The sequence below is a fragment of the Ensifer sp. GW823-FHT05D09 genome (assembly GCF_058795755.1).
Window position 1 is genome coordinate 166,900 of the sequence record NZ_JBXAIA010000009.1, and the last position, 56,601, is coordinate 223,500.

The 56,601-nt window shown below is 60.9% G+C and carries 51 protein-coding genes, 1 tRNA gene and 1 riboswitch (2 of these 53 cut by a window edge); of the genes, 30 read left to right on the plus strand and 22 right to left on the minus strand.

The features are described 5' to 3' along the window. Positions 1-934, plus strand: the 3' portion of a protein-coding gene (locus AC1Q80_RS23525; protein ID WP_492362091.1) for an MFS transporter. It extends 272 nt beyond the left edge of the window; only the last 934 of its 1,206 coding nucleotides appear in the window; its start codon lies beyond the left edge, outside the window; its stop codon occupies positions 932-934. Positions 935-1,133: 199 nt separating this feature from the next. Continuing rightward, positions 1,134-3,269, plus strand: coding sequence for a sodium-translocating pyrophosphatase (locus tag AC1Q80_RS23530; protein WP_173419635.1), 2,136 nt, complete (start codon positions 1,134-1,136; stop codon positions 3,267-3,269). Between the two features lie 71 nt (positions 3,270-3,340). Here the strand turns inward: AC1Q80_RS23530 and AC1Q80_RS23535 are convergent, their stop codons facing one another. Continuing rightward, entirely contained in the window at positions 3,341-3,850 is a 510-nt protein-coding gene (locus AC1Q80_RS23535; RefSeq protein WP_209791225.1) for an outer membrane protein assembly factor BamE, read from the minus strand. 139 nt (positions 3,851-3,989) lie between these two features. On the opposite strand from AC1Q80_RS23535, the gene AC1Q80_RS23540 reads away from it, so the two are divergent. From AC1Q80_RS23540 to AC1Q80_RS23565, 6 genes are all read left to right on the plus strand, one after another. Next, positions 3,990-4,529, plus strand: coding sequence for a ubiquinol-cytochrome C chaperone family protein (locus AC1Q80_RS23540; RefSeq protein WP_209791226.1), 540 nt, complete (start codon positions 3,990-3,992; stop codon positions 4,527-4,529). Positions 4,530-4,625: 96 nt separating this feature from the next. Next, a complete protein-coding gene (locus AC1Q80_RS23545) occupies positions 4,626-5,177 on the plus strand; it encodes a YceD family protein (protein ID WP_209791227.1) in 552 nt (183 codons plus the stop codon). A 200-nt stretch (positions 5,178-5,377) separates the two neighbouring features. Then, on the plus strand, positions 5,378-6,436 hold the full coding sequence (gene plsX / locus AC1Q80_RS23550; protein ID WP_173419639.1) for a phosphate acyltransferase PlsX: 1,059 nt from the start codon (positions 5,378-5,380) through the stop codon (positions 6,434-6,436). Between the two features lie 4 nt (positions 6,437-6,440). Continuing rightward, a complete protein-coding gene (locus tag AC1Q80_RS23555; RefSeq protein ID WP_492362019.1) occupies positions 6,441-7,412 on the plus strand; it encodes a beta-ketoacyl-ACP synthase III in 972 nt (323 codons plus the stop codon). Between the two features lie 92 nt (positions 7,413-7,504). Then, positions 7,505-7,843 (plus strand): integration host factor subunit alpha, encoded by a 339-nt coding sequence (locus AC1Q80_RS23560; protein ID WP_077498528.1) that lies wholly within the window; start codon positions 7,505-7,507, stop codon positions 7,841-7,843. A gap of 139 nt (positions 7,844-7,982) precedes the next feature. After that, positions 7,983-8,519, plus strand: coding sequence for a MerR family transcriptional regulator (locus tag AC1Q80_RS23565; protein ID WP_492362020.1), 537 nt, complete (start codon positions 7,983-7,985; stop codon positions 8,517-8,519). 297 nt (positions 8,520-8,816) lie between these two features. Here AC1Q80_RS23565 and AC1Q80_RS23570 read toward each other — a convergent pair whose 3' ends face one another. Continuing rightward, positions 8,817-9,050: a hypothetical protein gene (locus AC1Q80_RS23570; protein ID WP_492362021.1), complete on the minus strand. Its 234-nt coding sequence runs from the start codon at positions 9,048-9,050 to the stop codon at positions 8,817-8,819. Between the two features lie 330 nt (positions 9,051-9,380). Between AC1Q80_RS23570 and AC1Q80_RS23575 the strand changes: the two genes are divergently transcribed. After that, positions 9,381-9,457, plus strand: a tRNA-Pro gene (locus AC1Q80_RS23575). 322 nt (positions 9,458-9,779) lie between these two features. Here the strand turns inward: AC1Q80_RS23575 and AC1Q80_RS23580 are convergent. The 6 genes from AC1Q80_RS23580 to AC1Q80_RS23605 all read right to left on the minus strand — a co-directional run bounded on the left by AC1Q80_RS23580 (position 9,780) and on the right by AC1Q80_RS23605 (position 17,980). Next, on the minus strand, positions 9,780-11,798 hold the full coding sequence (locus AC1Q80_RS23580; protein WP_492362022.1) for an acyltransferase family protein: 2,019 nt from the start codon (positions 11,796-11,798) through the stop codon (positions 9,780-9,782). Between the two features lie 379 nt (positions 11,799-12,177). Further along, positions 12,178-13,368: a glycosyltransferase family 4 protein gene (locus tag AC1Q80_RS23585; RefSeq protein WP_492362023.1), complete on the minus strand. Its 1,191-nt coding sequence runs from the start codon at positions 13,366-13,368 to the stop codon at positions 12,178-12,180. Beyond that, complete coding sequence (locus AC1Q80_RS23590) at positions 13,365-14,609, minus strand: O-antigen ligase family protein (protein ID WP_492362024.1); 1,245 nt, start codon at positions 14,607-14,609, stop codon at positions 13,365-13,367. The genes AC1Q80_RS23585 and AC1Q80_RS23590 overlap by 4 nt, the downstream gene beginning before the upstream one ends. Then, entirely contained in the window at positions 14,606-16,168 is a 1,563-nt protein-coding gene (locus tag AC1Q80_RS23595) for an undecaprenyl-phosphate glucose phosphotransferase (protein WP_173419644.1), read from the minus strand. Before AC1Q80_RS23595 ends, AC1Q80_RS23590 begins: the two co-directional genes overlap by 4 nt. A gap of 58 nt (positions 16,169-16,226) precedes the next feature. Next, positions 16,227-17,399: a glycosyltransferase family 4 protein gene (locus AC1Q80_RS23600; protein ID WP_492362025.1), complete on the minus strand. Its 1,173-nt coding sequence runs from the start codon at positions 17,397-17,399 to the stop codon at positions 16,227-16,229. Positions 17,400-17,404: 5 nt separating this feature from the next. Beyond that, a complete protein-coding gene (locus AC1Q80_RS23605) occupies positions 17,405-17,980 on the minus strand; it encodes a polysaccharide biosynthesis/export family protein (RefSeq protein WP_173419646.1) in 576 nt (191 codons plus the stop codon). A gap of 206 nt (positions 17,981-18,186) precedes the next feature. Here AC1Q80_RS23605 and AC1Q80_RS23610 point away from each other — a divergent pair, with 206 nt between their 5' ends. Beyond that, a complete protein-coding gene (locus AC1Q80_RS23610) occupies positions 18,187-20,376 on the plus strand; it encodes a GumC family protein (protein ID WP_492362026.1) in 2,190 nt (729 codons plus the stop codon). 55 nt (positions 20,377-20,431) lie between these two features. Here the strand turns inward: AC1Q80_RS23610 and AC1Q80_RS23615 are convergent, their stop codons facing one another. The 3 genes from AC1Q80_RS23615 to AC1Q80_RS23625 form a co-directional block, all read right to left on the minus strand. After that, positions 20,432-21,679, minus strand: a complete 1,248-nt coding sequence (locus tag AC1Q80_RS23615; protein WP_492362092.1) for a GNAT family N-acetyltransferase — start codon at positions 21,677-21,679, stop codon at positions 20,432-20,434. A 138-nt stretch (positions 21,680-21,817) separates the two neighbouring features. Continuing rightward, positions 21,818-22,561, minus strand: a complete 744-nt coding sequence (locus AC1Q80_RS23620) for a metallophosphoesterase family protein (protein WP_492362027.1) — start codon at positions 22,559-22,561, stop codon at positions 21,818-21,820. A gap of 17 nt (positions 22,562-22,578) precedes the next feature. After that, positions 22,579-22,791: a DUF2842 domain-containing protein gene (locus tag AC1Q80_RS23625; protein ID WP_025426549.1), complete on the minus strand. Its 213-nt coding sequence runs from the start codon at positions 22,789-22,791 to the stop codon at positions 22,579-22,581. A gap of 164 nt (positions 22,792-22,955) precedes the next feature. Here AC1Q80_RS23625 and AC1Q80_RS23630 point away from each other — a divergent pair, with 164 nt between their 5' ends. Beyond that, positions 22,956-24,059, plus strand: a complete 1,104-nt coding sequence (locus tag AC1Q80_RS23630; protein WP_173419649.1) for a COX15/CtaA family protein — start codon at positions 22,956-22,958, stop codon at positions 24,057-24,059. 71 nt (positions 24,060-24,130) lie between these two features. On the opposite strand, the gene argC is transcribed toward AC1Q80_RS23630, so the two are convergent. Next, the gene (gene argC / locus AC1Q80_RS23635; RefSeq protein ID WP_492362028.1) at positions 24,131-25,063 is read right to left on the minus strand and encodes an N-acetyl-gamma-glutamyl-phosphate reductase; all 933 of its coding nucleotides are present in this window, start codon (positions 25,061-25,063) and stop codon (positions 24,131-24,133) included. A gap of 300 nt (positions 25,064-25,363) precedes the next feature. Here argC and AC1Q80_RS23640 point away from each other — a divergent pair, with 300 nt between their 5' ends. Then, the gene (locus AC1Q80_RS23640) at positions 25,364-27,049 is read left to right on the plus strand and encodes a sulfatase-like hydrolase/transferase (protein WP_492362029.1); all 1,686 of its coding nucleotides are present in this window, start codon (positions 25,364-25,366) and stop codon (positions 27,047-27,049) included. Positions 27,050-27,060: 11 nt separating this feature from the next. Here the strand turns inward: AC1Q80_RS23640 and speB are convergent, their stop codons facing one another. Both speB and AC1Q80_RS23650 read right to left on the minus strand, forming a co-directional pair. After that, positions 27,061-28,023: an agmatinase gene (speB, locus tag AC1Q80_RS23645; protein ID WP_492362030.1), complete on the minus strand. Its 963-nt coding sequence runs from the start codon at positions 28,021-28,023 to the stop codon at positions 27,061-27,063. A gap of 182 nt (positions 28,024-28,205) precedes the next feature. Continuing rightward, on the minus strand, positions 28,206-28,997 hold the full coding sequence (locus AC1Q80_RS23650) for a phenylalanine 4-monooxygenase (protein WP_492362031.1): 792 nt from the start codon (positions 28,995-28,997) through the stop codon (positions 28,206-28,208). 111 nt (positions 28,998-29,108) lie between these two features. Between AC1Q80_RS23650 and AC1Q80_RS23655 the strand changes: the two genes are divergently transcribed. Continuing rightward, the gene (locus AC1Q80_RS23655; RefSeq protein ID WP_209791235.1) at positions 29,109-29,582 is read left to right on the plus strand and encodes an Lrp/AsnC family transcriptional regulator; all 474 of its coding nucleotides are present in this window, start codon (positions 29,109-29,111) and stop codon (positions 29,580-29,582) included. Between the two features lie 54 nt (positions 29,583-29,636). Here AC1Q80_RS23655 and rpsI read toward each other — a convergent pair whose 3' ends face one another. The 3 genes from rpsI to AC1Q80_RS23670 form a co-directional block, all read right to left on the minus strand. Then, positions 29,637-30,104: a 30S ribosomal protein S9 gene (rpsI, locus tag AC1Q80_RS23660; RefSeq protein WP_112809942.1), complete on the minus strand. Its 468-nt coding sequence runs from the start codon at positions 30,102-30,104 to the stop codon at positions 29,637-29,639. Beyond that, the gene (rplM, locus tag AC1Q80_RS23665) at positions 30,104-30,568 is read right to left on the minus strand and encodes a 50S ribosomal protein L13 (RefSeq protein ID WP_112809941.1); all 465 of its coding nucleotides are present in this window, start codon (positions 30,566-30,568) and stop codon (positions 30,104-30,106) included. Before rplM ends, rpsI begins: the two co-directional genes overlap by 1 nt. A 225-nt stretch (positions 30,569-30,793) precedes the next feature. Then, positions 30,794-31,225, minus strand: coding sequence for a PaaI family thioesterase (locus tag AC1Q80_RS23670; RefSeq protein ID WP_173419655.1), 432 nt, complete (start codon positions 31,223-31,225; stop codon positions 30,794-30,796). Positions 31,226-31,394: 169 nt separating this feature from the next. Here AC1Q80_RS23670 and AC1Q80_RS23675 point away from each other — a divergent pair, with 169 nt between their 5' ends. Both AC1Q80_RS23675 and AC1Q80_RS23680 read left to right on the plus strand, forming a co-directional pair. Continuing rightward, positions 31,395-32,216 (plus strand): enoyl-CoA hydratase, encoded by an 822-nt coding sequence (locus AC1Q80_RS23675; RefSeq protein WP_492362032.1) that lies wholly within the window; start codon positions 31,395-31,397, stop codon positions 32,214-32,216. Then, positions 32,216-32,449 carry a methionyl-tRNA formyltransferase gene (locus AC1Q80_RS23680; protein WP_209791237.1) on the plus strand — a complete coding sequence of 78 codons (234 nt, stop codon included), beginning with the start codon at positions 32,216-32,218 and terminating at the stop codon, positions 32,447-32,449. The genes AC1Q80_RS23675 and AC1Q80_RS23680 overlap by 1 nt, the downstream gene beginning before the upstream one ends. A gap of 7 nt (positions 32,450-32,456) precedes the next feature. On the opposite strand, the gene AC1Q80_RS23685 is transcribed toward AC1Q80_RS23680, so the two are convergent. Then, a complete protein-coding gene (locus tag AC1Q80_RS23685) occupies positions 32,457-33,293 on the minus strand; it encodes an EamA family transporter (protein ID WP_209791238.1) in 837 nt (278 codons plus the stop codon). Positions 33,294-33,477: 184 nt separating this feature from the next. Between AC1Q80_RS23685 and AC1Q80_RS23690 the strand changes: the two genes are divergently transcribed. The 3 genes from AC1Q80_RS23690 to AC1Q80_RS23700 all read left to right on the plus strand — a co-directional run bounded on the left by AC1Q80_RS23690 (position 33,478) and on the right by AC1Q80_RS23700 (position 35,808). Further along, the gene (locus tag AC1Q80_RS23690; protein ID WP_492362033.1) at positions 33,478-33,906 is read left to right on the plus strand and encodes a CoA-binding protein; all 429 of its coding nucleotides are present in this window, start codon (positions 33,478-33,480) and stop codon (positions 33,904-33,906) included. Between the two features lie 216 nt (positions 33,907-34,122). Then, the gene (locus AC1Q80_RS23695; protein ID WP_173419659.1) at positions 34,123-35,406 is read left to right on the plus strand and encodes an O-acetylhomoserine aminocarboxypropyltransferase; all 1,284 of its coding nucleotides are present in this window, start codon (positions 34,123-34,125) and stop codon (positions 35,404-35,406) included. Positions 35,407-35,463: 57 nt separating this feature from the next. Continuing rightward, positions 35,464-35,808, plus strand: coding sequence for a cupin domain-containing protein (locus tag AC1Q80_RS23700; protein WP_173419660.1), 345 nt, complete (start codon positions 35,464-35,466; stop codon positions 35,806-35,808). An 8-nt stretch (positions 35,809-35,816) separates the two neighbouring features. On the opposite strand, the gene AC1Q80_RS23705 is transcribed toward AC1Q80_RS23700, so the two are convergent. Beyond that, a complete protein-coding gene (locus AC1Q80_RS23705; protein WP_492362034.1) occupies positions 35,817-36,302 on the minus strand; it encodes a MarR family winged helix-turn-helix transcriptional regulator in 486 nt (161 codons plus the stop codon). A 127-nt stretch (positions 36,303-36,429) separates the two neighbouring features. Here AC1Q80_RS23705 and AC1Q80_RS23710 point away from each other — a divergent pair, with 127 nt between their 5' ends. Then, positions 36,430-37,245: an SDR family NAD(P)-dependent oxidoreductase gene (locus AC1Q80_RS23710; RefSeq protein ID WP_492362035.1), complete on the plus strand. Its 816-nt coding sequence runs from the start codon at positions 36,430-36,432 to the stop codon at positions 37,243-37,245. A gap of 99 nt (positions 37,246-37,344) precedes the next feature. Here the strand turns inward: AC1Q80_RS23710 and AC1Q80_RS23715 are convergent, their stop codons facing one another. Beyond that, positions 37,345-38,592: a cytochrome P450 gene (locus tag AC1Q80_RS23715; RefSeq protein WP_492362036.1), complete on the minus strand. Its 1,248-nt coding sequence runs from the start codon at positions 38,590-38,592 to the stop codon at positions 37,345-37,347. A 257-nt stretch (positions 38,593-38,849) separates the two neighbouring features. Between AC1Q80_RS23715 and AC1Q80_RS23720 the strand changes: the two genes are divergently transcribed. From AC1Q80_RS23720 to AC1Q80_RS23760, 9 genes are all read left to right on the plus strand, one after another. Further along, positions 38,850-39,497: a VOC family protein gene (locus AC1Q80_RS23720; RefSeq protein WP_492362037.1), complete on the plus strand. Its 648-nt coding sequence runs from the start codon at positions 38,850-38,852 to the stop codon at positions 39,495-39,497. A 255-nt stretch (positions 39,498-39,752) separates the two neighbouring features. Then, on the plus strand, positions 39,753-40,610 hold the full coding sequence (locus AC1Q80_RS23725; RefSeq protein ID WP_115421323.1) for an endonuclease/exonuclease/phosphatase family protein: 858 nt from the start codon (positions 39,753-39,755) through the stop codon (positions 40,608-40,610). 22 nt (positions 40,611-40,632) lie between these two features. Further along, the gene (locus tag AC1Q80_RS23730; protein WP_492362038.1) at positions 40,633-42,192 is read left to right on the plus strand and encodes a phospholipase D family protein; all 1,560 of its coding nucleotides are present in this window, start codon (positions 40,633-40,635) and stop codon (positions 42,190-42,192) included. Between the two features lie 290 nt (positions 42,193-42,482). Continuing rightward, positions 42,483-43,115 carry an ATP-dependent Clp endopeptidase proteolytic subunit ClpP gene (gene clpP / locus AC1Q80_RS23735; protein ID WP_025426569.1) on the plus strand — a complete coding sequence of 211 codons (633 nt, stop codon included), beginning with the start codon at positions 42,483-42,485 and terminating at the stop codon, positions 43,113-43,115. Positions 43,116-43,408: 293 nt separating this feature from the next. After that, the gene (clpX, locus tag AC1Q80_RS23740; RefSeq protein ID WP_053247031.1) at positions 43,409-44,686 is read left to right on the plus strand and encodes an ATP-dependent Clp protease ATP-binding subunit ClpX; all 1,278 of its coding nucleotides are present in this window, start codon (positions 43,409-43,411) and stop codon (positions 44,684-44,686) included. A gap of 377 nt (positions 44,687-45,063) precedes the next feature. Further along, a complete protein-coding gene (gene lon / locus AC1Q80_RS23745) occupies positions 45,064-47,484 on the plus strand; it encodes an endopeptidase La (protein WP_173419666.1) in 2,421 nt (806 codons plus the stop codon). Positions 47,485-47,705: 221 nt separating this feature from the next. After that, positions 47,706-47,981, plus strand: a complete 276-nt coding sequence (hupB, locus tag AC1Q80_RS23750; RefSeq protein WP_034803616.1) for a DNA-binding protein HupB — start codon at positions 47,706-47,708, stop codon at positions 47,979-47,981. 122 nt (positions 47,982-48,103) lie between these two features. Further along, positions 48,104-48,254: riboswitch (FMN riboswitch) on the plus strand. Positions 48,255-48,332: 78 nt separating this feature from the next. Continuing rightward, the gene (locus AC1Q80_RS23755) at positions 48,333-49,241 is read left to right on the plus strand and encodes a DMT family transporter (protein ID WP_492362093.1); all 909 of its coding nucleotides are present in this window, start codon (positions 48,333-48,335) and stop codon (positions 49,239-49,241) included. Positions 49,242-49,325: 84 nt separating this feature from the next. Beyond that, complete coding sequence (locus AC1Q80_RS23760) at positions 49,326-51,530, plus strand: esterase-like activity of phytase family protein (protein ID WP_492362039.1); 2,205 nt, start codon at positions 49,326-49,328, stop codon at positions 51,528-51,530. 90 nt (positions 51,531-51,620) lie between these two features. Here the strand turns inward: AC1Q80_RS23760 and AC1Q80_RS23765 are convergent, their stop codons facing one another. Together AC1Q80_RS23765 and AC1Q80_RS23770 are read right to left on the minus strand one after the other, a co-directional pair. After that, positions 51,621-52,094 carry a MarR family winged helix-turn-helix transcriptional regulator gene (locus tag AC1Q80_RS23765; protein ID WP_173419669.1) on the minus strand — a complete coding sequence of 158 codons (474 nt, stop codon included), beginning with the start codon at positions 52,092-52,094 and terminating at the stop codon, positions 51,621-51,623. Positions 52,095-52,277: 183 nt separating this feature from the next. Beyond that, a complete protein-coding gene (locus AC1Q80_RS23770; RefSeq protein ID WP_492362040.1) occupies positions 52,278-54,116 on the minus strand; it encodes a methyl-accepting chemotaxis protein in 1,839 nt (612 codons plus the stop codon). A 376-nt stretch (positions 54,117-54,492) separates the two neighbouring features. On the opposite strand from AC1Q80_RS23770, the gene AC1Q80_RS23775 reads away from it, so the two are divergent. Both AC1Q80_RS23775 and AC1Q80_RS23780 read left to right on the plus strand, forming a co-directional pair. Continuing rightward, on the plus strand, positions 54,493-55,770 hold the full coding sequence (locus AC1Q80_RS23775) for a metallophosphoesterase family protein (RefSeq protein ID WP_492362041.1): 1,278 nt from the start codon (positions 54,493-54,495) through the stop codon (positions 55,768-55,770). Then, positions 55,770-56,601, plus strand: the 5' portion of a protein-coding gene (locus AC1Q80_RS23780) for an ATP-binding protein (RefSeq protein WP_492362042.1). It continues 2,630 nt past the right edge of the window; the window shows 832 of its 3,462 coding nt (coding positions 1-832); its start codon is at positions 55,770-55,772; the stop codon falls past the right edge of the window. The genes AC1Q80_RS23775 and AC1Q80_RS23780 overlap by 1 nt, the downstream gene beginning before the upstream one ends.

Consider the following 56,601-nt stretch of genomic DNA (forward strand, 5'->3'; position numbering starts at 1 on the left):
GATCGCCGCAGTCGCGCTGTTCCGGGAGAGTTTCTGGCTCTTTGCCTTCGGTCTCGCCGTTCTCGGTTCCTCCAACGGCTTTACCCAAAAACTGCGCTTCGCCGCCGCCGACGCCTCGCCGTCCTTCTACAAGCCGAAGGCGATATCGTGGATCCTGGGCGGGGGAATCGTTTCGGCCGTTCTCGGCCCGCAGATCGTCATTTTCGCCGGAGATCTGTTCGCGCCCGTCGCCTTCGTCGGCGCCTTCATCGCCTTACTGCCGATCTGCCTGCTGGCCGCATTGTTCTTTGCGCCGCTGCGCTTGCCCGAGCAGGGGACGGTGGCGAGCGAGTATAATGGCCAGCCCACGCGTACGCTCGGCGAAATCGTTCGCAACCAACGCTTCGTCACCGGCATGGTCTGCGGTATCTCGAGCTATGCGTTGATGACATTCATGATGACCGGTGCGCCGGTTGCCATGGTTGTCGGCTGCGGCTTTTCCACCGAGCTTGCAACGCTCGGCATCCAGTGGCACGTGCTTGCGATGTTCGCGCCGAGCTTCTTTACCGGGTGGCTGATCACGCGCTTCGGCGCCGAACGCATCGTTGCCTGCGGTCTGCTCTTGCTCATGGCCTGCGCTGCGGTCGCACATATGGGCCTGGAACTCTGGAATTTCTGGGGTGCGCTGGTGCTTCTCGGTCTGGGTTGGAATTTCGGCTTCATCGGCTCGACCGCCATCGTTGCCGGCAGCTATCGCCCGCAAGAGGCCGACAAGGTTCAGGCCTTTCACGACATTGTCCTGTTCACCACCGTTGCGCTGTCGTCCTTTGCCTCGGGCAAGGTTCTCTCGGTTTATGGCTGGGATATGCTGAATGCTGTCGTCTGGCCGGTGACATCAGTCTGCCTTCTCCTGCTCTTCTTGCTGATGCGCGCTCGCCCTAGCGTTGCGGCCTGAGCCGCCGCTTTTCTCCTAAATCTTCAGTTCTCAGAAGGCCGCCGGTAGTTAGATTTCCGGGGCTTGACGATCTTTCGTTGCAACCGCACTCTGGCCTCGCCGTGAGGGGTGCTGCTTGAGGAGGTGGTGCGTGATTCGCGGATTTGAGGGGCCTGCGGCCGGGAGTGAGTCCGCGGGTTGAAACGGAGGGTAATGCGAAATGACCATTTTATTGGGCGTTATCGCATGCGGGTTGCTCGCGGTGGCTTACGCCATCTGGGCAACACAGTCGGTGCTTGCCGCCGACCAGGGGAACGCCCGCATGCAAGAAATCGCAGGCTACATTCGTGAAGGGGCACAAGCCTATCTCACGCGTCAATACAGAACCATCGCCATCGTCGGCGTCGTCGTTTTCATCGGCGCTTGGTTTCTTCTTTCTTCCGCAGCCGCTTTCGGCTTTCTCGTTGGCGCAGTGCTTTCGGGTGCTGCCGGTTTCATCGGCATGCACGTTTCGGTTCGCGCAAACGTGCGCACCGCGCAGGCCGCCTCTGTCAGCCTCGCATCTGGCCTCGATATCGCTTTCAAATCCGGCGCCATCACCGGTCTTCTCGTCGCGGGCCTCGCCCTGCTCGGCGTATCTGTCTACTATCTCATCCTGACAGCGGGCCTCGGGCACGAGCCCGGGTCGCGTGAGGTGATCGATGCGCTCGTGGCGCTCGGTTTCGGCGCGTCGCTGATCTCGATCTTCGCCCGTCTCGGCGGCGGCATCTTCACCAAGGGTGCGGACGTCGGCGGCGACCTCGTTGGCAAGGTGGAAGCCGGGATCCCGGAAGACGATCCGCGCAACCCTGCCACCATCGCCGACAACGTCGGCGACAATGTCGGTGATTGCGCCGGCATGGCGGCCGACCTGTTCGAAACCTATGCAGTCTCGGTGGTTGCAACCATGGTTCTGGCTGCGATCTTCTTTGCCGGAACGCCCGTGCTCTCGACCGTCATGGCTTATCCCCTGGCGATTTGCGCGACCTGCATCATCACCTCGATCATCGGTACCTTCTTCGTCAAGCTCGGGACCAACAACTCGATCATGGGTGCGCTCTACCGGGGTCTGATCGTCACTGGTTTGCTGTCGATCGTCGGGCTTGGCGCCGCTACGTCGCTGACCATCGGCTGGGGCTCGATCGGCACGGTCGCGGGCCAGGACATCACCGGTTGGAACCTGTTCCTGTGCGGTATTGTCGGCCTGGTGGTGACGGCACTGATCGTGGTCATCACCGAGTATTACACCGGCACCAACAAGCGCCCGGTGAATTCCATTGCACAGGCGTCGGTCACGGGCCACGGCACGAACGTGATCCAGGGGCTGGCTGTCTCGCTGGAGTCGACGGCGTTGCCGGCCATCATCATCGTCGGCGGCATCATCTCCACCTATCAGCTGGCTGGTCTGTTCGGGACCGGCATTGCAGTGACTGCGATGCTTGGCATTGCCGGCATGATCGTCGCGCTGGATGCCTTCGGTCCGGTGACGGACAATGCCGGCGGCATCGCCGAGATGTCGCATTTGCCGCCCGAAGTGCGCAAGTCGACCGATGCACTCGACGCGGTCGGCAATACGACGAAGGCCGTGACCAAGGGGTATGCCATCGGTTCGGCCGGTCTCGGCGCGCTGGTTCTGTTTGCAGCCTATTCCAACGATCTCAGCTACTTCGCCGCCAATGGCGACAAGTATCCGTATTTCGCGGATGTCGGTCAGATCTCCTTTGATCTCTCTAACCCCTATGTGGTTGCCGGATTGATCTTCGGGGGCCTCATTCCGTATCTCTTCGGCGGCATTGCGATGACCGCTGTCGGGCGCGCGGCAGGGTCGATCGTCGAGGAAGTGCGCCGTCAGTTCCGCGAAAAGCCGGGCATCATGGCCGGCACGGAGAAGCCTGATTATGGTCGCGCCGTCGACCTGCTCACTAAGGCGGCGATTCGTGAAATGATCGTACCGTCGCTGCTGCCGGTCCTGGCACCGCTCGTCGTTTATTTCGGCGTGCTGCTCCTGTCCGGCTCCAAGGCATCCGCCTTTGCGGCCCTGGGCGCATCTTTGCTCGGCGTCATCGTCAACGGCCTTTTCGTCGCGATCTCGATGACCTCGGGCGGTGGCGCCTGGGATAATGCCAAGAAGAGCTTCGAGGACGGTTTCGTTGACAAGGACGGTACTCGGCATCTCAAGGGTTCCGAAGCGCACAAGGCATCGGTGACCGGCGATACCGTCGGCGATCCCTACAAGGACACGGCAGGTCCCGCGGTGAACCCAGCGATCAAGATCACCAACATTGTGGCGTTATTGCTGCTGGCCGTTCTCGCCTGATCGTCACCTGAAATGAAAAGGCCCGCGGGACACATGGTCCGCGGGCCTTTTTTGTTGCGGTGAAAGTCGGCTTACTGGTTGCCGAAGTTCTTGAAGAGGTTCTGCGCGGCACCCTTGCCGGCGCCCGGGCCGGTCAGAAGCTGGCCGAGGAAGCTCGTTTCCTTGCCGCCGGTCGGTGTCGTGCGCGACAGTGTGTCGAAGATCTTGCCGTCCTTGAGCGTGTAGTGCGCGAGCTGGCTGACGGTGCCTTCCTTGTCGAAATAGACGGCCAGGATCGACTGATCGACGAGCTGCGGCTTCATGAACGCCACGGGGCGTTTGCGGGTCTGCGAGATGTAGTAGAATACCTCGTTGTCGAAGGTCGCGGTCGTCGACGGCGTGCCGAGCGAAAGCAGGACCTGTTCACGGCTGGAACCGACAGGAACGAGATTTAGTGTTTCCTGATCAACCACATAACCCTGGTGGAGAACTTCACCGACATTAGCGGACTGGCAGGCGGAGAGAGCAATGGTGCTAACAGTCGCTACGGCCGCAGCTCGGCCAAGGACCTTCAAATTTGTTCTGAAAAACCGCTTCGTCAACGACAGCTCCCTTTGGAGTAACGATGGCAGATCCGCCATTGCAATTCGTGCATGCTTCGGTAAACCAGCTTCGGCTATCATGCAACAACCGTCATGGGCGCTTGCGCGCATTTCGAGAAAGCCAAAGCTGGGCTTTGTGATGATTTTTGGACTGTTCAAAAGAAAAAGCGGCAATATTGCGATTGTCGAACGGCAATATGCGCTATTGACCTCGGCGGCGCGCCAGCCGCACCTCTACACGGACCTCGACGTGCCCGACACGGTGATGGGGCGTTTCGAGATGCTGTCGGCCGTACTCATCCTTTATTTCCGGCGCACGCGCGGATCGGCGCGCACGGGCCAGGAGGTCGCTCAGGAGATTGTCGACGCCTTCTTCGAGGATGTCGACCATTCGATCCGCGAACTCGGCGTCGGTGATGCCGGCGTGCCGAAGAAGATGAAGAAGCTGGCTGGCATGTTCTACGGCCGGCTCGAATCCTATGCGGCGGCGCTCGAAGGTCGGGACGCGGTCTCGCTTGCTGCGGCGCTGAAGCGTAACTTCTATCCGAAGGGCGATGAGGGAGACCCGGCGATGGACGGTCTTGCGACCTATCTCCTCTCCGTCGAGGAACGACTGGCCGCCGAGCCGGAAGAGCGGGTCGAAACGGGCCAGTTGCACATTCCTGCCGCCGGAGAGTAATAGACGGCCATTATGCCGCCTCCGGTGACCGGTGTGCGGCACTATCCGCGAGAAGAGCGCTTCCGACATGGCGCCCGCGCGAGGAAGGACCTGATCATGAAAGACGATAGCCGACCGGCATTCTCCTACCCGGTGAAGGTCGGACATATCTCTGCCAATGCCGTGACTGTCCGCCTCTCGGCAAACGAGAGCGAACGGCAGGCGCTCGCCCAACTTTGGGACGTGCGCGAAGTCCTGTCGCTTTCGGCCGATCTGCAGATCGCGCGCTGGAAGAGGGACGGTGTCAAGATCAAGGGTGACGTTACCGCCCGGATCGTGCAGTCCTGCGTCGTGACGCTCGAGCCCGTCGAGGCCGACATTCAAGAGCCGATCGAGGCCATCTTCGTGCCGGAAGGATCGAGGCTTGCCCGCCAGGCCAGCAATGACGGCGGGGAGATGATCCTCAGCCCCGATGGCCCCGATATCCCCGACACTTTTAGCGGCGACACGATTGATGCAGGTGTCGTTGTCAGCGAGCACGTGGCGCTCGCGATCGAGCCCTATCCCCGTAAGCCGGGTGTAACATTTGGCGCGCGTATCGAAAGTACGGCGGCAGACGACGAGAAGCCGAACCCGTTTGCAGCGCTGAAGGACTGGAAAAAGGACTGAGGCTGCCAGAGCCGCCCCTACAATTCGGTTGTCACGCGGGCGAAAAGCAGTATTTTGGCCCGACTCCGGCCAAATGAGCCCCCGCAGCGTTCCGCCGCGTGTCTGGCTCAAGCGTCAGAAGCAATATGTAACGTCGTTGCGTTCGAATGCGTGCGCACGGCAGCACGTGTTGTGTGGCAGGAAAAAAGGATAAGACACGCGTGGTCAGAATTTCTCTTGACGTGATGGGCGGCGACTATGGTCCTGAAGTCGTCATCCCGGGCGCCGCAAGGGCGCTTGAACGTCATCCGGACATAAGGTTTGTCCTGTTCGGCATAGAAGCGCAGTGCGCCGATATCTTGGCCAAACATCCCAAGCTCAAGGCCAACAGCACCTTCCATGACTGCGAGATCGCGGTCGGCATGGACGAGAAGCCGAGCCAGGCGCTCAGGCGCGGCCGCGGCAAGTCGAGCATGTGGCGGGCGATCGATGCGATCAATGCCGGTGAGGCCGACGTCGTCGTGTCGGCCGGCAACACGGGCGCGCTGATGGCCATGTCGGTCTTCTGTCTGCGCACGATGCAGGGCATCCAGCGGCCGGCAATCGCGGCGATCTGGCCGACCCTGAAGGGTGAGAGCATCGTGCTCGACGTCGGTGCGACCATCGGTGCCGACGCGCAGCAACTCATGGACTTTGCGTTGATGGGCGGCGCCATGGCGCGGGCGCTTTTCGAGATCGAACGGCCGACCATCGGCCTGCTCAATGTCGGCGTCGAGGAGATCAAGGGCCAGGAAGAAGTCAAGGAAGCCGGACGGCTCATCCGTGACGCCAATATCGAAGGCTTTGACTACTACGGCTTCGTCGAAGGCGACGATATCGGACGCGGCACTGTGGATGTGGTCGTCACAGAAGGCTTTTCCGGCAACATCGCGCTCAAGGCAGCCGAAGGAACGGCGCGGCAGATCGGCGAATATCTGCGTGCCGCCATGTCGCGTACCCTGATGGCCAAGCTAGGCTACATCTTGGCCAAGGGCGCCTTCGATCGGCTGCGGGAAAAAATGGATCCGCGCAAGGTCAATGGCGGCGTCTTTCTCGGCCTCAATGGTGTCGTGATCAAGAGCCATGGTGGGGCCGATGCCGAAGGCTTCGCCGCTGCAATCGATGTCGGCTACGACATGGTGAAAAACGGCCTGAAAGCGAAGATCGAGATCGATCTGGCGAAGTACCACGGCGCCGAGCCGCCGAGCGCACTTCCCGCCGGCATGAATGATGAGGTTTGAATAAATGATCCGTTCCGTCGTTCGCGGCTTTGGCGCGGCGTTGCCGAAGCGCGTTGTCACCAATCAGGAATTGGAATCCAAGGTCGATACATCAGACGAGTGGATCGTGCAGCGCACCGGCATTCGCCAGCGCTACATTGCCGGTGAAGGCGAGACGACCGCGTCGTTGGGTGAAGCCGCAGCACGCGCAGCGCTCGACAATGCCGGCCTGACCGCCGTTGATCTCGATCTGATCATCCTGGCGACCTCGACGCCGGACAACACGTTTCCTGCAACCGCCGTCAACATTCAAAACCGGCTCGGCATGCACCACGGCGCTGCCTTCGATGTGCAGGCTGTCTGTTCCGGCTTCATCTATGCGGTGACCACGGCGGACGCCTACATCCGCGGCGGGTTGGCAAAGCGCGTGCTGGTCATCGGCGCCGAGACATTCTCGCGCATTCTCGACTGGTCTGATCGCACAACCTGCGTGCTCTTCGGCGATGGCGCCGGCGCCATCATCCTGGAAGCCCAGGAAGGCGAGGGCACGATTGCCGATCGCGGCGTGTTGACTGCCAAGCTGCGTTCCGACGGTGCGCATCGCGAAAAGCTCTATGTCGACGGCGGACCGTCGACGACAGGCACGGTCGGCCACCTGAAGATGGAAGGCCGCGAGGTCTTCAAGCACGCTGTCGGCATGATCACCGACGTGATCGAGGCCGCTTTCGAGGCAACAGGAACGACAGCCGAGGATATCGATTGGCTCGTGCCGCACCAGGCCAATCGCCGCATCATCGACGGTTCTGCCAAGAAGCTTGGCATCCCTCTCGATAAGGTTGTGGTGACGGTCGATCTCCATGGCAACACCTCTGCCGCCTCCATTCCGCTCGCTCTCAACACCGCGGCGGCCGACGGCCGGATCAAGAAGGGGGATCTCGTTCTGCTCGAAGCCATGGGTGGTGGCTTCACATGGGGCTCCGTTCTGATACGCTGGTAAAAAATGCTGAAGCAACGCAGGCGCTTGACCGGAAATGACAAGGGCAATAGTCTTCGTTCGCTGATCGGCGTGCCAGACATCGGTGGGGGAAGATGAGCGGAAAAACAGTAACACGAGCAGACTTGGCTGAGTCGGTTTTTCGCAAGGTGGGTCTGTCGCGCACAGAGTCTGCCGAGCTGGTGGAAACCGTCATTGACGAAATATGCAACGCAATCGTGCGTGGCGAGAGCGTGAAACTGTCCTCCTTCGCGACGTTTCAGGTTCGTGACAAGAACGAGCGCATCGGCCGCAACCCGAAGACTGGCGAGGAAGTACCGATTTCGCCGCGGCGGGTCATGACCTTCAAGGCGTCCAATGTCCTGAAGCAGCGCGTGCTGAAATCGCATCTGAGCCGCAAGGCCAAGCAGAAGCCGGCCTCTCCCGTATCGTAAGCGGAGGACGGCAACCACAATGTGGTTGAAAACCCATCCATAAGCCGTTGAAATGGAGCCGATTCGTGCGATCATCGCACGCATCGGTTCATTGCGACGCAGGCCTGCCCCGAGTCGCATGGCATGGAATGGGAACGAAATGGAAAAAAGCCCCGACGCTTTTCGCACCATCAGCGAGGTCGCCGACGATCTCGATCTGCCGCAGCACGTCCTGCGTTTCTGGGAAACACGGTTCCAGCAGATCAAGCCGATGAAGCGTGGCGGCGGCCGGCGCTACTATCGCCCCGAGGATGTCGATCTGCTGAAGGGCATCCGTCATCTGCTTTATGATCACGGCTACACGATCAAGGGCGTGCAGAAGCTCTTGAAAACCAACGGCAACAAGTTCGTGGCGGCAATCGCCAGCGGCGATCTGGCGACCGTCGAGGCTCTGGCCGCCTCGAGCAATGAGGAACCGCAACCGCCGAAGGCCGGCCTGTCCGAAGAGGATCAGATCGTCGGCCGCGCCAAGGCGCCCGCCAGCCGCCGCTTTTTCTCCTTCGGCGGCGGCAGTGACGACGTTCCGGAAATATCTCTCGGCAAATCGTCCTCCGTCGGCAAGGAAGACCGGGCGCTGCTTCAAGAGGCGCTCTACGATCTCCTGGAATGCAAGCGACTGCTCGACCAGGCTAGATAGCCGCATCCCTTGGCAAAGTCCGGCGGTGAGCCGTCCTCAGGGCCGTCAATCGTGACGACAGCGGCCCGCGGCCATCGTCGGCGGGCGGCGTGGCGGCCGCCATCGGGTGCGCGCCGGCATTGAAAGCGCACTGAATCCTGTCTTAGGCCGATCGTTTCTTCGGGATGACGAATGTGGCGGATCCGTCGGGCGGGCGAGACGGGAGCGATCGGGCCGTTGAGTTGGGGCACCGGCACACTCCTGCGCCGGCATGCTGCCGTCACGGAACGTCAGATGCCGTCAGCCATCTTCGGCAACTCAAGCAGCGTTCAGATCCGCAATCTCGCCGAATTGGACGAGCAGGCGCGGGCTGCTCATGTCACCGCTTTCTTCGTCAACCTGGACGGCGTAGGCGGCGACGCCGATGTGCCGCGGCGCCATGGCCGCCGCGACCTTCTCCGCGCCGGCTGCCGTGGTGGCTGCGCGCATCTCGCCTGGCGCCAAGCCACCGCGAACGCGTTTAAAAGGCATGATGATAAATTTCTCTGACATCGCGCAAACTCCAATTTGTTCTACAAATGTTCTTGTTGTGGCAAGAAGTCAACGACTTTGTTTTCGGTGGCTGAGGACGCGGTTCCGCTACTTGGGGGGCGGCGTGCAAACGCAAGGCGGGAAGGGCGTTCTTGCTCGCGTCTCCCGAGCCGAACGCATGATGTCCCTGAGTGCGGATTCGATGATCGAGATCTCGGCACATCCGGCCCGATCGTTTGAGCCGCCTCACGCGATATCCGGCTTATCCACGCCGTTTTGTTCCTTTTTCGTGCCGAGTTCGAAATTCCCGCTTGCGCTCTAAGCGTTGGTTATATAGGGATTTCCTCGGTCCGGAGCGTAGCGCAGCCCGGTAGCGCACTTGACTGGGGGTCAAGGGGTCGTGGGTTCGAATCCCGCCGCTCCGACCATTTTTCCCTTTGAGCGCAATGACTTAGATTTCTAAGACGTTGCACCCCCAAGCGTAACCGGAACAAATCACTTTCGCGAACGCAACGCGACGCAAGGTGCTCAAGAACCAATCAACCTGTCGCTCTTCCGCTTGGTTTCTTACCTCGCCGAAGCTGTTTGAGGGATTTGTCGTTTTCTCTCGCAAGGGATCACCCTCCAAGGGCGTGCAGGTTGGAACTGCCTTTCGATCATGACCAGGGCACGTCTGGGTGGGTGGCGCAGGGCGCCTTGAAACATCGGCGGCAACGGCCGACGTAGGCGCAAGGAGTCTCTCGGCTTCAATCAAGAGGAGTGTTCGGCTCCGGGTCGCGCAGGCTCGGACGGCGCGAAGACCTTGACGGCACCCAGCAGGGCGTCGATGACAAGGTCGGCGCCGTCGATCGTCAGATGATCGCTGTTCCAGTAGAGGAAGTGTGGGGCCTTGTAAGCCTGGCAGACGGTTCCATCACAGAACAACGGGCGCGGGTCGAACCGTATCACCTCCGGGTGATCGGCCAGGATGGCGGACAGCGAACTGTCGAAGACCTGCATGCGCTGCCGGAACTCCGCTTCGGGAATGGCGCACTGGTCGATCGATTTGGCGTTCAGGCTGCCCCGCAACGATGCCATGACGGGGTTGTCGAATGCCACGCAGTCGCGCGGCCTGAAAATCATGTCGGGGATGTCGCCAAGGACGATCACGCGTTTTCCCTGCGCGATCAAACCTTTGAGCAGTTTGTTGCCGGACGCCTCAAATCTCGCGCGCTGCGCTGCCGTGAGATCACCGGCCACTCTCTGGCCTTCGACATTCTCGTACTTCATGCCGGCGGCGAGGACGCTGTAGTAACCGGCAAGAACGACTGTCTTGATCGAACTGTTGGTCTCCAGAAATGCCAAGGTCTGCGCGGCGACTTTCTCACAACTTGCGTTGCCGGACAGCGGGAGGCAGTCGGGCGTGCTCGTGTTGAGAACGCTGAGATCGGGCAGTTTGCTGGCCAGGCTCTGATAGTATTGGTGCGCGTGGGAATCGCCGATGATTGCGATGTCTGCGGCGCGTTCTTTCGAGAGCAGACAACTCCACGCTCCAGCCAATTCCGGATAGATCGTGGAACATGCCTCATTCGTCATGGGATGCGGATAACGGGCGAAGAGCACGTCCGCTGACGCTGGGGACAGCTCGATGCGGCTCGGTATTCCGTTCAGCGCGTGCACGCTGGTACCCGCGACGAATAATGCGACCATGCCTGCCGATAGCGCCGGCAACCAAATCCGTTTGTTTCCGCCATAGCGGATCGGTTTCTCGATGAACTTGTATGTCGCCCAAGCCAGAGCAATGGCCGCGACGACGGCAAGCAGTCGCGCCTCCCAGGCAATATCCCGATACGTACCGTCGGCCTTGCCGATACGCAGGAAGGCGAGGATCGGCCAATGCCAGAGATACAACGGATAGCTGATCAGTCCGAACCAGACAGCGATGCGGTTCGAAAGGATCGTTCGGTTGATGATGGCGGTGGGCCCGGCTGCAATCAACAACGCCGCGCCGACCACGGGAAGAAGTGCCCAGGCGCCAGGGAAGGCATAGTATTTTTTTACGACGAGCAGTCCAACGACGATCAGCACGAGACCAGCGATCGAAAAGGCGTCGCGCTGCTTGTCGCCCGGCAAGATCCCTTTGGTGAAGCAATAGGCCAGGATGCCACCGGCCATCAGCTCCCAGAAGCGGGTCGGTGGCGCATAGAAGGCAAGCGTCGGGTTGGTAAATGTGAAGTAGACGCCGGATGCGAAAGAAAGGAGCGCCACCCCAATGGATAGCCTGAGAAACGAGAGCCGCATGCGCCAGGCGAGCCAAAGAAAGACGGGCCATACGATGTAGAACTGCTCTTCGATGCCAAGCGACCATAGATGCAGCAACGGCTTCAATGTCGACGAAATATTAAAATAGCCGACTTCCTGCCACAGCAGCAGGTTGACGACAAATGCCGCGCTTCCTGCAACGTGTTTGCCGATCTGGGCATACTCGTCGGAAAAGAGCGACAACCATCCAACGCCCAGGCAGGCTGTCAGCACTGCGATCAGCGCCGGAAAAATGCGCAAGGCCCGGCGGCCATAGAAGCGCGCAATCGAGAAATTGCCGGCCTGAAGCTCGCGTAGCAGAATTCCCGTAATCAGGAACCCTGAGATGACGAAGAAGATGTCGACGCCGATAAAGCCGCCTTTCAGCTTACCCGTCGGAAAGGCGTGATAGAGAACGACTGACAGAACGGCGACTGCGCGCAGGCCGTCGATATCCCGCCTGTATGACGCGTCATGCAGGGCCGACATTGTTTAGCGATACGTTGGTGAGCTGGGCATACGCATCCGAATACCGTCTGAGCGTAAGCCGATCAAGAGGGGCAGGGCATTCTCCTCCGTTTCAGGCGCCGTCACCGCAATTGGATGCGCAGGATCAGTGCTGCAGAAATTTGCCACATCGGCCCGCAGGTGAGACGTGAGTCGGGCGCGCACTCGGTGATTGATAGAATTGCTGGTTTGCGTCTAGGACGCGGCGTTGCTCTTGACGAATGTGCAAACGGAGAATTGCTGACCGATTAGAAATTCATGCCGGCCGGCCAGTTCGTGATCAAGTAGCGTCTCCAGACAGGTGGAGACAGGCGCATGGGATCGTCTCTTCAAGAGCGGGTGCCCTTCCTAGTGGCACCTGTCAGGCCATTGCGCTGACGCGCCGGCGCTCCGCCAGCTTCCAATAGAGCATCTCGGTTCGATCGAGCATGGTATCGAGCGTGAAGCGTGATTTCAGCCTGTCGGCTGCCGATGCAAGCCTGGCGAAGGTGTCGGGCGCGGCTGCAGCGACCATGGTCTTGGCAAGTTCGGAGACATCGTCGCTGTTCTGCACGATGAAGCCGTTGCCGCCATCCTCGATCACGGTCCGCGCGCCCCCGATGTCCGTGGCGATGATGGGCTTGCCGGCCGCGGCACCTTCCAGCATCACATAAGACATCGCCTCGTAGCGGCTGGGCATGACCAGCACGTCGAAAGCCGGTGCCGCTTGCGGACCGGTGAACGCCGATGTCAGGTGCATGCGGTTCTGCAGGCCGCTCTCAGCCATGGCTTGCCGAAGACGGCCCTCCATTTCGCCGGCGCCGACCATGACGAGGTGGCTGTTCTTCACCGATCCGGCGACGTGCCGGAAGGCGGCAAGGAGCCGCTCGGGGGCCTTTTGTGCGGTCAGGCGACCGATGAACCCGAAGACAAATGCATCCGGCGCAATGCCGAAGCTTGCACGGATGGTCGCTGCCATATCGGGTGAGGGCGGAGCGACGCCGTTGACGATCACCGACATCCGCTCATCCGGCATATGCAGCGACTGGGCGTGGCAAAGCTCGTCGTCGGAAACGCAGATGAGGTGATCGGTATAGAACCAGGCGAGACCCCATTCGATCGCACCATAGATCAGCCTGCCGCCGCGCCCGAGCGTCGGGTCCAGAGTGCGGAAGGCATGCGGCGTGTAGATACGTGGGACGTGGCGACCGGGCAAGCGCAGGCGCGTCAGCGCCCCGGCCTTGGAGCTGTGGCCGTGAACGATGTCGAACGGACCATGATGGCGCATGATCCGGCGCAGCGCCAGAAAGGCTGGGACGTCTGAGGGGCCTGGGGCACGCTTCATCTCGACGGCGTGGACTGCGGGCAGGCCGACGGCCTTGAGCTCGCGGACGAAACTTTCCTCGGCCCGCACCGGTGAATAGACCGCCTCGACATGATGGCCGCGCAGATGCATGCCGCGACAAAGATCGATGAAATGCCGGCCGGAACCGCCACCGCTCGGCTCGAGCACTTCGAGCACGCGCAAGGGCGCGGGAGAGGGGCGATTTGACAAGGGATATTCCATGTTCATGGCTGCCATCCGGTGCGCGCCTTCAGGCGGTGTCGATACTCGAGCGCGGCACAGCCCCAGACGATGCCGACAAGCATGTAGAAGTGGCGCCAGTGGTCGGTGTCGATGACGTTGCCGACGCCGACATGGCCGATCAGCACCACCCAGGCGATCATGAGGTAGGTTTGCCAGGGCCGGTCGAGCAACAGGAAGCGAAAGCCAAGCGACAGCGTCCAGATGATCAGCGCCACATAGCTCACGAATCCGAGCCAGCCATAGGACGTCAGCGACTTCAGCCAGACATTATGTTCGTCCTCGGGGAAGATCGTGCTGAAGACCATCGGGCCGATGCCGAACGGCTTCTCCATCGACATCAGGAAACCGATTCGGTGACGGTCGAAGCGGCCGAGATGGCCGCCGTCATAGTCCTGCACCAGTTGCGAACGGCTGGAAAAGAGGGTCGCCACCTGCTCCGATTGCAGGGCCGCCAGCAATGCGCCCACGACGAAAAGTCCGCCCACCAGCGCAATGACCAGGATGCGCAGGCGAAATAGACCGTTGCGCTCCTTCAGCAACATCACGAAAATGAAGGCGACGACGCAGAATAGGTTCAGCGCCCAGGCGGCGCGCGAGAACGACAGGAACACGCCCAGCGCCAGGATAAGCAGGGCTGCGATCTTCGGCGGTGCCCTTTGCACGGGCTGGGTCAACAATCCGTGGATCAGGTAAAGCGACGGGACAGCCAGAAACGGACCGAAGACGTTCGGATCCTGAAATGCGCCTTTCGCACGATCATAGAGCGTGAAATTCTCCGCCCCGGGAATTGCGCCGAAATACCCGAAGATGCCGAGCAGGGCAGTCAGGACGGCGGCGGCGACCCAGGCGTTGAAAATGAGCGCGAGCCGTTGATGGCGGTCCTCGATGATCGCTGCGAAGAAGACGGACGACAGCGCCAGAAAGCCTGAGACCGCCATGTACATCGGCCCCTTGGTCAGGTCGACCATCGTCATTAGCGACAGGATTCCGCCGATCATGAACAGGGTGAGCAGTGTCAGCAATGGTGCCACAAAACGCGAGATCTTCAGGCCGAAGAGCGCCCAAAGGCCGATGAGCACCACGAGGAACAGCTCATAGGGCGCCGGTTCGGCGATTACGAAACCCGACAGGAACACAGCAAGCGCAACCAGCCACGAACCGAACAGGGAAAGTGCTGCAAGTTGCGGCCGGAAGACGACCGGCTGTGATGTGTCGACGGTGCTCAATAGGCATTTTCCGTGTTGAGCAGCCGGAACGGCGTCAGGAACAGGATCCTCAGGTCGAAGAGCAGCGACCAGTTCTCGATGTAGTGAAGATCGAAGGCGGTGCGCAGGCGGATCTTGTCGTCGTTGTCGATCTCGCCGCGCCAGCCGTTGATCTGTGCCCAGCCGGTAACCCCGGGCTTGACGCGGTGGCGAGCAAAATAGCCTTCGACGACATCGGAATAGGTACGGTTCTGCGTCTGTGCCAGCACGGCGTGCGGACGCGGGCCGACGAGCGAAAGCTCGCCCTTGAGCACGTTGAAGATCTGCGGCAGTTCGTCGATCGACGACTTGCGGATGAAGCGCCCGACCGCGGTGACACGGGGGTCGCCTTTCGTCACGGCGTTGCGGGCGGTCGGATCGCTCAAATGCGTGTACATCGAGCGGAACTTGTAAACCTCGATGGTCTCGTTGTTGAAGCCGTGGCGCTTCTGCTTGAAGATGATGGGGCCGGGCGAGGTGGTTTTGACCGCAATCGCAGCGCCCAGCATGACCGGCCACAACAATACCAGGGCGACGACGCTGAAGAAGATGTCGAAGCCACGTTTGGCAACGGAATCCCAATCGGCGATCGGTTTGTCGAAGATATCGAGCATCGGCACTTCGCCGACATGGGAATAGCTGCGCGGGCGGAAGCGAAGGTTGTTGGCATGCGCCGCCAGGCGGATATCGACCGGCAGGATCCAGAGCTTTTTCAACAGCTGCAGGATGCGTTTTTCAGCGGTCAGCGGCAGCGAGATGATCAACATGTCGATGCGCGCCAGGCGCGCGAACTCGACCAGTTCGTCGACGGTTCCAAGCTTTGGATAGCCGGCGATGACATTCGGAGACCGGCGTTCGTCGCGGTCGTCGAAGATGCCGCAGATCCTGATGTCGTTGTCGGTCTGGTGTTCGAGGGTGCGGATCAGGTCCTTGGCCGGCTGGCCGCCACCGACGACGACGGCACGACGCTCCATCGTGCCGTTGCGGGCCCAGTGTCGAATGGAATAGGCGATGAAGGCCCGTTCCGCGACGAGGAAGACCGCACCGGCGACGAACCAGCCGCCAAACCACACACGCGAATACTGGTGACCGGACTTGAGGAAGAAGAGGGCGACGGCAATGCCACCAAACGCGATTGCCCAGGACGCGAGGATGCGTGGCGTGAACCGCAGCCAGGCGCGAAGGGCGGGGACTTGGTAGGTGTCGGCGAGCTGCATGGCGGCAACGGCGAGCGCGGAACCGCCAACGAGGATCGCAAGATACAGCGGCAACTGATCGAAGCCCGGCTGCACATAAAGCGCATTGATGGCGTAACCGATGGCGAAAAGCGCACAGAACTCGAACAGCCGCATCAGCCCCATGATCATCGCCGGCGAATAGGTGTCGGCGCTGAACTGTTCGGCAATCTGCCGGGCCAGGGGGTTGAGCTCCGTAGATGTCTCGCCGCCGGCCATTTCGTCCGGCGCACGGGTGCGGATTTCCGATATTTTCTTGCGAAGCGCTTCCGGGTCGAAGGCTTCCGACCGCTTAAACTCGTTCATGGCTTCCTTCCGGCACTGAAGTCCTCAGCCGGGATAGCAGAAAGCCACTAAGAAACGCTTACGTTGCAGCCTTCGAAGGGGCCTGGGCCGATTGGTTTCGGCACAAATCCCCATAGAGCCGCAGCGCCTCGGCCGTCATGACCGAGGCGGCGAACCGGGACTTGAATGTCTTTGGAGCAGGCATGACGCGGGCTGACCAGTCCTTCTCGACGACTGCCGAAGCCATGATCGTGGCAAGTGACTGCGCATCTGCCGGGCTCGCCAGGGCGGCGCTGCGTTCGCCGAGGATTTCCGGTATGCCGCCGACCCGACTGGCGATCACCGGCTTTTGCGCCGCCAATGCTTCGAGGACAATGTAGGGCATCGATTCCGCCCGGGACGGAATGACGATGTTCCGCGCCAGCGCAAAGGCTTCACGGGCGTTCATGGCAGGGCGCATGGCGATCCGCTTCCCCAGTCCCTGCTCAAGCGTCAAGTCGCGATACTTCTGCTGCTGTGGGCCATCGCCGACCATCAGGGCAGAAAGCGGGCGGCCGACGATCCGTTCGGTGCGGGCGAAGGCGTCAACAAACAGATCGGGACCCTTGAGGTCCCGCATCATGCCGATATAGAGGAAATCGACCGCGTCCGGGCACGCCTCTATGGCCTCGAATTCGCGATCGTCGATGCCATTGTAGATCAGTTCGTAGCGCGCGCGTGGTTTTCCGACCTTGGTAAGATAGGTCTGGCGTTCGAAATCGCAGACGAAGACCAGGGCGTCGGTGAGGCGTTCCTGAAGTCGTTCCAGCGGGAAAACCATTCTCCCGGCGAATGATTTAGGGTTGTAGTGGAGACTGCCGCCGTGAGGCGAATAGAGGCGGGCTACGCGATACCTGTTCACCCGCAAGGCTGAACCGATGAGGCGGGCGATGGCGCCACCCTTGGCACCGTGCCCATGCAGCACATCCGGTTGCAAACTTCTGATTTCCTTGTAGCAGCGCCAGAGCGCGGCAAAGTCCATTGGGCCGATCGAACGATGGATCGGCATGCGCACGAGACCCAATGCCAGATAGGGCCGGATTTCGTCGAAAAGTGAATCCTCGTAGGCTCCACCGGTCGTGCTGTCGCAGAGGATGCCGACCTGGTGCCCGGCTGCCGCATGCGCCTCTGCCAGATCACGCACATGGCGGAATATTCCGCCAACAGGCGATCTGAAGCAGTGAATGATGCGCAAGGGGTGCTGCGGCTGCATCGAGATCAGAACAGCCGTTCGCGAATGTAAATCGTATCGCCGGCCAGCACGGCATCGGTGATGGGCACGCGGCCGGTGATGATGCGGCCGTTGATCTTGCGCGTGACGTCGGCGCTCGCCTGGTTGGCGCGCGGCGAGAAACCGCCGGCAACCGCGATCGCGTTCTGCACCGTCATTCCCGGCACATAGGCATACTGCCCAGCCTGGCCGACTTCGCCCATGATAAAGACCGAACGATAGCGATCGACCTCGATGGTGACATCGGGGTCGCGCAGATAGCCTTGCTTCAACTTCGCTGCGATCATGCCTTCGAGTTCGGGCAGTGTGTGGCCACGGGAGGCGACTGTGCCGATCAGCGGGAAGGCAACGTAGCCCGCCTGATCGACCGTATAGGTACCGCTGAGGCCCGCCTGCTCAAAGACGTTGATGCGTAGCCGGTCGCCGCTGTCCAGCCGGTAGGGCTGGATCGTTGCCTCGCTGAACGCCTTGGGTGCCGGCTGGTAGCTTGTGCAGCCGCCGAGCAACATCGACAGTGCTGCCACCGCAATAGCGAGACCCGTCTTCATACCTGCGGTTGACATGCTGCTCTTGGGCTCCGGAAACGACCACCTCTTTCGTCGTTATCGATCTGTTAGGGTTAATAGCTGGTAAACTCGCGGTAGAATTTTCAGCGGGACTGGCCCGCTCGAAGGAGGGGGCAATCGCCCAAAGGTTGAGCGACTATTAACCCTTGCGTTACCATGTTCATTTACCCTCCAGCGAAATTATAAGGTTCGGAGCCATAAGCATGTCGGGAAACGGCAGCGGACAACAAGATGTGGATATCGATCTCGGCGGGCTGTTCCGCGCCGTGTGGGATCGACGCGTCAAGGTATTGCTCGCCACGGGGTGTGTTGCAGCCCTCGCTTTCGGCGCCGCAAAGATGATTGCGCCGGACTTTCAAAGCGAGACACGCGTCCTCATCGAATCACGGGAACCGGAATTCAGCGGCTCGAACCAGAATGCGCAGACCGGGTCAGACCGCGTCTTCGACGAATCCGGCATCTTGAGCCAGGTTCAGGTGCTGCGCTCGGCCGACCTGATCAAGCAGGTTGCGCGAAACATGAAGCTGTACGAGCTGAAGGAGTTTGATCCTTCGGCCGATCCTTCGGCGGTTTCCGATCTGATGGTCATGCTTGGCTTGAGGAAGAACCCGTTGGAAATGCCGCCGGAAGAGCGGGTGCTGAAAGAGTTCACGTCGAAGCTGCAGGTCTATCAGGTGGAGAAATCGCGTGTGATCGCGATCGCCTTTACGTCGAAGGATCGACAGCTGGCGGCCGCGATCCCGAACGAGATGGCCAAGGTCTTCCTGTCGGTGCAAAGCGGTGCAAAGCTTGACACCAATTCCGAGGCGAGCCGCTGGCTGGAGCCGGAAATCGCTAATCTGCGCGAGAAGGTGAGGGACGCCGAAGCCAAGGTCGCGGCCTATCGTTCGTCTTCCGATCTGCTGCCGACCGGCGAGACCACGAATTTTGCCACCCGGCAACTCACCGATATATCGACCGAGCTGACCCGTGTGCGCGGTGAGCGGGCCAATGCCGAGGCGCGCGCCGAGGGCGTGCGGGCGGCACTGGCGAGTGGCCGCGACGCGGACACCATTGCCGATGTCGTCAGTTCACCGATGATCCAGCGCCTCAAGGAGACGGAGGCGAACCTGCAGGGGCAGGTGGCCGACCTTTCGACGACGCTGCTGGACGGCCATCCACGACTGAAGGCACTGAAATCGCAGGTCGAGGGCATCAGGGCGCAAATCCGCTCGGAAACGCGTAAAATCCTCAGCAGCCTTGAAAATGAAGCCCAGGTCGGCGCGTTGCGCGAGCAGCAATTGACCCAGCAGTTGAACGCGCTCAAGGCAAAATCGGCTCAGGCCGGCGAGGAAGAGGTGGGCCTGCGCGCGCTTGAGCGCGAAGCAACTGCCCAGCGGCAGCTGCTTGAGACTTATCTGGCACGTTACCGCGAAGCGACATCGCGCACGGTCGAGAATGCAACGCCCGCCGATGCCCGCGTCATTTCGAGTGCGGTGGTTCCCACGGGCGCCAGCTTCCCCAAAGTGATGCCCATCACCATCGTTGCGGCCCTTGCGACCTTTCTTTTGAGCTGCATCATCATCATGCTTGGGGAGCTTTTCAGCGGCCGCGCGTTGCGGCCGGTGTCGGCCGGCACCGAGCGGCGGCCAGCCCCCTCGAGACCGGCAATCGCCGTTGTCGCTGCGGCGGATGCCGGCGACGACAAGCCGGTGATATCGTCTGAGTTGAACGATGCCATCGATCTGCCGCCTCTTGCGCCGCTTGTTGCAGCCGAAGCGGAGGATGTCGTGAAGGCGCCAGACGGCGAGACGGCCGAACCGGACTTCTCGATCGAAGCGGTTGCCGATCACCTGCGGGAAAACGAAGTTCGGATCGCAATCTCGGTTTCACCGGGCGGCGACGAAGGATCGACGGCGACGGTCATGCTGGCGCGCCTGATCGCCGAAGAAGATCGAAAGGTCGTGCTGATCGACCTGACGGGTTCCGCCTGTCCAACCCGCCTGATGGCACGCTCGGCGCAACTCCCCGGTATCACCAATCTGCTCGCGGGCGAGGTGCCATTCACCGAAACCATCCATGCCGACCGATTCTCCGATGCGCATATCATTCCGCAAGGGGATGCCGATCCGCGAACGGCGATGCGCGGCATCGAGCGGCTGCAGATGATCATCGATGCGTTGACCAATGCTTATGATCTGGTTTTGGTCGAATGCGGACCGGCCGACGAGGGAGCCGTCGACAAGATTGCCCGTCGTGGCGATGCTGAGATCATCCTGTCGGCACCGTCGGTCAGCGATGAAAGGATCGTCGAAGTCCTGACCGGTTTCGGCGAGGCAGGCTATCGCGACATCGTGCTGATGACCGGGCGCGGTGAAACGGGCCCGGACTATACCGATCGCGATGCGGCATGAGCAGGCACGGCGCCGTTTTCAAATTGCGAATTGAGCGTCGCGCGGTCGGTGCCGCCTAAGCGCTATCGGCGTCGGTAGTCCGTCGGTCGGTGTGTATTTTGCGGCTGCGCGCGCGCTGGAGGAAGGCATAGACGGCCTTGTTCGCCTTGATCGTCGCCTTTGCCCGCACCACGGCCCGGTGATAGCAGGCAGCCAGGCGACCGCGCAGCGTCAGCGGCAAGACGACATCCCTGAGCGGCGTTTCAATGGTGCACCACGAGCGCTTATAGGGCTGGTCGCCGACCCCGAAGTCGAAGAGTGTCACATCCTTTCCGCAGAGCCTCTCGATCATTCTATAGAACAGAAGCTCACCAGGACTGGCATCGCCCGCCAGTTCCTCGTCGATCGAGCCGAATTGGCATATGACATGGTCGGCCTTTCGCGAAAGACCGGCGACAGCGACGATGCGCCCACCATGTTCACCCCTGAGGCGGATGGCATTGAGTTCGAGCAACTCGTCGTCGGCGACGCTACGGCGGCCGGCGATCGCATGAAAGAATGCGCGTGTCCGATAATCATGGAAAACGTCGGGAAGACCAAGGGCTGCAAACCGGACCGCCTTCTGACGGAAGAAGACGTCGAGCAACTCCTCTGCGTCCTGCGGGTTCTCGGCAACCACGTAGTCATAGCCCCCGAGCGCGTCCAGCCGCCGTTCTGAAATCCGCATTTTCTTGCGCCGGCGCTTTGCATTCACCTGGGCGAGCGTTTTTTCAAAACTCGAAAGCAGCGGCAATTGAAACGAGGCGTTCTGGTGCTTCACGCCGGGCAGGCGTGTCAGCGGGCTTGCGGTTCCGCGCCAGTCGTGTGGTGTCTTTTCGAGCGTCACGAGGTCGACCTTGTGGCGCAGGTGGTGATGGAGTGCACGCGTCAACAGATCGGCAAACTCGGCCGAGGAAATGGGCAGTGTGTCCGTCGCAAAAAGCCCGGTGTTGAGATTGCTGTGCGGTGCACCGATCAGCCGAGCCGTGTTGAACAGGCGACCAGACACGATCTCCAGCGGCAAGATGAAGAGCAATTCGCCATCGAAGGTGCCGCGAATGATCAGCAGTTCACGGTCATGGACTTGCGCCCAGGCGACGCACCAGTCGTAACTCTGATGTAGAGAATTGAGTGCATGGGCATCGAGTGAGCGCCATTCCTGCTCCAGCGATGCAACCGTATCGTGGACGGAAATCTCGAACCGGCTCACGGCGGCGTCGGACCTTGACGCAGCTTTTGCACCTCGCTGGCCCGATCGGCCTATGGTGAGTTCAGTGTTCAACATCGGCAAAGCCGTCCGGATGCGGGTTTCTGCTGCCATTGAACTGACACTCCGCTACGATCCGCTTAATACCTCAAATATCGCCGGTGCCCACGGGCAACAACCGGAGAATGCAGTTAGCAAAGCATGAAGCCAGTGCGGCTAAGCGCCGAGAAAACCCGATGCAAGGGCCTCTGCCCATTCCGGACGGTCGCGCTGTCCCGCCAGCCTCGACATCGCCTGGTGGTCATAAGGGACCGTGCGGAACGTCGTGCTCCAATTGTCGCCGGAACGCTCGATGATGGCGTAGCGCGCATCCGGTGAGCCGACCTCGACCTTGTGGGCGACCGGGTGATCGTCAGTGTAGCCTGGGCAGCCGACACTGCCGGGGTTGACCACGAGCCGTCCGTCCGCAAGGCGGATCGCCCGGGGAATGTGCGTGTGGCCGCAGAGAATGACGGGCTGCGTGATGCCTGTCGCGAAGGCTTCGATGGCGCTGCGTGCCGCATGATGGACGACGCCCTCCGCCGTCAATGCTTCGAGCCAGTAGGTTTCGTCGCTCCCTGGCGTGCCATGGCAAAGAAAGAGCGCATCGCGATAGATGCGGGTGGCCGGCAATGTCGCCAGCCATTCGATATGCCGAGGCTGCAATTCCGCGTGGGCGGCGCGGTCGGACAGCCCCATGTCGGCGGCGTCGAGCGTCAGAAGGTATCGGTCATGATTTCCGGATATCGACGGGATGTCGCGCGCCATCAGGATATCGGCAGTGCGGGCGGCGTTGAGCGGCCCGCTGACGTGATCGCCGAGATTGACGATGTCGGTGATGCCCAACGCGTCAATATCCGCAAGCACCGCCTCAAGCGCGAGGTCGTTGCCATGGATATCGGAAATGATCGCAACCTTCATCGGCGTTCCCTTAAGGCTCAGCGGTCCTTCGCCGGCTTTTCCATCCACTTGATGATCAGCATGGCCGGCAGCACCCAAAGCAGGCCGGTAAAGAAGAAGTACATCAGATGCACCCACCACGGGGCGGCACCGAGCAGCAACGAAGCGAAAGTCACCGCGGCGAGCGCATAGACGATGACGAGGATGATGATCAGGATCGTGCCGATCAGCTTTCTGAGACGTACGGGCATTTCATTTCTTTCAAAGGGTGCGATATCCGGCCGCGACGGCATGCCGCAAAGGGTTCGGCCTTGTTTTGCATGCCGCTCTGGTGCAAATCAACGGCTTTCCGGCAGGCGCGGCGATGAACCGCCCGATCCCCTGCCGCCAACCCCGCGATACCAGAGGGAAAACCATGGCAGGCGTCGAATTGGCGACAGAACAGATGCTCCGAAGCGAGATCGGCAGGGCCGATCGCAACCGCCGGCAGATCCGCGGCTGGCTGGTCGTCGTTCTCTTCACGCTGTTTGCGCTCGTGCTTGTCGGTGGCGCAACCCGTCTGACGGAATCCGGCCTGTCGATCACCGAATGGAAGCCGATCCACGGCGTCATCCCACCGCTGACGGCTGAGGAGTGGGAAGAAGAGTTTCAGCTCTACCAGCGCATTCCGCAATATCAGCAGGTCAACAAGGGCATGACCGTCGGCGAGTTCAAGACGATTTTCTGGTGGGAATGGGCGCATCGGCTGCTGGCCCGCACGATCGGCGTGATTTTTGCTGTTCCGCTCGCCTTCTTCTGGTTCACCGGTCGGGTCGAACGCCGCCTGCGGTGGCCGCTGCTCGGGATTCTGGCGCTTGGCGGCTTCCAGGGGTTCATCGGCTGGTGGATGGTATCCTCTGGCCTGGTGGAGCGAACCGAAGTCAGTCAGTATCGCCTCGCAACCCACCTCGTCATCGCCTGCCTGATCTTTGCCGCCTGCATGTGGATCCAGCGCGGGCTTTGTCCGCATTCAGGCGACGCCGCGCCGACAGATCGCTCGCGTAAGATGGCAGCGATCATCGCCATCATGAGCCTGTTCCAGATTTATCTCGGCGCGCTGGTGGCCGGCCTTGATGCGGGTTTCAGCTACAACACCTGGCCGCTGATGGATGGCGCTTTGATCCCGTCCGATCTGTTCCTGCAGCATCCCTGGTGGATCAACGTCTTCGAGAACCCGAAGACCGTGCAGTTCATCCACCGGATCGGCGCTTACGTGCTCTTCGCACTGGCGCTGATGCACGTGATCGCCTCGGTGAAGGCCGCCCCTCAGTCCACTCATGCGCGCCGGTCGGTGTTGCTGTTCGTGCTCATCGGCATTCAGGCGGTGATCGGCATCACCACGTTGTTGCTACAGGTGCCGGTCGGCTGGGGCGTCCTGCATCAGGGCGGCGCGCTGGTGGTGCTCGGCTTCGCCATTGCCCATTGGCGCGGTTTTATCGGCGAATATCCGAAGCCGACGGCCATCGAGCTGCGCAGCTAAAGCCTGCCGCATCAATAAAAAAAGCCCGGCGAACGTCTCGCCGGGCTTTTTGTTTGTGACGCTGTCGCCGATCAGGCCGACAGCATCAAATCCATGTTCTGGACGGCCGCACCTGAGGCGCCCTTGCCGAGGTTGTCGAGCAGGGCGACCAGGTTCACGTGGGTTCTGCCCGGCGTGCCGAACACGAAGAGCTTCATCGTGTCTGCGCCGGCGAGCTCCGTCGCATCGATACGCCCGAGCTTCTCACTGGCGGCAAGCGGGACGACCTCGACGATCGACTGCCCGGCATAATGCTCGACCAATGCGGAATGAATGCTCTCGATCGTCGCGCCGGAGGCGAGATCGTCGAGATAGAGCGGGACCTGCACGATCATGCCCTGCGGGAATTTGCCGACTGAAGGCGCAAAGACCGGAGCGCGGTCGAGCAGCCCGTGCATCTTCATTTCAGGCACGTGCTTGTGCTTGAGCGTCAGGCCGTAGAGGAAATGCGGCGCGCTGATGTGGTCCGGGTTCGCCTCGTCTTCCATCTGCGCGATCATCTGCTTGCCACCACCCGTATAGCCGGAAACGGCGTTGACCGTCACCGGGTAGCCATCGGGCAGAATGCCGGCCTGGCGCAGCGGCCGGATGACGCCGATGGCGCCTGTCGGGTAGCAGCCGGGATTGGCAACATGGCGGGCGTCGCGGATCTTGGCCGGCTGCGCGCTGTCCATCTCCGCAAAGCCATAGGCCCAGTCCGGTGCGATCCGGTGTGCGGTCGAGGTATCGATGATGCGCACCCGGTTGTTGCCCGAGACCATGGAAACGGCCTCGCGTGAGGCGTCGTCCGGCAGGCAGAGGATGGCGATGTCGGCATTGTTCAGAAGATCTTCACGCATCGCGGCGTTGCGTCGCTCGGCTTCCGGTATCGACAGGAGTTCGAGATCGCTGCGGCCGGCCATGCGGGTGCGGATCTGCAACCCGGTGGTGCCGTGTTCGCCATCGATGAAGATCTTCGGTTTCATGATTTTCCCGTTCTTCCAGAAGGTTACGAGTCATTGCGGAATCAATCTGACACAGATTTGATTCAGTTTCTCAACGCACCGTTCGCGCGTCGAGCGCCCGCCCGGTGGCGCGGTCGTGTTCATATATAAGCAGCGGCCGGAGCCCGCAACCGTGCAGCCGGTGCTCGCGGCGGATTGGTGGCGCGGCGGCGCACTTTGCGCCCTTAACCATGACTTGCGATTTGCAACCTAAAGGTTGCCTTCTGCCCGGCAATTCTGCATCTGAAGAATTGTCATAAAACTGTCATGGGGAAGCGGCGGGTGAAGAGCGTTATGGAGAAGGCTGGGCGCGTGCTCAGGCACCCGCTGCCTATCGCGCTGGCGTTTCTCGCGCTGCTGCAAGCCTTGCACTACTTCGATACGCGGTGGCGGTTCGTGCCCTTCCTCGTCACGGTGACGCTGGCGATCGCCGCATTGCTATTCCTGTTGTCGCGTCGGCCGGCTTTTTCGCTTTGGGCTGCGGGCCTGACGGTCTTGCTGATTGCGGCGATGTCGGAGGTCAAGTTCCGCCTCAAGGGCTTTTCCCTTCACGTCTTCGATTTCGCCTTCACCGGTCTCGATCGATCCGCGCTCTCCTTTCTCGTCGGTTCCTATTTCCATCTTCTGATCGTTGGCGTCGCGGCGCTGATCGCAGCGCTCGTGTTCCTGATCATGGCATTTCGCAGCGATCGTCCGTCGGGACGCTCTTTTGGCGTTCGCGCCGGCCTGCTTTTCGCCATGGCAGCCGGCGTCTTCGTTCTCTATCCCGACAAGAAGGACGAGCCGGACTACGTCCATTACATCTCCGGCTACGACGCCTCGTCCTTTTTTGTCTCGATCGGCGATCTCGAATTTCCGCTCGGGCGTATCGTACTTGCCGATCGGCTTGAAAATGTCGAGGCGAAGGGCAGCCTTCGCGACGACATCAGCTGCGACGTGGCCGCGAGCAAACCCGACCTTTTTGTCGTGCTCAGCGAGAGCCAGACGAGCCCCAGCTACTTCCCGCAGGTGAACGTTCCGGAATGGATGAGCGCGTCGTTCCAGTCGCAGGACGGCCAGGTGCATCCCCTGCAGGTCGAGACGTTCGGCGGCGGCACATGGGTCACGAACTTTTCCGTCATGACAGGATTATCCGGTGCGGACTTTGGTTGGCAAAGCCCCTATGTCACGCAAATCCTCGAGGGTAGGGTGAAGACGAGCCTGCCAAGTCTGTTGGCGCGATGCGGTTATCGCACCGTCGCGGTGATGCCGATGCAGGCGAGTTTCGTCAACGAGGGGCCATTCCTGACGTCGATCGGTTTTCAGGAGATCGTCGACTTCGACGCGATGAAGCCGAAATCGCATTTCGTGCGCGACAGCTTCTATTTCGATGCTGTCGAACGGATCGTTCGACAGCATCGCGAGAAGGATCGGCGTCCGTTGTTCATTGCCATGCAGACGCTCTTTCCGCACGGTCCCTATGATATGAGCCTTGTGCCGACGGACGCGTTACCGGGCAAGGCTCTCGCCCCTGACGCCGAACCCAACGAGTACCTGCGCCGTGTGGCGCTCGCAAAGCAAGATCTTCAGGATTTTCGCAGCAAGCGCCAGGAGGCGCCAGGCCCCAATGGCACTGTCGTTCTCGATTTCGGCGATCACCAAGCAGTTGCCACCAAGGACTATCTGCTGGCTGATGCGCCCGCAGGCAATGTCTTTGCCGACCTCAGATCGCTCGCCTACAAGACCTACTATTCGGTCTACGCCTACGGGCGCGAGATCGATATGCGGCCTTTTGCCAAGCCGCTGGATGTCGGCTTCCTCTCGGCAAGCCTGATCGAGGCCGCCGGCCTGCCGACATCGCCGACATTTAAGGCGCTGGCGCGCCTGCGTGACGCCTGCGGCGGATACTACCACACCTGCCCGGACCGCTCGCTCGTCGACCAGCATCTTCGCCAACGCCAGAATGCGGGACTGCTCAATCTCGATTGATGGCCGTGCGATCAGCGCAGCGTCGAGCGCTCCGCCAGCTTTTCGGCATGCAGGCCAAGCATGTACATGGCGACGGTGGCACCGGCGATGGCGGTGATATCGGCGTGGTCATAGGCGGGTGCGACTTCTACCACATCGCTGCCGACGACCGTCAGTGCACCCAGCCTGCGCAGAACCGAAAGCATCTTTGAGCTGGACGGTCCGCCGGCAACGGGCGTGCCGGTGCCGGGCGCATAGGCCGGGTCGAGGCAATCGATGTCAAACGTCAGATAGGCCTTGCGTTCCCCGACCTGCTGGATGATGGCGTCTGCAATGTCTGCGACGCTCATTTCCTCGATGTCGTAGCCATAGAGAATGCGGATACCGCAATCCTCCGGCGCATGGGTGCGAATACCGATCTGGATCGAAGCGTCGGTGTCGATGAGGCCAGCGCGCGCTGCACGGCCGACAAAGGAGCCATGATCGATGCGGCCGCGTTCGTCCGGCCAGGTGTCCTGATGCGCGTCGAACTGGACGAGGGCGAGGGGGCCGTGGATCGCAGCGTGCGCCTTGAGGATCGGATAGGTGACGAAATGGTCGCCGCCCAGTGTCTGGAGATAGGCGCCGCTCATCAGGATCTTTGCCGTTTCACGCTCGATCGTTGCCGGTGTTTTCGAGTGGTTGCCGTAATCGAGCAGGCAGTCGCCGTAGTCGATGGTCGCCATCTCGGCGAAGAGATCGCGCTCGAACGGGTACTGCGGATCGTTGTCGAAGATCGCCGATGCGCGGCGGATCGCCTGCGGCCCGAAGCGGGCACCGGGACGGTTTGAGGTGGCGGCGTCAAAGGGGATACCCCAGACGACGGCTTCGACGTCTTTCAGCTGCTTTGAATATTTTCGTCGCATGAAGGAGAGAATGCCGGCATGCGTCGGGTCCGATGCCGCCGAAGTCAGTGAGCGCGCAGTCAGCGCGTGATCGATCGTCCTGTTCGCCATATCCCGTCTCCCGTGTATGGCGAGACGTTGGACAATCGTCGCCGGCAAGGCAAGTCCCTGCCGGCGAATTCTCCTGCGCACTCCTTTAGATCGATTCCGATCAAAGGATAAATTATGCAGTATATTCATGTCGTTACAGCGCCATCTGTGCGTCATGTTTGACGCGTGGCGCTGTAATGCTGTCAGGACGCCTTGGCTTCGTAGGTCGGCGCGAAGTCGCCAAGCGCCTTGGCCTCGTTGATCCGCGCGCCAATGTCCTCCTCGATGATCGCCTCAAGCTGTGCGAAGCTGTCGATGACATAATAGATCGGCTGGACGATATCGATGCGGTAGGGCGTGCGCAGCACGGTCATCAGGTCGAAGGACCGGAATTCGCTGGCCGAAGGTTCCATCGCCGTGCGGGTCTCGTTCGGCGACGACACGATGCCGGCACCGAAGCAGCGCCGTCCTTGCGGCGTGTTGATCAGGCCGAACTCCACGGTGAACCAGAAGATCCGGAACATGTGCCAGGAATAGCCCTTGCCGAGGGCTACGGCCTTTTCGCCGAAGCGGCGGACGAAATGGGCGTAGCTCTGGTTGGTCAGGAGCGGGCAGTGGCCGAACACTTCGTGGAAGATATCGGGCTCTTCGATGTAGTCGATATGTTCGCGCCGGCGGATGAAGGTCGCGAGCGGAAACTTGCCCTCTGACAGAAGCTCGTAGAACCGCGAGGGCGGAATCAGCGCCGGTACGCCTTCGACGCCGAAGCCGGTGGTTTCCTGCAGGCGGCGGTTGACGTCCTGCAACTGCGGAACACGTTCCGGGCCAAGACCGAGTTTACATGCACCCTCCAGATATTCGTCGCAGGCCTTGTCGGCGAGCAGCTTCATCTGCCGCTGGTAAAGCTCGCCCCAAATCGCGTCCTCTTCGGGCGTGTAATGATAGCTGCCGTCCGGCTCGGGTAGTTTCGCGGTGTAGCTGCTTTCTTTCGGCATGACGTCTCCTCTTCGCCAAAACACCAAGTTGTTGCAATTGTATCGCGAATGGAGCGAGTATTTGTTTCACAGTTGCCGGTGGAGGACGCTGTTGCGGGAGGAAATTTCGGAATGTCATCGGATTTGAAGGAAACTTCCCAACCGTTGCGGAAGCTGCTGCGGCTGATTCAGGCCGATAGCGGCCAGTCCCTGTCGGAACTCGCGGAACGGGCGGGCATGTCGCAAAGCTCGACCTGGCGGCGGCTTCAGGAGCTTGAGGCCGACGGGGTGATCCGCAAGCGGGTGGCGCTGCTGGATCCGTCAAAACTCGATCTGAAACTGTGCATCATTGCCCACGTGACGCTGGAGGATCATCACGACGAGGCGATTGCCGCCTTCTCGGCGGTCGTGCGCGACCGGCCGGAGATCATGGAGTGCTACGCGCTGTCGGGCACCTTCGACTACATGCTGAAGATCCGGGCAAACGACGTCGACAGCTACGACGCCTTCATGACGCGCTACCTGATGCGCAATCCGCATGTGCGCACGGTGGTGTCGAGCTTCGTGCTGCGCGAACTGAAATCGACGACGGAATTGCCGATCTGAAACGAAAAAAGGCCGGGCGAACCCGGCCTTCCAAGATGCAGTGTCTTCCAGCGATTAACGCTTGGAGAACTGGAACGAACGACGGGCCTTGGCCTTGCCGTACTTCTTACGTTCAACGACACGGCTGTCGCGGGTCAGGAAGCCGCCCTTCTTCAGGACCGAGCGCAGGCCCGGTTCGAAGTAGGTGAGCGCCTTGGAGATGCCGTGACGAACGGCACCGGCCTGGCCGGAGAGACCGCCGCCGGCGACCGTCGCGTCGATGTCGAACTGGCCGTCACGGGCAGCTGCGACGATCGGCTGCTGCAGGATCATCTGCAGAACCGGACGAGCGAAGTAGTCGAGGTACGGCTTGCCGTTGATGGTGATCTTGCCCGAGCCGGGCTTGACCCATACGCGGGCAACAGCGTTCTTACGCTTGCCGGTCGCATAGGAGCGGCCCTGAGCGTCGACCTTCTTGACGTGAACCGGAGCTGCCGGTTCCGCAGTCGTGGCGATTTCCTTGAGAGCGGAAAGGTCGGCCATTAGGCGCTCCTTGTGTTCTTGCTGTTCAGCTTGGCGACGTCGAGGACGGCCGGCTGCTGTGCTTCATGCGGGTGGTTCGAGCCTGCGTATACGCGCAGGTTCTTCATCTGGCGACGGCCGAGCGGGCCGCGCGGAACCATGCGCTCGACGGCCTTCTCGAGGACGCGCTCCGGGAAGCGGCCTTCGATGATCTGGCGCGCAGTGCGCTCCTTGATGCCGCCGGGGTAGCCGGTGTGCCAGTAGTACTTCTTGTCGGTGTACTTCTTGCCCGTGAGCACGGCCTTCTCGGCGTTGATCACGATGACGTTGTCGCCATCGTCAACATGCGGCGTGAAGGTGGCTTTGTGCTTGCCGCGCAGGCGGTTCGCGATGATGGAAGCGAGGCGACCGACAACGAGGCCTTCGGCGTCGATGATGATCCACTTCTTCTCCACCTCTGCAGGCTTCTGAACGAAGGTTCCCATAACAAAACTCTTTCTCTGGACCCGAGCGGCGAACCGCTGGGCGTTTCTTGTTGCTTGGTTTTGGCTGAATTTCAGCCAAAAGAAGAAAGCGGCCCGAAGGGGACCGCGATCTGAGGGAGCTTATACGCAAGCGCGAAATGGGCGTCAACAACAGCGATTTCGTCGCTGTGAAATAAAGTGAAGTAAAAACAATGTGTTATACTTGTGGTATTTTGATACCTCAAATTACCGCGGCGGAATCGAATAGGTCGCCGTCGCATGGGCCACGAGATCGTCGCTGCCGACCATGGCTATCGACGCATCGAGAACGGCCAATCTCTTGCCGAGCTTGAGGATGCGGCAGGTGCATTCGAGTGGCCGCGGATCGGGCTTGCGCAGAAAATTGATGTTGAGACTGGTGGTGACGGCCAGCGCCACCGGCCCGATATGGGCGATCAGGGCGATATAGGCGGAAACGTCCGCCAGCGCGAAAAGCGTCGGGCCCGACACGGTGCCGCCCGGCCGGATATGACGTTCGTTCGGATCGAGCCGCATCGTCGCAAATCCGGGGCCGGTGTCAGTGACATGGAAGACCTTTCCGTCCGTATGGACCTGCGGGAAGTCCGTATCGAGAAACCGGTTCAGCTCCTCGACTGTCATGATGGGCTGGATCGTCATCGGCAGGTTTCCTTTGTGCAAGCTTTCGCGCCAAGTGAAGCCGGTATGCTCTTTTGCGCAAGGCGGAAAAAGGTCTTAGGCGCGGTGGTGATCGCTGACTTGAAAGCACGCAGGCGGCGGCGTACCACGTACCGATCGATTGAATGAGACAGGACAGCAGGAGAAGAGCATGGCGGACGTTGTTTCATTTCGGAAGGAAGAGCCAAGCGGATTGCTGCAGCGTGAAGTCTCGGGGCCGGTGCTCCGGCTGACGCTCAACAGTCCGCCCGCCAACGTGCTTTCGATCGAGCTTATGGAAGCCCTGCACACGGCGCTCGACGCCGTTGCCCATTCCAAGGACATCCGCGTCGTCGTGCTCTCGGCGTCCGGCAAGCTGTTTTCTGCGGGCCATGACCTCAAGGAAATGACCGCGCACAGGGCCGATGCCGACGGGGGCAGGGCATTCTTCGAAACGACGATCCGCCTGGCAGCAGACCTGATGATGAAGATCACACGGTTGCCCCAGGCAGTCCTCGCCGAGATCGACGGTCTCGCGACGGCGGCGGGCTGCCAACTGGTTGCCAGCTGCGATCTGGCGATCTGCACCGACAGCTCCACCTTCTGCACGCCGGGCGTCAATATCGGCCTGTTCTGCTCGACGCCGATGGTGGCGCTGTCGCGTGCATCCCACCGCAAGCAGGCGATGGAGATGCTTTTGACCGGCGAGACGATCGACGCATCGACCGCCAAGGATTTCGGCCTCGTCAATCGCATCGTGCCGCAACAGTATCTTCGCCAGGTCGTCGACAAGTACGCGGCCGTCATCGCCTCGAAATCGCCGCAGGCATTGAAGATCGGCAAGGAAGCCTTCTATCGCCAGGCCGAAATGAGCCTTCCCGAGGCCTATGATTACGCCGTCGGCGTTATGGTCGAAAACATGCTGGCGGGCGACGCCGAAAACGGCATCGGTGCTTTCCTCGGTAAACGCATGCCGGAGTGGAAGGTAGATTAATGGCCCGAATAACAAAATTTGAGCGTGGTGAAATCAGCCGGTTTCAACTCCATGACGAAGTGGATGCGAAGCTGTTCGTCCAAGATTTCGATGGACGCCGCCTAATGCAGATTTCCACTTACGGCAGGGATAGTCGTCAGGATGTTGGCAAGCTCAGTCAGACGTTCCAAGTGGACGAACGAGCAGCACGGGAACTTTTCGAGATCCTGAAAAGCGAGTTTGGTTTCAAGTAAATCTTGCCTATGCCAGTTTCAGGAGAAGCGCGCCGAGCGCGATGACGCAGGCCGCCGCAATGCGCCAGATGCTGACGCGTTCTTTCAGAAACACCACCGAGATGACGACGGCGAACAGGATCGAGGTTTCGCGCAGGGCGGCGACGGAAGCGACCGGCGCCTTCGTCATCGCCCACAGTGCCAGACCGTAGGCACCAATGGAGCCGGCGCCGCCGATGAGGCCGCGCCACCAGTTCTTGTAGACGTGGCGGGCGACCGGTTTGATGCCGCGTCGGGCAAAGGCCCAGGTAAACAGAAGGACCGGCGGAAGCAGCGCCATCCACAGCGTGTACGAGATGGCATTGCCCGAAACGCGGGCGCCGATACCGTCGACAAAGGTATAGCAGGCGATCACGCAGGCATTGAGCAATGCCAATATTATCGCGTGTTTGCCGCCCTTTCGCGATTCGAACGCGAGCGTGAGAACGCCGACGCTGATCGTCAGCACGCCTGCCATGGCGCCGGTCGTCAGCTGCTCACCGATGATGAGACTGCTGGTGGAGGCGACGATCAACGGAGCGACGCCGCGCATCAATGGATAGACGAGGCCGATATCGCCGGCACGGTAGGAAGCTGCAACCAGCTGGAAATAGGCAAACTGGAAGAGCGCCGACACCAGGATGTACGGCCATGCTTCTGGCTGCGGCAGAGGCAGGAACGGCAGGAAGGGGATCGCGACGGCGGCCGCGCCGAGCGCGATCATGGCCGCATCGAGCGATTTTTCCGAGCCCGCCTTGACCAGGGCATTCCAGGTCGCGTGCAACAGCGCCCCGAAAAGGACGAGTGCAATGACATCAAGGGGCAAGATGAAACCTCGGACGATGGTGTAGGCCGTTGCCAGCCTTGTCGCGCCACTGTACGGGAAAAGCAACCGGAAACTGGCAGGAGTGCGGCGTGGGCAGCGTCGCCGCTGCCATCGGGCGTTCGATTGACAGGCGCCACCACCGTGCAAACGATGCACGCGTTAACAGATGAGTTCGGATCAGACCATGAACCACGACGCCTACCCGGATTATTACCTTGCCGATATCCTGCGCTCGGCCAAGACGATCGCCCTCGTCGGCGCGTCGCCGAACGCCGAGCGGCCGAGCCACCGCGTCATGGCGTTCCTTCTGCGCAAGGGCTATCGCGTCATCCCGATCAATCCCGGCCATGTCGGCAAGACAATTCTTGATCAGCCTGTGATTGGAAGGCTCGCCGACATCAAGCAGCCGATCGACATGGTCGATGTCTTCCGCGCCGCCGATGCCCTGCCGGCGCTCGTCGACGAAATCCTGGCTCTCGAGATCTTGCCGAAGGCGATCTGGGGGCAGCTGTCGGTGAGGCATGACGCTGCCGCGGCCAAGGCGGAGGCCGCCGGCATCAAGGTCGTGATGGATCGCTGTCCGGCAATGGAATACCCGCGCCTGATCGGTTGACGCGGTATCGGCTGCAGCGATGTTTCGCTCAACCGTCAGTTTTGAAAAAATCTTTCTTTGACCATGCGTGGCAGCTCTGGGATAGTGCCGCCGCTCCAGAGCACCGAGCCGAAAGTCCGAGCGGATCTTCGACGCGCACTGTGCCTGGAATCAAAGCGATAGGGTACCTTTGGCACCTCCACGGGAGGTGCGGCGCCCTGGTCATGGGAGGGATGAATGACGAAAGACAATCCTGGTTTCAGCACGCTCGCAATCCACGCCGGAGCGCAACCAGATCCGACGACGGGCGCCCGGGCGACGCCGATCTACCAGACGACCAGTTTCGTCTTCAACGACACCGACCATGCGGCGGCACTCTTTGGCCTGCAACAGTTCGGTAATATCTATACCCGCATCATGAACCCGACGCAGGCGGTTCTGGAAGAGCGCCTCGCAGCGCTTGAAGGCGGCACCGCGGCACTGGCTGTCGCCTCCGGTCATGCGGCCCAGCTTCTCGTCTTCCACACGATCATGAGCCCCGGCGACAATTTCGTCGCCGCAAACCGACTTTACGGTGGCTCGGTCAACCAGTTCGGCCACGCCTTCAAATCCTTCGATTGGCAGGTGCGCTGGGCGGATCCGAGCGACCCCTCGAGCTTTGAAGCCAAGATCGACGCGCGCACCAAGGCGATCTTCATCGAGAGCCTCGCCAATCCGGGCGGCACCTTCGTCGACATCGCCGCGATCGCCGAGGTCGCCCACAAGCATGGCCTGCCGCTGATCGTCGACAACACCATGGCGACACCTTACCTCCTGCGCCCGCTGGAGCACGGTGCCGATATCGTCGTGCATTCGCTGACGAAGTTCATCGGCGGCCACGGCAATTCGATGGGCGGCGTCATTGTCGACGGCGGCACATTCGATTGGTCGAAGTCCGGCAAGTACCCGATGCTGTCGGAGCCGCGGCCGGAATATGCCGGCGTCGTGCTGCACCAGGTGTTCGGCAATTTCGCCTTTGCGATTGCCGCGCGTGTTCTCGGTCTTCGCGATTTCGGCCCGGCGATCTCGCCGTTCAACGCCTTCATGATCCTGACCGGCGTCGAGACGCTGCCGCTGCGCATGCAGCGCCATTGCGATAACGCACTGGCTGTTGCCAAGTGGCTGAAGGGCCACGACAAGGTGTCCTGGGTCAACTATGCCGGGCTTGAAGACGATCCGAACAACGCGCTGCAGAAGCGTTACGCCCCGAAGGGTGCCGGCGCCGTCTTTACCTTCGGCCTCAAGGACGGTTACGAGGCAGGGAAGCGCTTCGTCGAGGGGCTCGAGATGTTCTCGCACCTCGCCAATATCGGCGACACCCGATCGCTGGTCATCCATCCGGCCTCGACCACCCACCGCCAGCTGACACCTGAACAGCAGGTTGCGGCAGGAGCAGGCCCCGACGTCGTGCGTCTGTCCGTTGGTATCGAGGATGTTTCCGACATCATCGCCGATCTCGAGCAGTCGCTCGGAAAGATCTGAGACTGACATCAAAATGAGGGGACGGGTTGCTCCGTCTCCTCATGGAGCTGGTGCCTGATGGTGAAGATGAAAAAATTCGACCTGGCGACGGTCGAGCCCGAAGTCGGAGAGCCCGCCGCGGACCGCCTGATCGCCGGCACGCCCAGGTTTCGGACCTGGAACGTCGAAGAGGCCGATGGTGGCCTTTATGCTGGCGTCTGGGAATCGACGCCCGGCAAATGGCGGATTGTCTACGACGAGTGGGAATACTTCCATATCCTGTCCGGCTACTCGGTCGTAACCGAGGACGGCGGTGAGGCCGTGCATCTGCGCGCCGGCGACAGCATGATCCTCAGGCCCGGTTTCAAGGGGACGTGGGAGGTCGTAGAAACCACCCGCAAGGATTACGTCATTCGCCTCTGATCAAGCCGCTATCCCTTTGCACCCGACTCGGTGCCATCAGATGCACGGGTGAAGGCTTCGGCAAACGACGCTTCCGAGATTCCGTTCAGCGCGCGCCGCAGCGCTTCGGCTTCCGGTTTGCCGAGGGCATTTTCGAAGCGCGCCTGCGCCTTGCGCCAGAGAACCGTCATCTCCTGCTGCTTCTTCAGGCCGAACGGCGTCAGCTGAACGCGCTTCACCCGCCTGTCCGACGCGTCGGGCACAAGCTCCACGTAACCATCGCGGATCAGCGGTTTCAGCGTGTGACCAAGCGCCGATAGATCCATCACCAGGAGATCCGCGAGCGTGCGCAGCGAGGCATTTTTGCTGTGGGCGATCTGGCTGAGCAGCGAATATTGCGTACCGCGCAATCCGCTTGGTGCGAGCACATCCTCATAGAGCTGACCCAATTGGCGTGAGGCGCGTTTCAATGCGCTGTTGGTGCAGAAGTCCCAGACCTTCGGCGTGTCATCCATCGTTTTCTCCGTCGCGGCCGTGGCGCCCGTTTTCGACTTTGGTAGCGCCACTCTTGCGCAGCGTCCAGTTTGCTGTATATTTAGTGGCATATACCACTAAATTGAAATCGGAACAAGGAAACCGACAATGAGTGCAGTGGAGAAAAAGGGTAAGGCGCTGGTGACGGGCGCGTCTTCGGGCATCGGCGCGACCTATGCGGACCGGCTGGCACAGCGCGGCCACGACCTGGTTCTGGTGGCGCGCGACGAAAAGCGTCTTTCCGATCTCGCCGCAAAACTGTCGGCGCAATACGGCGTGACGGTCGATGTGCTGAAGGCGGACCTGACGCTACGGGATGACGTAAGGGTGGTCGAGAAGCGGCTGCGCGACGACGCGGCAATCCAACTCCTCGTCAACAATGCCGGGATCGGGCCGAAGGGGCCGTTGCTCGCCGACGACCTGGACTATCTCGAAGCCATGATCGAGTTGAACGTCGTTGCCGTGAACCGGTTGGCGGTTGCCGCCGCCCAGACGTTCGCGGAACGCGGCAAGGGAGCGATCATCAATATTGCCTCCGTCGTGGCGCTGGTGCCCGAGCGGTTCAACGGCACATACAATGCGAGCAAGGCCTTCGTGCTGAACCTGACGCAGTCGATCAACGCGGAAGCTTCCGGCAAGGGCGTCAAGGTTCAGGCGGTGCTACCCGGTCTGACCCGCACCGAGATCTTCGATCGCGCCGGCGGCTCGATCGACCGGCTCGATCCGTCGATGGTGATGGACGTCACCGATCTCGTCGATGCGGCGCTTGCCGGTTTCGATCGGGGAGAGCTGATCACAATTCCATCGCTGCCCGACGCTGACGACTGGGACGCCTTCACCAAGGCGCGCCTGGTCCTGGCGCCCAATCTTTCGCATGACAGGCCAGCGACCCGCTACGGTGTCGAACGAGCACAGGCGGTCTGACGCTCAAGCGGGGTCGCTCCCCAAACTGGTCTGGTTTCAAACGGCTTCGGCGGTGTTGTCGAAGCCGTTTGTTTTTCAGGAGCGAGGCAGGGCGAACTGTCACCAGACGAGGTCCAGCCGCTCAAGTCCATGGAAATGGAAACTGTCCCGGACCTCGGGGTCATGCTTCAGCCTCATCCCGGGCAACCGCTGAAACAGGATCGGCAGCGACAGGTTCAGTTCGAGGCGGGCGAGCGGCGCCCCAATGCAAAAATGCAGGCCCGCACCGAACGAGACGTTGGCGCCCTCATTGCGCATGGGGTTGAAGTGGAGTGGATCCCTGAATTTTCGGGGATCGACATTGGCAGCGCCAAGCAACAAACCGATCTTGTCTCCTTTGCGCAGCGAAATCCTGTCGTCGAGATTGAGATCCGATAGCGCGTAGCGCTGGAAGATATGCAGCGGTGCCGCAAATCTCAGGCATTCCTCGACCGCAAGCGCGGTCGTCGCCTCGGTTGCGAACAGATCTTTGGGCGCGTGGCCCGACTGCAGGATCGTTCTGACCGCGTTGCCGATCTGATGCACGGTCGCCTCGTGGCCGGCGTTGAGAAGCAGCGCCGCCGTGGAGATCAGTTCCGCCTCAGACAGTCGCTCGCCGTCCTTCTCCGACGTGATCATATGCGTCAGGAGGTCGTCTGCCGGCGCGCGGCGCTTCTCGGCGATGATGGTCCTGAGGTAGTCGGCGAAGTCGGCGGATGCATGGTTGGCGTCGAGCTCGGTTTCGTGGCTCGGGTTGAAGACGTACATACGCACCATGCGATGCGACCAGTCGAGAAGATTTGGTGTGGCCTCGACTGGGATGCCGAGCATGCGGGCGATGATGGTGACCGGGATTGTTTCCGCGTAGGTCTTCAGCAGCTCGACTTCGCCGTCACGCTCGAAGCCATCGATTGTCGAGTGCGACAGCCGTTCGATATCCGGCCGTAATTGCTCGATCTGCCTGGAGACGAAGGCGCGGTTGACGAGCGTGCGCAGTCGGGTGTGGGCTGGCGGTTCCAGTTCCAGCAGCGAATGCTCCTCGAGTGCGTCGAAATCCCTCAAATGTGCTTTGGGTGACGGTATGCCCAATTCTTCGCGTGTGGCCACGTGCAGGATCTGCCGTCCAAAACGCCGGTCGCGCAGCAACGCGTTCACCTGGTCGTAGCCCGCGAAATACCATTGCTCACGCTCGCTCCAGTAAAATGCCGGGCAGTGGGCGTGAATCTCGGCATAGGCCGACGATGGCGAACGATAGAAATCCGGATTGTGTACGTCGATCGAAACGCGCCGCTCGGCGCGGTCGATGCTGATGGCGGGCTTAGGTGGCATGGCGCTGGCTCTTTGCAAGGCGGGGACGGCGACCATTTGTAAGGGTGGCGTGGTTCCGCCTGCAAGAGCACAAGTTGTATCGGATTGGCGACCAACGACGCTTCCAGGCGGTCGTCGCAGTCTGCCTTCGACTTGTGGTGTCGCTGCGTTGACAAAATGGCTGACTGCGGGTCAATCTTATGTCGCTGAGTAGGGCGCATCGGTGCAAGGTCGAAAGGGCAACGCCCACCTACGGTAGATAGACCCTCGTTGCGCCCATGCCGAACCTCGAAAACCTCAAGAAGCAGGCCAAACAGTATCTGAGATGGCATCGCGACGGATATTTTCCGGTTGCGGCCGAGATCAGGGCTGCTTTGCCGCGCTTTCGCGATCTGGATGACCGGGAGATATTGAAGGCGGACTTCAAGCTCGCCGACGCCCAGGAACTTGTCGCGCGCCAGATGGGTTTTGACGGCTGGCAGGCGCTCAAATCAGGAGCCCTGACAATGACCACGCAAGCGAAACAACAAGCACTGCGCCCTGTTCTGCGATCGACCTCGGCACAATTGTTTGTCGCCGACATCAAGGCGTCTTGCGACTTTTTCACGGACAAGCTCGGCTTTGCCGTCGACTTCGTCTATGGCGACCCGCCCTTTTATGGTCAGGTGAAGCGCGACAATGCGTTGCTCGCCTTGCGACTGGTCTGCGAGCCCGTCTTCGTCGGCGACGTCAGGGAGCGCGAGCATCTGCTTTCCGCGTCGCTGACCGTTGCCACGTCGCACGAAATCAAGCGCCTGTTCCTCGACTATCAAGCGGCCGGGGTGCGCTTTCATCACGTCTTGCGGACGGAGCCGTGGGGCGCGCGAAACTTCATCGTCCTTGATCCCGACGGTAACCTGATCCTGTTTTCTGGCCCTGTGGATTGACGGATCGCATTTGCGCGACGGCGTGCGGCAATCGCTCGCCTTCGCTTCCAGCCTTAAGAACAAGGCGGATATCGTTCTACGGCTGGAGCTTGGGGCAGCAATAAGGGCTGAGTTTTCGAGTGATTGTGTGCACGTCATGCTGTTCGAAAAGCCTTGTTATCGCCCTTCGGCGCGGAACAAGTTTTCGTCTGAAACCTTTTTCAGTGGCGTCTGGCGACCTATTTGCGCATGATGCGGCAGCAAGCAGGGAGCGGCATGGCAAAAAACCAGACCAGTCTATCGGCGGGCATCGTAGCGGCAATCCGCAAGCGGCGACCCACTGTCGTCAGCCGTGAGGCGGCGGTCAGCCGCGGTGATATCGTCATCGCTTCCTATAACATCCACAAATGCGTCGGCACCGACGGCCGCTTTGACCCGGGGCGTACAGCCCAGGTCATCAGCGAGCTCGGCGCCGATATCGTCGCCCTTCAGGAGGCTGACCAGCGCTTCGGTGAGCGTGCCGGGCTGCTCGACCTCGAGCACCTGCGACGCGAGGCGCATCTGGTATCTGTTCCGATCTCCGGCTTTTCCACAAAAGGGCATGGCTGGCACGGCAACGTGCTGCTTCTGCGTGAGGGTGCGGTTTCCGATGTTCAGCAATTGAAGCTGCCGGGCGTCGAGCCGCGCGGAGCGCTCGTGGTCGATCTGGACCTCAAGATGGGTCCCTTGCGCGTGATCGCGGCCCATCTCGGATTGTTGCGGCACTCCCGCGCCCAGCAGGCCGAGGCGATCATCGAGGCGGCATCCGATGCGGGCGGGCGACCGACCTTGCTGATCGGCGATCTCAACGAGTGGCGCATGGGCAAACGCTCGTCACTGTCCTTCCTCAGCCCGGTGTTCGACCCGTCGCATGCAACGGTCGCGAGCTTTCCTTCCCGTTTTCCGCTGTTGCCGCTCGATCGCGTTCTCGGTAATCCCCATAGCCTGGTGACGTCGGTCGCCGTGCATGATTCTCCACTGGCCCGCGTCGCTTCCGATCATTTGCCGGTCAAGGCATCCATCGATCTGAAGGTCGGCAAGCGGGAAGACCATAACAACGAACGGATTGAAGTGAGCCGGGCCGGATCGGTCTGAGACACTTTCTGGCGGGCAGGTGATGTTGTCCTTTGTCATTGTTGCCGTTGTCGCCATCGGCGGCGCGTTCGGCGCAGCGATCCTCTATGTCTACGGCCGCTTCGGTCGGCGTCCGCACGGAGACCCGTCTTCAGCGCTTCCCGTCGCCGAGGCCGAGACCGAACTGGACCGAGCCATCTTTCCATTGCTTGGTACCCACGCCGGAACGAACGGCATATCGCTCGTCTCAGACAACATCGAAGCTTTCGTCGTCAGGGCGCATGCAGCGCGAAGGGCCGGACGAAGCCTCGATTTGCAGTACTACTATTGGAAGGACGACCTGACCGGTCTCCTGCTCACACGGGAAATCCTGGCGGCAGCGGATCGGGGCGTCCACGTCCGCTTGCTGCTCGACGATATCAATGCCGGCATCCACGACCGGATGTGCATCGCGCTCGATGCCCATGCGAACATTGAAGTGAGACTCTTCAATCCCAGCCGTGCCCGCACCGACCGCATCCGCCGCGGTTTCGAGATGGCCATCCGCGCCTTCAGCGCCACGCGCCGGATGCACAACAAGCTGTGGGTTGCCGATGCGCGTGTGGCGATCGCCGGCGGCCGCAATATTGGTGACGCCTATTTCGATGCGGCAGAGCTTTCGAACTTTCGTGACCTCGATGTCTGGATGATCGGGCCGGTGGTCGAGCAGGCATCGGCAATGTTCGATCGCTATTGGAACAGTACATCCGTGTTGCCGATCGGCAAGTTGCGCACCCCGCGCAAACAATACCTGCCGGCCCTTAGGGACGGGCTCGACGCGCATGCGCGAACACCCGCCGCTCGTTTCTATCTGGAGCGCGTGGCCGATGTGATGGGGGGCGAGGCGTCCTTTAGCGGATCGAAGGCGCTGCATTGGATCGACGATGTCCGTCTCGAGGCCGATCCACCCGAGAAGGCCCTGATGCAGAAGCGGCAGAACTGGCTGCTGCGCGAACTCTTCCCCCTGATCCAGGCGGCAAAGAGGGATCTGCGTATCATCTCGCCCTACTTTATTCCCGGCACCGCCGGGACACGCGAACTGACGGCTCTGGTGAAGAATGGCGCGCGGGTGGCGGTGCTCACCAACTCGCTGGCCGCCACCGACGTGGCCGCCGTTCACGGCGGCTATGTGAAATATCGTCGAAGCCTCGTTCGCGCCGGCATCGAGCTCTTCGAACTGAAAGAGCAGGGCGATGCCGTCGAAAGCCATCGCATGTCCCTGTTCGGCCGGCGCAATGCCAGCCTTCACAGCAAGGCTTTTGTTGTCGATGGTCTCAACGGCTTCGTCGGTTCGATGAACTTCGATCCGCGGTCGGCATCGCTGAATACCGAGATGGGCGTGGTTTTTACGGATGCCGCGCTTGCGGGTGAACTCGTGAAGATGTTTGAGGAGGAGACGGCGCCTTCCGTCAGTTACCGGCTCGGCATCGAAGGCACGCGGCTTGTCTGGCACGACCGGTCGAACGGGACAGAGCGATTGTTACGGGGCGAGCCGGATGCCAGTCTGTTGCGGCGCTTCATCGCTGGGCTCATTCGCATCCTGCCGATCGAATCTCAGCTCTGACGTCGCTGCCAGCGTGCACGGGTTTACCGTTCGTTTACCGAGCGGCGGCGAATGCTGTGCGCAAAGCGCAAAAGCCAAGGCGCCGGCGAAGGCGTTGGCGAAAAAATGTTCTATCAGCAATCACGTGTGGAGGAGTTCTGTTCTTAGGCTGGAAGGGCGCCGCCGATTAAGGTTATCGGACGTTCGCGACTTGAAGTGAAGGGTGTTGACACTCTATGTAGGAGCAGAAGGCCAATCCTGTGATTCCCGGCTCGCAAAGGTTTTGCGGGCCCGATTGATGAAGGTTCGATATGAGAAATCCAGTTGATACCGCCATGGCGCTGGTGCCGATGGTTGTGGAGCAGACCAACCGCGGCGAACGTTCCTACGATATCTTTTCGCGCCTTCTGAAAGAGCGCATCATCTTCCTGACCGGCCCGGTCGAAGATCAGATGGCGACGCTCGTCTGCGCCCAGCTTCTTTTCCTTGAAGCGGAAAACCCGAAGAAGGAAATCGCGCTTTACATCAATTCTCCGGGCGGCGTCGTGACCGCCGGCATGGCGATCTACGACACCATGCAGTTCATCAAACCGGCCGTTTCGACGCTGTGCATCGGCCAGGCCGCCTCGATGGGCTCGCTTCTGCTGGCTGCTGGCCATAAGGACATGCGTTTCGCCACCCCGAATTCGCGCATCATGGTCCACCAGCCGTCCGGCGGTTTCCAAGGCCAGGCCTCCGACATCGAGCGCCACGCCAAGGACATCCTCAAAATGAAGCGTCGCCTCAACGAGGTTTACGTCAAGCATTGCGGCCGGACCTACGAAGAGGTTGAACAGACGCTCGATCGCGACCATTTCATGAGTTCCGACGAGGCGCTCGACTGGGGTCTGATCGACAAGGTCATCACATCGCGCGAAGCGATCGAGGCTGCAGAGCAGGCGTGATGACGCGCTTTTGTGTCACGATAGATGCAATTGTGACACAATTGTAATAGTGAAAGGGCTTTATCGAGGGGGTAAAGCCGCTAAGATGAACCCTTAATGCTATGTTGAGCTGTGAAGGCATAGGGTTCAGAGTTAGGTGGGAGAGTCGTTGCGGCCGAATCTTGGGCAAAATGCCCTGATACGGTGGGTACTCCCGGAAGCCCTCTTAATGCAGCGCAGATCTTTGCGCGGGGCGAATTGAGTGGTCCGTGGTATCTTTTCGAGGGTATCCGGCGTGCTGGAAGGAAATGGAAATGAGCAAGGTCAGCGGTAGCAACGGCGGTGACTCGAAGAATACGCTTTATTGTTCGTTTTGCGGCAAGAGCCAGCACGAAGTCCGCAAGCTGATTGCCGGACCGACGGTTTTCATCTGCGATGAATGCGTCGAGCTCTGCATGGACATCATTCGCGAAGAGAACAAGACCTCGATGGTCAAGTCCCGCGATGGTGTTCCTACCCCCCAGGAAATCATCAAGGTCCTCGACGAGTACGTTATCGGCCAGCAGCAGGCGAAGCGCATCCTGTCGGTCGCCGTGCACAATCACTACAAGCGCCTGGCCCACGCGGCCAAGGGCAGCGATGTGGAGTTGGCGAAGTCGAACATCATGCTCGTCGGCCCGACCGGTTGCGGCAAGACCTATCTCGCGCAGACGCTTGCGCGCATCATTGACGTGCCCTTCACAATGGCTGACGCAACGACGTTGACGGAAGCCGGCTATGTCGGTGAAGACGTCGAAAACATCATCCTGAAGCTGCTTCAGGCTGCCGACTACAACGTCGAGCGCGCCCAGCGCGGCATCGTCTACATCGACGAAGTCGACAAGATCTCGCGCAAGTCCGATAACCCGTCGATCACCCGTGACGTTTCGGGCGAGGGCGTGCAGCAGGCGCTGCTGAAGATCATGGAGGGCACCGTCGCCTCCGTGCCGCCGCAGGGTGGCCGCAAGCATCCGCAGCAGGAATTCCTGCAGGTGGATACGACCAACATCCTGTTCATCTGCGGCGGTGCATTCGCCGGCCTCGACAAGATCATTTCCGCCCGCGGCGAGAAGACATCGATCGGTTTCGGCGCAACGGTCCGTTCACCCGAAGATCGCCGCGTCGGCGAGGTTCTGCGCGAACTGGAGCCGGAAGACCTGGTCAAGTTCGGCCTCATCCCGGAATTCATCGGCCGTCTGCCGGTTCTGGCGACGCTCGAAGACCTGGACGAAGACGCGCTGATCCAGATCCTGTCCGAGCCGAAGAACGCTCTTATCAAGCAGTACCAGCGGCTGTTCGAGATGGAAGACGTCGAGCTGACCTTCCACGAGGACGCGCTGCGCGAGATCGCCCGTCGCGCCATCGTGCGCAAGACCGGCGCACGTGGCCTGCGCTCGATCATGGAAAAGATCCTGCTCGACACGATGTTCGAGCTGCCGACGCTCGAAGGCGTCCGCGAAGTCGTGATTTCCGACGAGGTGGTGAAGGGTGCAGCACGGCCGCTCTACATCTATTCCGAGCGCTCGGAAGAGAAGACCAACGTCTCGGCCTAAGCGCGAGGCACAGATCAGATTTGAAAAAGCCCGCCTCGTGCGGGCTTTTTCATGACCCCACACTTAGTTGTTGAGATGGCTTCTGCGGCGCGAGATTTAACAATTCGGTTGTTGCTAAAGTGTCTTAACAACGCAATGATGTGACGATTCAGTAACGGGCCTCGGCCGTTGCGCACCCTTGAAGCCTCGTTTTCCGTCGCAAGGTACGCAACAGCAATAAAGCGTAGTCAGAAGGACCCGGCCAATGATGGTGGATGTCGCGTCGAGCCTTGAAAAGGACTCTCTAGCACTCCACTTTCATGTGGAAAACATGACAACCGGGAGTGCCGCTGTGGCTCCCGGGAACGGGCCCGAAATCGGGACGGAAAGGAAATGACATGACGAGCAAAACGTCTCCGGCGACAGAAAGCGCGACCTATCCGGTCTTGCCGCTTCGCGACATTGTAGTCTTCCCGCACATGATCGTGCCGCTTTTCGTCGGCCGTGAGAAGTCCATCCGTGCGCTGGAAGAAGTCATGGGGACCGACAAGCAGATCATGCTTGCCACCCAGATCAACGCGACGGACGACGATCCGGAACCCTCCGCGATCTACCAGGTAGGCACGATTGCCAATGTTCTGCAGCTGCTGAAGCTGCCCGACGGCACCGTCAAGGTGCTGGTCGAAGGGCGTACGCGCGCCAAGATCGACAACTACACGCCGCGTGAAGAATTCTATGAAGCGACAGCACAGGCGCTCGACGAGCCGGAGGAAGACCCGGTTGAGATCGAGGCGCTCAGCCGCTCGGTCGTCTCCGAATTCGAAAGCTACGTGAAGCTCAACAAGAAGATCTCTCCTGAGGTCGTCGGCGTCGCGAGCCAGATCGAAGATTATTCGAAGCTTGCCGACACGGTCGCTTCGCATCTGTCGATCAAGATCGTCGAAAAACAGGAAATGCTGGAAACCACCAGCGTGAAGATGCGCCTCGAAAAGGCGCTGGGCTTCATGGAAGGTGAGATCTCCGTCCTGCAGGTGGAAAAGCGTATCCGCTCGCGCGTCAAGCGCCAGATGGAGAAGACCCAGCGCGAGTACTACCTCAACGAACAGATGAAGGCGATCCAGAAGGAACTCGGCGACGGCGAAGACGGCCGCGACGAGATGGCCGAAATCGAAGAGCGCATCGCCAAGACCAAGCTCTCGAAAGAAGCGCGCGAAAAGGCTGATGCGGAGCTGAAGAAGCTGCGCCAGATGAGCCCGATGTCGGCGGAAGCAACCGTCGTGCGCAACTATCTGGATTGGCTGCTGGGCATGCCGTGGGGCAAAAAGTCCAAGATCAAGACCGACCTGAACCATGCCGAGGAAGTGCTCAACGTCGATCACTTCGGCCTCGACAAGGTCAAGGAACGCATCGTCGAGTACCTGGCCGTTCAGGCGCGTTCGACGAAGATCAAGGGCCCGATCCTGTGCCTCGTTGGCCCTCCGGGCGTCGGCAAGACCTCGCTTGCCAAGTCGATCGCCAAGGCGACCGGCCGTGAGTACGTGCGCATGGCGCTGGGTGGCGTTCGTGACGAAGCGGAAATCCGCGGTCACCGCCGCACCTACATCGGTTCGATGCCCGGCAAGGTCGTCCAGTCGATGAAGAAGGCAAAGAAGTCCAACCCGCTCTTCCTGTTCGACGAGATCGACAAGATGGGCCAGGACTTCCGCGGCGACCCGTCGTCGGCCCTCTTGGAGGTGCTGGATCCGGAACAGAACTCGACCTTCATGGATCACTACCTGGAAGTCGAATACGATCTGTCCAACGTGATGTTCATCACCACGGCGAACACGCTGAACATTCCGGCGCCGCTCATGGACCGCATGGAAGTGATCCGCATTGCCGGCTACACCGAAGAGGAAAAGCTGGAGATCGCCAAGCGGCACCTGCTGCCGAAGGCGATCCGCGATCATGCGCTGCAGCCGAAGGAGTTTTCGGTCACCGACGGTGCGCTGATGGCGATCATCCAGACCTACACGCGTGAAGCGGGCGTTCGTAACTTCGAGCGCGAACTGATGAAGCTCGCCCGCAAGGCTGTGACCGAGATCATCAAGGGCAAGGCCAAGTCCGTAGCCGTCACCGCTGAAAACATCCCGGATTACCTGGGCGTGCCGCGGTACCGGCACGGTGAAGCCGAGCGCGACGATCAGGTTGGCGTGGTCACAGGACTTGCCTGGACAGAGGTCGGCGGCGAACTGCTGACGATCGAAGGCGTCATGATGCCCGGCAAGGGCCGCATGACCGTTACAGGCAACCTGCGTGACGTGATGAAGGAATCGATTTCTGCGGCGGCGTCTTACGTCCGTTCGCGCGCGATCGACTTTGGCATCGAGCCGCCGCTGTTCGACAAGCGCGACATCCACGTGCACTTGCCGGAAGGCGCGACGCCCAAGGATGGCCCGTCGGCCGGTGTTGCCATGGCAACGGCGATCGTCTCCGTGATGACCGGTATTCCGATCTCCAAGGATGTGGCGATGACGGGTGAAATCACCCTTCGCGGCCGCGTGCTGCCGATCGGCGGTCTGAAGGAAAAGCTGCTGGCTGCCGTCCGCGGCGGCATCAAGAAGGTGCTGATCCCTGAGGAGAATGCCAAGGATCTGGCCGAGATTCCGGACAACGTGAAGAACGTGCTGGAGATCATCCCGGTCTCGCGGATGGGCGAAGTGCTCGAACACGCTCTCATCCGCGTCCCGGAGCCGATCGAATGGGACCCGGCAAATGAGCCGGCAACCGTCGCCGCGGTTGATTCGCAGGACGAAGCGGGCGCTTCCATCGCCCACTGATCGACAGGGCTGGCGGGCGCAATTTTGCTCGTCTCAGGCTCATTTGGCAGAAAAACAAGGAAGACCGGCCCCTGGCCGGTCTTTTTTGTTGTAAAAGCATGCCGCAAGCCTTGCATTCCAAGGGATTAGGCGCAATTGGGAATGGCAAGACGCGGGCGATGCGCAAGCCGCCGCGGCTTAAAAACACAGTCGTTTCGAACCATTTTGAAAGGGGTGGAAACATGAACAAAAATGAGCTCGTGTCTGCCGTTGCTGAGAAGGCCGGACTTTCCAAGACCGACGCATCTTCCGCAGTTGATGCAGTTTTCGAGACCATCCAGGCTGAACTGAAGAACGGTGGCGACATTCGCCTCGTCGGTTTCGGCAACTTCTCCGTTTCGCGTCGCGAAGCCTCCAAGGGCCGCAACCCGTCCACGGGCGCTGAAGTTGACATCCCGGCACGTAACGTTCCGAAGTTCACGGCCGGCAAGGGCCTGAAGGATGCCGTTAACGGCTGATAAGTTTGCTTGACGGCCGGATACGAGGCCGGCAGTCCAAGTCTTGAAGGGTTCGGCTCACGCCGGACCCTTCTGCATTTCCAGTTGGCCTTGCAGCAGCTCAGGCTTTGGTCTACGGCTCAGCCTGTTCTCAGGGCGGGGTGAAAGTCCCCACCGGCGGTAAGGGCTTCGGCTCAAGCCCGCGAGCGCTTCCAGCCTTTGTGGGCTGGAAGGATAGCAGATCCGGTGCAATTCCGGAGCCGACGGTCACAGTCCGGATGAAAGAGAATGATCGTGGATGCGAAGGGCAGGGCTGCCCGTCTTCGCACCCTGCGCTCATGCGTCCTGGTTTTTGTTGGTCCCTGTTTGCGGATGAAGGACATGAGCGAGACTACTCAAGCATTTTTCACCTCCCGTGCCATGGCCGGGGCCGCCTGGATGATACTGGCCGGCGTTGCCTTTGCTCTGCTGAATGTCGTCACGCAATGGATGACGATGCAACTCGGCTTTTCCGCCACCTCCACCGCCTTCTGGCAATATGCGTTCGCGCTCGTCTTCTCCCTGCCTTTCCTGTTGCGGGTCGGTCTATCGGCGATGCGCACCGATTATCCCTGGCGTCACGTCGTTCGTGTCGGCCTTGCAGCCCTGGGGGTAGGGGCCTGGGTTTCGGGCCTGGCCTCCGTCCCGATCTGGCAGGCGATCGCGCTGGTGATGACGTCACCGTTCTTCATCATTCTCGGTGCACGGCTCTTCCTTGGCGAACGCGTCGGCGCGTCCCGTTGGGGCGCTGCGGCAGTTGGTTTTGCCGGCGCTGCGATCATCCTGCAGCCCTGGTCGGAGAGTTTCACCTGGGCAGCCTTGCTGCCGGTTCTTTCGGCACTGCTCTGGGGTGCGTCGTCGTTGATCACCAAGAGCCTGACCGGCATCGAGCGTCCCGAGACGATCACAGTGTGGCTGCTGGTGCTTCTGACGCCGATCAACGGCGTGCTGGCGCTGTCGGCAGGCTTTGTCGTGCCGAGCGGTACCATGCTCGCGCTGCTGGTGCTGGCGGGGCTCCTGACCGTCGTGGCACAGTATCTGTTGACGCTGGCGTATACGGTTGCCGATGCCGCCTATGTTCAGCCCTTCGATGATCTCAAGTTGCCGCTTAACGTTCTCGCCGGCTGGCTCGTCTTCGGTTATGCGCCGAGCGGCTATCTCTGGCTGGGAGCCGCATTGATCCTCGGCGCCTCGCTCTTCATCATGCGCCACGAGATGAAACGCGAGCGCGCAAGCGCGTAAAGCGACGCTGCACAACAAAGCTGCGGGATTGTCATGCGCCTGTCATCGCCATCCCGCAGAACCCCCTTGTTTTGGATATTCGACATGGGGGATTTCATGACCATTTCATCATGCAGAACGGCGCTCGCCGCCATGCTTCTTGCGTCTGTTGCTTTTCCGGCTGCTGCCGAACCGGTGTTCAATCGTATCGCGTCCTTCGCCGTTGCCGACAATCTGGAAGGTGACGCCCGCAAGGAAACGACTTCTGCGGAAATCATCACGGCCACCGAAGACGGCAACACGCTGATTTATTCCGATAGCCCCGGCAAGCGCATCGGCCTCATCGACATCACAGACGCCAAGGCGCCGAAGGCGGCCGGCATCGTTTCGTTCGATGGCGAGCCGACATCGGTGACCGTCGCTGGTGCCAAGGCACTCGTGGCCGTCAACACGCGCGAAAGCTTCATCAAGCCCTCCGGCTTCCTCGCCACCGTCGACGTCGCCTCCAAGAAGATCGAAGCGACCTGCGATCTCGGCGGTCAGCCGGACTCCGTCGCGGTCAACAAGGACCGCACGCTTGCCGCGATCGCCATCGAGAATGAGCGTGATGAGGAGGTCAATGACGGCAAGATCCCGCAGATGCCTGCCGGCGACCTGGTGATCCTGTCGCTGAAGGACGGCGTTGCCGATTGCGCTACGATCAAGCACGTGACCCTGACGGGCCTTGCCGACGTTGCCGGCGACGATCCGGAGCCGGAATTCGTTTCCTTCAACGGCAAGGACGAGATCGCGCTGACACTGCAGGAGAACAACCACATCGTCATCATCGATGCCAAATCGGCGACGGTGAAGACGCATTTCTCTGCAGGCAGCGTCGACCTCAAGGACATCGATACCAAGCGCGACGGCGCGATCGCCTTCAAGGACGAGCAGCCCGGCCGCAAGCGCGAGCCCGATGCCGTCAAGTGGCTCGACGACACCCGCATCGTCGTTGCCAACGAGGGCGACTACGAGGGCGGTTCGCGCGGCTTCACGATTTTCGATACGACCGGCAAGGTGCTGTTCGAGTCCGGCGCCAGCTTCGAACACGCGATTGCGTCGATCGGCCATTACCCGGAGAAGCGCTCGTCGGCCAAGGGCGTCGAGCCGGAGGGCCTCGAGGCCGCGAAGTTCGGCGACGACAATCTGTTCTTCGTGCTTGCTGAACGCGCATCCGTCGTCGGCGTCTACAAGGACACCGGCGCCGAGCCGGAACTGCTGCAGTTGTTGCCGTCGGGTATCTCGCCGGAAGGCGCCGTTGCGATCCCGTCGCGCAATCTGCTTGCCACCGCCAACGAGGTCGACCTTGGCGAGGACGGCGGCGCTCGCTCGCATGTGATGATCTACGAGCGTGGCGAAGGCGAGGCTGCCTATCCGCAGATCCGCTCGGCCGACAAGGATGGTCTACCTGTCGGGTTTGGCGCGCTTTCGGGTCTGGCCGCCGTTGCCGACAAGCCGGGTTTCCTGCGTGCCGTCAATGATTCCGTCTATGCGTCGCAGCCGACCATCTTCACCATCGACGCGACCCAGAAGCCGGCGCTGATCACCGAGACGCTCCGCATCACCCGCGACGGCGCGCCGGCACAGAAGCTCGACATCGAAGGCGTCGCCAATGATGGGGAAGGGGGCTTCTGGCTTGCTTCCGAAGGCAACTCCGACAAACTCTATAGCCATGCACTGCTGAAGGTGAACAAGAAGGGCGAAATCAAGAAGGAGATCGCTCTTCCCGAAGCTCTGCGTGCAGGCGAGACGCGCTTCGGCTTCGAGGGTGTGACGGTCGTCGGCGAAGGCGACGATCAGGTGCTCTGGATGGCCGTCCAGCGCGAATGGAAGGACGACCAGAAGGGCTTCGTCAAGCTCGTCTCCTACAAGCCGTCAAGCGAGGAATGGGGTGCAGTCCGCTATCCGCTCGAAAAAGCAGATGGCGGCTGGGTCGGCCTCTCGGAAATCTCGGTGCACGGCGACTACGCCTATATCATCGAACGCGACAACCTGATCGGTCAGGCGGCCAAGCTCAAGAAGCTCTACCGTGTCGCGCTTGCCGAGTTGAAGCCGGCAGCGCTCGGCGGCGAGCTTCCGGTCGTCAAGAAGGAAGAGGTTCGTGACCTCATTCCCGATCTGAAGGCTCTTAATGGCTACGTCGTCGACAAGGTCGAAGGTTTTACCGTCGATGCCGCCGGTAACGGCTATGTCGTCACCGACAATGACGGTGTCGACGATTCCTCCGGCGAAACGCTGTTCTTCTCCATCGGTGCCATCGACGCGATGTAAGCGTCGGGCCAGGAGAAAAACGGAAGAGGCCGGGACATGACGTCCCGGCCTCTTTCTGTTTTGGCTATCAGCATTGGCGGAAAGAAGTGTTTAGCGGGCGACCGCAATCTGTGCGGCTTCCGCCTCGTCCTTGCGCTTGCGGATCTCGTCCGTCTTGTCGACGAGCTTGCCGACGATATCGAAGAGCTGATCGAGCTCCTTGTCGTCGAGTGCCGAGAAGATTTCCTCGATCAGCTGTTTGCGCGGATGTTCAGCCGCTTCCAGTATGACGCGCCCCGTGTCGGTGATCGAGACGATCTTGGCGCGGCGGTCCTCGGGATCCGGCTTGCGCATCACGAGCCGGTCACGCTCAAGGCCATCGATCGCTTCGGTGACGGTGCGCGGCGCGAAGTTCAGTGCGCAGGCGATATCCGTCGAACGACAGGGGCCGAGCTTGCTCAGGAAAAACAGGAATTTGCTGCGCGCCAGCGAAACGCCTTCCTCTGTCATCGACTCGTTCACCAGCCGGTGGACGCGGTGATAAAGCTCAAACAGCCTGTCGGAAACTTCGAATGTCTTCTTCATGATCATCGTTGGAAAATTGTGAGGTGCCATGTCAAATGGCAGCAACATTATTGATAGTTACAATTGCTACATTTGTCGACTAAAACCTCTGCCATTTCACGGTAACGACCTCCTCAACGAAGAAACGGCTCCCGTTTCCGGAGACCGTTTCACTTGCATGCTCAAGAATTTCGCCTGTTCGGACTATGCCGCCCAGCGCGATGAACCGGCCGAAGGCGCGTAGCCGTAGCCGGAAGTCTCGGCGAGCGTGAAGCGGGCGATAAGCTCGCGCAGACGACCTGCCTCCTGTGCCAGCGTCGCGCTTGCGGCATTCGCCTCTTCGACCATGGCCGCGTTCTGCTGGGTCACCTGGTCCATCTGGTTGACTGCGGTGTTGACCTCGGAAAGTCCGGCAGACTGTTCCTGCGCCGAAACACCGATCGCATCCATGTGCTGATTGATCGTCACGATGAAACCTTCGATCGTGCGCAGCGCTTCGCCGGTCTCGCGCACCAGCTTGACGCCGCTCTGCACCTCGACGGCCGAGTTGCGGATCAGGTCCTTGATCTCCTTGGCGGCATTGGCAGAGCGCTGTGCCAGTTCGCGCACTTCCTGGGCAACGACGGCAAAGCCCTTGCCGGCATCGCCGGCGCGGGCCGCTTCAACGCCGGCATTCAGCGCCAGCAGGTTGGTCTGGAATGCGATCTCGTCGATGACGCCGATGATGTTGGAGATCTGGCTCGACGAATGCTCGATACGACCCATGGCATCGACCGCACCGGAGACGATGGCGCCGGACTTGTGGGCGCTTTCGTTAGCCTGGCTGGCGATGGCGCGCGCTTCGTTGGTTCGCTTGGACGAGCTGCCGACATTGGCCGTGATCTGGTCGAGGGCAGCGGCTGTTTCTTCCAGCGAAGCGGCCTGCTGTTCGGTACGGCGCGACAGGTCGTCGGCGCTCTGGCTGACTTCGCGCGCGCCGCTGTCGATGCTGCTGGAGCTGGAGGAGACGGCAGCCAGCGTATCGGCCAGCTGGGCAACGGCCTGATTGAGGTCGTGACGCAGCTGTTCGAAATCCGGCGCAAAAGGTTCGTTGAGTTGGAAGGCGAGATCGCCCGCCGCCAGGCGGCGAAGACCGGTCGCAAGACCCGCCGTTGCTTCCTGCAGGCGGATTTGCGCGGCGGCTTCCGCCTCCTCCGTTACGCGTCGACGCTCGGCCTCAGCCTGCGAACGCTGCACCTTGGCATCTTCCTCGAGCTGCAGATTGGAGATGGCGGCCTCGCGGAAGACCTCGACGGCGCGTGCCATCTCGCCGATCTCGTCCTTGCGCGCGCCGTAGGGAATGGCGGTGGAGGTGTCGCCGTTTGCAAGACCCGCCATCGAGCGGGTGATGATCTGGATCGGACGAGCGATGCCGCGGATTGCGTAGAGGATGGCGCCGAGCACGATGAAGGCCGCAACCGCGATGACACCCATTTCGATCGTGCGGATCTGGTCGTGCGTGGCGGAGCTTGCAGCAACGGCAGCGTCTGCGCCGGCAAGGTTAAGCGCGCGCATGTCCTTGATCGCCTGATCGACCAGTTGTTCCGTCTCGCGCATCTCGACCTTGAACACGCTTTGCGCCTTCATGTTTTCGAGATTGTTGGAGAGTTTGACCATGCCCGCGGAGACAGAGAGATAGGCCTCGTAGGTGCTCTTTACCTTTTCGAGCGCCGCCTTGTCGGCGTCGGTCACCATGAGCGCGGCGTATTCATCTGAAAGCTTGCCGAACCCGGCCACGGCTTCACCGATGACCTTTTCGGCCGCCTTCTTCTCGAAAGGCGTCAGGGAGATCAGGTGCCGGGCAAACGACATGCGTGTGTCCGAAAGCTGGGTTTCGAGCGCACGCGAAAGCGAGACGCGCGGCAACCAGGTGGTGGCGATCTCGTTGTTGCGCTCGTTCATCATCTTGATGCCGCCGAGCGAGGCGACAGCCAAGACGGTGACGATGAGGCCAACCATCAGGAAAAGGGCAATAAGAGTGTGTGATATCTTTAGGCGCGACATGAATAACTCCGGAGGAACGGCGTCCGTAAAAGTTGGTGCATGAATAAGTCGTTCCGGCTCTTGATCGTCATGACGGAGCGGATGCCGAAGCAGGGAGTCATTCCTGTGCTTGACCGCACGCAAAATGCAGCCGCGCGAAACCTATCCAACAAGTTATTACAAAAGCGCTAATCGATTAAAGTGAGTATAATCTGATATTTGCACATAGGAGAACGCGCTCTTTCGAGCGATCGTTTCATGCCGAAACTGCAGTCCACATGTATTAGGGCTGTCTTTACTTGGGTGGCCTGAAATAACCGTGTGGGATGGGCGCGTTCGCGTGGATGACGGTCGCCGGTGCATTGACGGGTGCTGCTGTCGCGGGCCATGGTCGCCCATGCCCTTCCGTTTCGTTCACACCGCCGACCTCCATCTCGATTCGCCGCTACGCAGCCTCGCGCTTCGAAATGCCGATCTTGCCGAAATCGTGCGCGGCGCCACCCGGCAGGCGCTCGTGCGGATTGTCGATCTCTGCCTTGCGGAAGAGGTCGATGCCCTGTTGATCGCCGGCGACCTTTACGACGGCAGCCAGACGTCCATGAACACCGCGCTGTTCCTCGCGGGCGAACTGCGCCGCCTGGACGAAGCCGGCATCCGTGTCTTCATCATCCGTGGCAACCATGATGCCCAATCGCAGGTGACGAATGAACTGACCTTGCCGCCGTCTACGCATGTCTTCAAGGGCCGCAGCAAGCCTGTTCTGGCAAAGACGCTGGAGAGCGGTCGCGATATCTATATCCACGGCATGAGCTTTGCGAGCCCGCACGCGCCGGAAAGCCTGCTGCCGTCCTTTCACATGCCCGCTGTCGACACGATCAATATCGGCATGCTGCATACGAGCCTTGCGGGTGCAGCCGGCCACGATCTTTACGCGCCCTGCAGCGTAGCGGAGCTCCAGGCACACGGCTTCGACTATTGGGCGCTCGGCCACGTTCATCAATATCAGGTGCATGCCAGCGAACCCTTTGTCGTCATGCCGGGCATGCCGCAGGGGCGCGACATCAATGAAGCCGGGGCCAAGGGCGTAATGCTGGTGACAGTCAGCGACGAGGGGCGGTTGACGATCGAGGAACGGGCGATCGGCCTTGCGACTTTCGAGAGGATGAGCCTTGAGCTGACAGGCATTTCCGAGTGGAGCGATATGCTCGATGCGGTCCGAAACGCCTTCCTGCGGGCTCGCAATGCCAACGCTGCCGATCACGTGATCCTTCGGCTGACCTTGACCGGTGTGACACCGCTTGCCTGGCGCCTGCGCCGCGATGGCGATCTGCTCCAGGCAGAGATCGACAATGTGGCTGCGGGTATCGGCGGCTGCTGGGTCGAGAAGATCGAGCTCGTTTGCCGCAACCCGGATGCCGGAACCGGGACGGTGATGGCCGACCCGGTCGATGAATTGGCGGCGCTTGTCTCAAGCGACGTCCTGCCAGCCCATGGCTACCGTCAGGACGTGCGCGCCGCCGTCGAGGAGTTGCTGCAGCAACTGCCGCCGGAGTTGCGCCAGCTCTTGGCGCCGGATGAAGCGGCTGTCGAAAGACTGGCATTCGATGCCGGTGTCTCCGGTGCAGCGGAGGTGCTTGCGCATCTTCACGGCAGCGCCGGCGGGGGGGCTCGCTGATGCGGTTGCGCGAACTCGACCTGGTGCGCTACGGCAAATTTACCGGGCGCCGTCTTGATTTCGGTCCGGCGGCATCGGGCACGCCGGACCTGCATATCGTCTACGGACCGAACGAGGCCGGCAAGTCGACGTTGTTTTCAGGCTTCCTCGATCTGCTTTTCGGCATCGAGCATTACAGCTCTTACGGCTTTCTGCACCCCTATCCAACCATGCGGGTCGGCGGGGTTGTCGAGGCGGCTGGTCGCACGCACCAGGCCTTCCGAGTGAAGCGCAAGACCAACACGCTGGTGTGCGCCGACGATCAGCCGCTGCCGGACAATCTGTTTTCCGCCTCGCTCGGCTCGATCGACCGTGCGACCTATCGCATGATGTTCTCGCTCGACGATGACAGCATCGAGGAGGGCGGGGAATCGATCCTGAAGAGTGAGGGTGAACTCGGTTCGCTGCTTTTTTCCGCCAGTTCCGGCCTGCCCGATAGCGCCGCGATCCTGTCTACCCTGCGCGGTGAGGCGGATGCCTTTTACCGACCTCAGGCACGCAAGCATCAGCTTTCCGAACTGAAGGCCGAACTCGACGCGCTGAAGGTCGAGCGCAGTCGGCTTGATGTCAATGCCCGCGAATACGCGGCGTTGCGCAGGACGCTTCTGGCGGCCCGTGAGCGTCACGACGCGGCCATGGCGCACCGTGTCGAGCTGCGCATGGAACGTGACCGGCTGAAGGCTCAGATGGATGCCTTGCCGCTCTTCAGGCGACTTGATGGTCTGCGAGCCGATCTGGCAAAGGCGCCGGCCTTGCCGCGAGCGCCGGCCGAGTGGGCAGCGGATCTGCCGG

Bases quoted from the DNA above. Each gene is read 5' to 3' on its own strand.
- AC1Q80_RS23530 (WP_173419635.1), top strand. From the start codon at position 1,134: ATGACCATTTTATTGGGCGTTATCGCATGCGGGTTGCTCGCGGTGGCT.
- AC1Q80_RS23540 (WP_209791226.1), top strand. From the start codon at position 3,990: ATGATTTTTGGACTGTTCAAAAGAAAAAGCGGCAATATTGCGATTGTC.
- AC1Q80_RS23545 (WP_209791227.1), top strand. From the start codon at position 4,626: ATGAAAGACGATAGCCGACCGGCATTCTCCTACCCGGTGAAGGTCGGA.
- AC1Q80_RS23555 (WP_492362019.1), top strand. From the start codon at position 6,441: ATGATCCGTTCCGTCGTTCGCGGCTTTGGCGCGGCGTTGCCGAAGCGC.
- AC1Q80_RS23560 (WP_077498528.1), top strand. From the start codon at position 7,505: ATGAGCGGAAAAACAGTAACACGAGCAGACTTGGCTGAGTCGGTTTTT.
- AC1Q80_RS23565 (WP_492362020.1), top strand. From the start codon at position 7,983: ATGGAAAAAAGCCCCGACGCTTTTCGCACCATCAGCGAGGTCGCCGAC.
- AC1Q80_RS23570 (WP_492362021.1), bottom strand. From the start codon at position 9,050: ATGTCAGAGAAATTTATCATCATGCCTTTTAAACGCGTTCGCGGTGGC.
- AC1Q80_RS23580 (WP_492362022.1), bottom strand. From the start codon at position 11,798: ATGTCGGCCCTGCATGACGCGTCATACAGGCGGGATATCGACGGCCTG.
- AC1Q80_RS23585 (WP_492362023.1), bottom strand. From the start codon at position 13,368: ATGAACATGGAATATCCCTTGTCAAATCGCCCCTCTCCCGCGCCCTTG.
- AC1Q80_RS23595 (WP_173419644.1), bottom strand. From the start codon at position 16,168: ATGAACGAGTTTAAGCGGTCGGAAGCCTTCGACCCGGAAGCGCTTCGC.
- AC1Q80_RS23600 (WP_492362025.1), bottom strand. From the start codon at position 17,399: ATGCAGCCGCAGCACCCCTTGCGCATCATTCACTGCTTCAGATCGCCT.
- AC1Q80_RS23605 (WP_173419646.1), bottom strand. From the start codon at position 17,980: ATGTCAACCGCAGGTATGAAGACGGGTCTCGCTATTGCGGTGGCAGCA.
- AC1Q80_RS23610 (WP_492362026.1), top strand. From the start codon at position 18,187: ATGTCGGGAAACGGCAGCGGACAACAAGATGTGGATATCGATCTCGGC.
- AC1Q80_RS23615 (WP_492362092.1), bottom strand. From the start codon at position 21,679: ATGTTGAACACTGAACTCACCATAGGCCGATCGGGCCAGCGAGGTGCA.
- AC1Q80_RS23620 (WP_492362027.1), bottom strand. From the start codon at position 22,561: ATGAAGGTTGCGATCATTTCCGATATCCATGGCAACGACCTCGCGCTT.
- AC1Q80_RS23625 (WP_025426549.1), bottom strand. From the start codon at position 22,791: ATGCCCGTACGTCTCAGAAAGCTGATCGGCACGATCCTGATCATCATC.
- AC1Q80_RS23630 (WP_173419649.1), top strand. From the start codon at position 22,956: ATGGCAGGCGTCGAATTGGCGACAGAACAGATGCTCCGAAGCGAGATC.
- argC (WP_492362028.1), bottom strand. From the start codon at position 25,063: ATGAAACCGAAGATCTTCATCGATGGCGAACACGGCACCACCGGGTTG.
- speB (WP_492362030.1), bottom strand. From the start codon at position 28,023: ATGGCGAACAGGACGATCGATCACGCGCTGACTGCGCGCTCACTGACT.
- AC1Q80_RS23650 (WP_492362031.1), bottom strand. From the start codon at position 28,997: ATGCCGAAAGAAAGCAGCTACACCGCGAAACTACCCGAGCCGGACGGC.
- AC1Q80_RS23655 (WP_209791235.1), top strand. From the start codon at position 29,109: ATGTCATCGGATTTGAAGGAAACTTCCCAACCGTTGCGGAAGCTGCTG.
- rpsI (WP_112809942.1), bottom strand. From the start codon at position 30,104: ATGGCCGACCTTTCCGCTCTCAAGGAAATCGCCACGACTGCGGAACCG.
- rplM (WP_112809941.1), bottom strand. From the start codon at position 30,568: ATGGGAACCTTCGTTCAGAAGCCTGCAGAGGTGGAGAAGAAGTGGATC.
- AC1Q80_RS23670 (WP_173419655.1), bottom strand. From the start codon at position 31,225: ATGACGATCCAGCCCATCATGACAGTCGAGGAGCTGAACCGGTTTCTC.
- AC1Q80_RS23675 (WP_492362032.1), top strand. From the start codon at position 31,395: ATGGCGGACGTTGTTTCATTTCGGAAGGAAGAGCCAAGCGGATTGCTG.
- AC1Q80_RS23680 (WP_209791237.1), top strand. From the start codon at position 32,216: ATGGCCCGAATAACAAAATTTGAGCGTGGTGAAATCAGCCGGTTTCAA.
- AC1Q80_RS23690 (WP_492362033.1), top strand. From the start codon at position 33,478: ATGAACCACGACGCCTACCCGGATTATTACCTTGCCGATATCCTGCGC.
- AC1Q80_RS23695 (WP_173419659.1), top strand. From the start codon at position 34,123: ATGACGAAAGACAATCCTGGTTTCAGCACGCTCGCAATCCACGCCGGA.
- AC1Q80_RS23700 (WP_173419660.1), top strand. From the start codon at position 35,464: ATGGTGAAGATGAAAAAATTCGACCTGGCGACGGTCGAGCCCGAAGTC.
- AC1Q80_RS23705 (WP_492362034.1), bottom strand. From the start codon at position 36,302: ATGGATGACACGCCGAAGGTCTGGGACTTCTGCACCAACAGCGCATTG.
- AC1Q80_RS23710 (WP_492362035.1), top strand. From the start codon at position 36,430: ATGAGTGCAGTGGAGAAAAAGGGTAAGGCGCTGGTGACGGGCGCGTCT.
- AC1Q80_RS23715 (WP_492362036.1), bottom strand. From the start codon at position 38,592: ATGCCACCTAAGCCCGCCATCAGCATCGACCGCGCCGAGCGGCGCGTT.
- AC1Q80_RS23720 (WP_492362037.1), top strand. From the start codon at position 38,850: ATGCCGAACCTCGAAAACCTCAAGAAGCAGGCCAAACAGTATCTGAGA.
- AC1Q80_RS23725 (WP_115421323.1), top strand. From the start codon at position 39,753: ATGGCAAAAAACCAGACCAGTCTATCGGCGGGCATCGTAGCGGCAATC.
- AC1Q80_RS23730 (WP_492362038.1), top strand. From the start codon at position 40,633: ATGTTGTCCTTTGTCATTGTTGCCGTTGTCGCCATCGGCGGCGCGTTC.
- clpP (WP_025426569.1), top strand. From the start codon at position 42,483: ATGAGAAATCCAGTTGATACCGCCATGGCGCTGGTGCCGATGGTTGTG.
- clpX (WP_053247031.1), top strand. From the start codon at position 43,409: ATGAGCAAGGTCAGCGGTAGCAACGGCGGTGACTCGAAGAATACGCTT.
- lon (WP_173419666.1), top strand. From the start codon at position 45,064: ATGACGAGCAAAACGTCTCCGGCGACAGAAAGCGCGACCTATCCGGTC.
- hupB (WP_034803616.1), top strand. From the start codon at position 47,706: ATGAACAAAAATGAGCTCGTGTCTGCCGTTGCTGAGAAGGCCGGACTT.
- AC1Q80_RS23755 (WP_492362093.1), top strand. From the start codon at position 48,333: ATGAAGGACATGAGCGAGACTACTCAAGCATTTTTCACCTCCCGTGCC.
- AC1Q80_RS23760 (WP_492362039.1), top strand. From the start codon at position 49,326: ATGGGGGATTTCATGACCATTTCATCATGCAGAACGGCGCTCGCCGCC.
- AC1Q80_RS23765 (WP_173419669.1), bottom strand. From the start codon at position 52,094: ATGAAGAAGACATTCGAAGTTTCCGACAGGCTGTTTGAGCTTTATCAC.
- AC1Q80_RS23770 (WP_492362040.1), bottom strand. From the start codon at position 54,116: ATGTCGCGCCTAAAGATATCACACACTCTTATTGCCCTTTTCCTGATG.
- AC1Q80_RS23775 (WP_492362041.1), top strand. From the start codon at position 54,493: ATGCCCTTCCGTTTCGTTCACACCGCCGACCTCCATCTCGATTCGCCG.